Raw genomic sequence first — 56,024 nt, 5'->3', positions numbered from 1 at the left:
CCATTTCGATGATGCCGGATCCGCAAATGCCGGTGACGCCGGTCGTGGCGACAGCCGCCTCGAAGGCGGGATCGTCGGACCACAGATCACAGCCGATCACCTTGAAACGCGCGTGCTTCGTTGCCGGATCGATCTCGACCCTCTCAATGGCTCCCGGTGCCGCGCGCTGGCCAGAGCTGATCTGCGCGCCCTCGAAGGCGGGACCGGTCGGAGACGAACAGGCAAGCACTTTTTCCCTGTTGCCCAGAAGGATCTCGGCATTGGTACCGACATCGACGACCAGCACCAGATCATCCGAGGTATCGGGGCTTTCAGACAGCGCGACTGCTGCGGCATCCGCGCCGACATGTCCCGCAATGCAGGGCAGCAGATAGACCCGGGCCGAGGGGTGGATGTTCAGCTCCAGATCATCCGCGCGCAGGCGCAGTGCGTTCGAGGTGGCCAGCGCGAATGGGGCTTGACCCAGTTCGAATGGATCGATGCCCAGCAGCAGATGATGCATGACCGGATTACAGACGAACACCGCGTCCACGATCAGGGACTTGTCCACGCCGCCATCCGTGCCGATCTGCGTGAACAACGCGCACATTCCCTCACGCACGGCGCGCGTCATCTCGTTCGCGCCATCGGGGTTCATCATCGAATAACTCACACGGCTCATCAGATCTTCGCCGAACCGGATCTGCGGGTTCATCACGCCCGACGACGCGATAACCTCGCCGGTTTGCAGATCGCACAGATGTGCTGCGATGGTCGTCGATCCCAGGTCGACCGCAACGCCGTAAATTGTGCCCTCGTAGAAACCGGGCCAGATGTGCATGATGCGCGGCCGGTTCTCGTGATCGCCCAGATGCACGGCGACCGTGACCTTCCAGTTGCCCTTGCGCAGCACGGGCTGCATCTTCTGGAGGATGTGCAGGTCCGCGACGACCTCGCCCAACTGCCACTGTTCCAGCAGGGCCTTGCGCAGGCGCTCCAAGTCGCCGGACGGATCGTGCATATCGGGCTCGGCGACCTCGACATAGTACAGCTTCGTCGAAGGGTTCAGCGTGATATCGCGCGCCTCGGCCCGTTTGCGCACCACCTGTTTGTGCACCTGGCTTTCGGCGGGCACGTCGATCACCACATCGCCCTGAACCGTCGCCTGACAACCCAGACGACGCCCCTCTTTAAGCCCGCGTTTCTCGTCGTACCGCGCTTCGACTGCGTTCCACGGCGACAACGCGTCGCGCGCGACGGTCACGCCATGTTTGGAAAACTCACCGTAGCCAGGGCTGATTTGGCATTTCGAACAGATGCCACGCCCGCCACAGACCGAATCCAGATCCACCCCAAGCTGTCGCGCCGCCATCAGCACGGGCGTCCCTTTGGGAAAACGGCAGCGCTTGCCGGAGGGCGTAAATATCACGAGTGGATCTTCGGTCATCTTGCTGAGTCCCGTTGTTGTTTGTGACGCACCATAGTGATGCACCGGCCGGGTGAAAGGCCTGCCGCGTCACAAAACGTCGCATCCGCGTCATTTCGGGTGCGGTGGATCAGGTGGCGCGCCGGGCATGGAAGATGAAGCCGAGGAAATTCAGCAAGACTTGCGCCGCAAGAATCTGGGTGCTGCCGGTGGGATCGTAATCCGGGGCCACCTCGACCAGATCCATGCCGACGACCTCGTGCCGCTCCGCCACGGCCTGCAACAGCTCGAGCACCTCGTAATACAGGAACCCGCCGTGCGATGGTGTCCCGGTGCCCGGAGCGATGGAAGGGCAGAACGCGTCGATATCGAGAGTGACGTAGACCCGTGCATCACCAGGGATATGCGCAACGACACCGCCCGTGCCCATCCGGCGGGCCTGCCGGACACTGATGATGTCGGATCCCATCGCGCGGGCATCGTCATAGCCTTCCCTGGCGGTTGAGCTGACGTTGCGGATGCCCACCTGTGTCAGACCGGTAACATACTCGTGCTCGGCGGCGCGGCGCATCGGGTTGCCGTGACCGTTGCGGACCCCGTGGCGCACGTCGACGAAATCCAGATGCGCATCGATTTGTAGAATATGAATATCGCCTTGACCGTCGAACGCGCGGATACAGGGAATATTGACCGAATGATCGCCGCCGATGACCACTGGCAATGCCGCAGCGTCGAGGGCTGCGCGCACGCCCGCCTCGATGTTCGCGTGACTCGCTTCGGTGTCGGTGTGAACGATATCCGCGTCGCCCATGTCGACGATGTTCACATCGCCGGGCAGATAAACGGCATCGTCCTCATGATCATAGGCCCCCGCATGCCCGAAGCTGAACAGCGTCGATGCCTCGCGCACACCGCGCGGCCCGAAACGTGCACCCGCACGGTATTGGGTGCCCGCGTCGAACGGCGCACCCAGAATCGCCACATCAGCATCCAGCTTGCTCCAGTCCGGCTCATAGGGTCGTTTGCCGAATGTCGAGATTCCCACGAACGGCAGGTCCAGCCTGCCGCCCTCGTACCCGTGTCTGCTCATACCCACCCCCCCGTTTGCGACAGCTTTGGTCAACGGCGCGCGCAATGCAAGGCTGTGCGCGCCTTTGTCCCTTTCCAATCGCGCGCATCCGTGAAATAGCAAACCGCCAAATGATGCCATCACCTTGGAGGTTTGAATGGAGATTCGTGAGGCCCTGACATTCGACGATGTTTTGCTCGTTCCCGCAGCATCTTCTGTCCTGCCCAGCACCGCAGATACCCGTACCCATGTGACCAAGGCGATCGCGCTGAACATCCCGCTGCTCAGTTCCGCGATGGACACGGTGACCGAAGGCCGTATGGCCATCGCCATGGCGCAGGCCGGCGGTATGGGCGTAGTACACCGCAACCTGACGATCGACGAACAGGCCCGCGAGATCCGGCGTGTGAAACGGTTCGAAAGCGGCATCGTCTACAACCCCATCACCCTGCGCGCCAACCAGACCCTAGCCGATGCGAAGGCCTTGCAGGACCGATACAACGTCACCGGTTTCCCCGTGGTCGACGAAACGGGGCGCGTCGTGGGCATCGTCACGAACCGTGACATGCGGTTTGCCAACGACGATGCAACCCCGGTGCACCTGATGATGAGCACCGATAATCTGGCCATTCTGCACGAGCCTGCTGACCGCGACGAAGCAATCAGTCTGATGAAGGCCCGGCGCATCGAGAAGCTGCTGGTGACGGACGCGCAGGGCAAGCTGACCGGCCTTCTGACGCTGAAAGACACCGAACAGGCCGTCCTGAACCCGACTGCCTGCAAGGACGAGCTTGGCCGTCTGCGCGTGGCCGCCGCGACCACGACGGGCGATGCGGGCTTTGAACGCTCGGAGGCACTGGTGGACGCGGGCGTGGACATGATTGTGATCGACACGGCGCACGGACACTCCGAAGGGGTTGCCCTGGCCGTGGAGCGGGCCAAGAAACTGTCGAATGAGGTGCAGGTTGTCGCGGGCAACGTGGCCACCGGCGAAGCGGTGCGCGCGCTGATCGGTGCCGGCGCGGATGCGGTCAAGGTTGGGATCGGCCCGGGTTCTATCTGCACCACCCGCATGGTCGCGGGCGTCGGCGTGCCGCAGCTGACCGCGATCATGGATTGTGCGACAGTGGCCGGTGATACGCCCGTGATCGCCGACGGCGGCATCAAGTTTTCGGGTGATTTCGCCAAGGCGATCGCGGCGGGCGCCTCTTGCGCCATGGTCGGTTCAATGATTGCCGGCACCGACGAAAGCCCCGGAGAAGTCATTCTGTATCAGGGGCGTAGCTTCAAGAGTTACCGTGGAATGGGCAGCCTAGGCGCGATGGCGAGCGGTTCCGCTGACCGGTATTTCCAAAAAGATGCCGCTAGTGACAAGCTGGTGCCCGAAGGCATTGAAGGGCAGGTGGCCTACAAAGGCAGTGCCGCGACCGTGGTGCACCAGATGGTCGGTGGTTTGCGTGCAGCGATGGGATATACCGGCTGTGCGACGGTGGATGAAATGCGCCGTAATTGCAATTTCGTCAAGATCACGGGGGCCGGGCTTAAGGAAAGTCATGTGCATGACGTTCAGATCACCCGCGAAAGCCCGAACTACCGGATCGGCTGACGTGATCAAGGCCTCACAACGGAGCGATCGATCATGACACCGGGCGCGAGGGTGGCTGCCGCCATCGAAATCCTTGATCAGATTATCGAGGGCAGCTCGGCCGAGCAGGTCCTTACCCGCTGGGCGCGTCGCAACCGGTTTGCCGGGTCGAAGGATCGCGCGGCAATCCGCGACCATGTGTTCGACGTGCTGCGCTGTTGGCGCAGTGCGGCGCTTCTTGGTGGCGCGCGCACGGGTCGGGGTCTGATGATCGGAATACTGCGCCGTCGCGGTATCGAACCCAGCAGTCTCTTCACCGGAGACGGGCACGCCCCGCCGCAGCTTATGGCGCATGAAACGGCGGCGACCGATCGCTCCCTGCCACGCGCGGCACGGCTCGATCTGCCCGACTGGCTGATACTACAGTTCGACGCATCCCTTGGCGCCGACAGCGAGCGTACCGCGCTGGCCCTGCAAGAACGGGCCCCTGTTTCGATTCGAGTAAACAATCTGAAAACAGATACTTATGGTGCGATCTTGATGCTTCGCGAAAGCGGCATTGAGGTTCGCGCAAACCCTCTTAGCCCGACCGCGTTGACCCTTGTCGAGGGGGAGCGCAAATTGCGCAACGCCTCTGTCTACACCGACGGATTTGTCGAGCTTCAGGATGCAAGCAGCCAGGCTGTCGTGGACGCGCTGCCACCCGCCACGCGGATGCTGGACTATTGCGCCGGCGGCGGCGGCAAGGCACTCGCATCGGCCGCGCGGCGATCCGCAGAGGTATTTGCCCACGATATCGACCCGGCCCGGATGGCCGATCTGGCGCCGCGCGCCGCAAGGGCCGGAGCGGCGATCACACAGCTTGCATCCTCACAACTGCCTGGTGAAGCGCCTTTCGATCTGGTTCTGGTGGATGCGCCTTGCAGCGGCAGCGGATCGTGGCGGCGCGCGCCGGAAGCGAAATGGCGGCTCACCCCTGAACGGCTTGAGGAATTGACAGGTATTCAGGACGATATACTGGACGCTGCTGCGGGTCTGGTCCGCGTGGGCGGGACCCTCGCATACGCGACCTGCTCCGTCTTGCAGTGCGAGAACGACGCGCGCATCGATGCCTTCCTCTCCCGCCATAAAGACTGGCACTGTTCCCTGCGCAAGATGTTCGCGGTGGATGAGAATGGAGACGGATTTTTCACCGCCCACTTGACGCAAAAGACCTGATCGCGCTTACTCAACCGCAACGAGAATTTCCGGCTTCCTTTTGACGGTTAATCGACGGTTAACCGTCGCAGGGCACAAGGGACGTTCAAGATTCGCTCGCTGTCAGGGGAAGCCATGCACCGTACTGCCCATGAGACGCTCGTGCAGCGCCTCGGCCACGTTTCGACCTTTCGGCTCGGTGTACTCGCGGCTCTGGCGGGCGCTTTCGCCGTCGGTGCGCCTGTGGTCGCCAATGCGGGTGTGCAGCGGGCGATGCTAGCGGTTGCCGCCAGCCTTGCTGCGGTCGCCATCGGACTGTGCCTGCTGCAGATCGGGCGGCGGGCGGTACAGGCCCAATCGCATTATACGGCTGCCCAATTCATTGCCAATGACAGCGCCGCAAGTCTGATCGTGGCGGCGGACGGGCAGATAACTTTCGCCAATCCGGCAGCTTTAGCCCTTTTCGGAGACACCACATCGGCGACCCTTGCGAAGGTACTGCAGACGCAATTCGCCAACCCCGGCCCGATCCTGTTTCGTCTGCAATCGCGCGCCGAAGCGGCAGGCTGCGCACGTGAGGAAATCGTGACGAGCACGGGGCAGATCGTTCTCGCGGTGCACGACATCGGTCAGGACGGGTTCGCCTGGCGCATTGAGCTCTTGCTCGCGCAGGATTCCGGCACCCAGCAGACAGAAACCCGGACGCTGCCGATGATCATGACCGGACGCAGCGGCGCGATCTTGTCAATGAATCACGCGGCACGGCAGTTTGTGGGGGCGCGCTGCAAATCGGTCGATCTGCTTTTCGCCGAACAATTGATCGTACCGGGTACCGTCATGGATGTGTCGACCACCTCCGGAAATCGGCCCGCCTTGATCGCGCAGACCGACGCGGGGGCCGGCCGCCAGGCGATCTACCTGCTTCCTCCGCCTGCCAACGGCACGGCGACGGCGCATCCTAAATGGCAGGTTTTTCAGGACATGCCGATCCCGATGATCAAGATCGCGCCGGATGGGAATGTACAGTCGTTCAACAAGCGGGCGGCGCGGTTGATCGGCGTCGCATTGGTTGAGGGGGCACATTTGTCCTCCCTGATGGAGGGGCTTGGCCGCGCAATCAGCGACTGGATCGAAGATACCCTTGCCGGACGTTTGGCGCAGAAATCGGAATTTCTCCGGCTCAGCCGGGGCGACAGGGAAACATTTGTCCAGGTTACGTTGAACCGGATCGAAGAGGACGGGCACCCCGCCCTGATCGCTGTATTGCATGATGCGACAGAGCTGAAATCGCTTGAAGCGCAGTTTGTCCAGAGCCAAAAAATGCAGGCGATCGGGCAATTGGCAGGCGGTGTCGCGCATGATTTCAACAACCTGCTGACGGCTATTTCGGGCCACTGCGATCTGCTGCTGCTGCGCCACGATACCGGCGATCAGGACTACGCCGATCTGGTCCAGATCAACCAGAATGCCAACCGTGCGGCGGCGCTCGTCGGGCAGTTGCTGGCCTTCTCGCGCAAGCAGACCCTCCGACCAGAAACGCTAGATATGCGCGATACACTGGCGGACTTGACCCACCTGCTGAACCGGCTGGTGGGTGAGAAGATCACGCTCACGCTCAGCCACGACCCCGTGCTGCAACCTATTCGCGCGGACAAGCGGCAGCTAGAGCAAGTTCTGATGAATCTCGTGGTCAACGCGCGCGATGCCATGCCCTCGGGCGGCGAGATCCGGATCATCACGGAATGCGCGCATCTCGGAGAACCCTTGACGCGCGACCAGGTGTCTGTTCCTGCGGGTGAATACGTGACCATTCAGGTCTGCGATGACGGTGTTGGGATTCAAACGGACAAGTTGCAAAAGGTATTCGAGCCTTTCTTCACAACCAAAAGGACAGGCGAGGGGACAGGGCTCGGGCTGTCGACCGCATACGGGATCGTAAAGCAGACGGGCGGCTATATCTTCGTCGACAGCAAAGAGGGGGTAGGCACCTGCTTTACGCTCTACTTCCCGGTGCTTGTCCAGGATGCAATCCAATTAACGGAGAAACCAATCGTCGAAACAAGAGCAACCACCGGTGTGTCGAACGGCGGTGTCATCCTGCTCGTCGAAGACGAGGCGCCGGTCAGGGCCTTCGCCAGCCGGGCGCTGAGGCTGCGTGGCTACACCGTGCTGGAGGCGGAGAATGCGGAAGCCGCCTTGCTTACCCTCGAGGACGAGAGCCTGCAGATCGACGTGTTCGTCACCGATGTTGTCATGCCGGGCATGGACGGACCAAGCTGGGTGCGCGAGGCGCTCAAATCACGTCCGGGCGTGCGAGTGGTCTTCGTTTCTGGCTACGCCGAAGACAGCCTTGGCGAGGCACAGAAGAGGATCCCGAACTCGGTCTTTCTGCCCAAGCCATTTTCGCTCAGCGATCTGACTGAGACGGTCAACAAGCAACTCCACTAGGTTCGCGTGATACTCTCGTACAAATCGAACTCGTCTGAAAATTTACGGCGAAAACGCGCCTCGACATCGGAAGAAAGCTCTACATCCATCGGCGGAGAGGTATTCTCCCGCGTGAGGTTCAGGGTGGTTTCCAACCTCTCCTCCAGAAAGCGTTGCAAGCGGGGCTGATCTTCGTAGCAGAACAAATGCGTGATCCCTGTCCCGTTCGGTTGGCGTTCCAAAAACTTCGCCTGGCTTCCGACGTCGGCAAATCCGGGCCGTTTGCCCTTCATGTAAGCCAGCACGAAATCGTCAAAGCTGATCCCCTGCGTACTGTTGGGTTTACCAGTCATGAACGCGCGCTGACGGTATCTGTACCAACTGCCGAGCCAGCTTACCGGTTCGCGCATCACGGCCATCAGCTCCATTTCCGCGTCGCAGACCTTTTCAAACATAGGGCGTATGAAACGGTTGTAGCGGTAAACCGGCGCATGCTTGAGAAGCGGAGGATCACTGATCACTATGTCCGCCCGTGCCGCTAATGCCTTTTCATAGGCAGTGGTGCCTGTTTTCGGGACCGACAAAAACGCAAGGCGTTCTTTGAAAAAAACAAGCATTTGACACCCTGACTGACCAATCCGCCCGACACCCCATATCATAAACCTCTTCTTAACCAATAGGGATCAAGGTTAACGCAGTACGAATTCGATTGAAATGTTCTCTTTTTACCCCTATAAGAACATTAATGGAACAAACTCACCGGACAAAGGCTTTGATTGTGGCCGGCGCAACCGTGTGACACTAAGGGAAGAACCCAATGGCAACGGCAGATCTTTTGACGATGGACAAGAAAACAGCAGACAAGAAAAAGGCGCTCGACAGTGCCCTTGCACAGATCGAGCGGCAGTTTGGCAAGGGCTCGATCATGAAGCTCGGCGATGGCAGTGCGATGCGTGACATCACCGCCTCCTCGACCGGATCGCTCGGGCTGGATATCGCGCTTGGCATCGGTGGTCTGCCAATGGGCAGGATCATCGAGATTTACGGCCCCGAATCTTCGGGCAAAACCACGCTCACTTTGCACTGCGTTGCGGAGCAGCAGAAAATGGGCGGCGTATGCGCCTTCGTGGATGCCGAGCACGCGCTTGATCCGCTCTATGCGCGCAAGCTGGGTGTCGATGTAGATGAGTTGTTGATTTCACAGCCCGACACCGGTGAACAGGCTTTGGAAATTGTCGATACACTGGTGCGGTCGGGTGCCGTCAATATGGTGATCGTCGATTCGGTGGCCGCGCTGACGCCCAAATCAGAGCTTGAAGGCGAAATGGGTGACAGCTCGGTCGGCGTTCAGGCCCGCCTGATGAGCAAAGCGATGCGCAAGTTGACCAGTTCGATCTCGCGGTCGAACTGCATGGTGATCTTCATCAACCAGATCCGGATGAAGATCGGCGTGATGTTCGGCTCTCCGGAAACGACGACGGGCGGCAATGCGCTCAAGTTCTATTCCTCCGTCCGCCTCGACATCCGCCGCATCGGCTCGATCAAGGACCGCGACGAAGTGGTCGGCAACCAGACGAAAGTAAAGGTCGTCAAGAACAAGGTCGCGCCGCCGTTCAAGCAGGTGGAGTTCGATATCATGTATGGCGAAGGGATCTCGAAAATGGGCGAGATACTGGATATGGGCGTCAAAGCCGGGATCGTGGACAAATCGGGCAGCTGGTTCTCTTATGGTGACGAGCGTATCGGTCAGGGCCGCGAGAACGCCAAGAACTTCCTGCGGGAGAATGAGGCGATGGCGATCGAGATCGAGGACAAGATCCGTGCCGCGAATGGTCTTGATTTCGGGGGGTCTGAAGAGACGGACGATCCCGACATCCTAGAAGGGTAAACCTCCCGTTTTGGAGAAAAGTCTGAAAGGGCGCCGGCCAAAAGGCTCGCGCCCTTTTTAACATTGCGGACTGGTGGACAGGCTTGGCGTGCGAGGGTATTCGACGGGTAACGACTATCTCGCGCCAAAAGGACGGACCCCATGCAGACACTCAACGACATCCGCTCGACGTTCCTCGGCTATTTCGAACGCCACGGGCACTCGGTGCAGCCATCCAGCCCGCTGGTTCCGCGCAATGATCCTACGTTGATGTTCACCGCTGCGGGGATGGTTCAGTTCAAGAACCTGTTCACCGGCGTCGAAACTCGCGATTACAGCCGCGCGACGACAGCTCAGAAATGCGTGCGCGCAGGCGGCAAACATAACGATCTCGACAATGTCGGGTATACCGCGCGCCATCATACATTCTTTGAAATGCTCGGAAACTTCAGCTTCGGCGACTACTTCAAAGAAGAGGCGATACCGTTCGCCTGGGATTTGCTGACGAAGGAGTTCGGCATCGATCCCTCCCGGCTGCTGGTCACCGTCTACCATACGGACGACGAGGCCGTGGCAATCTGGAAGAAATACGCAGGGCTGAGCGACGATCGTATCATCCGAATTGCGACAGATGACAATTTCTGGTCTGCCGGTCCGACCGGCCCCTGCGGACCCTGCACCGAAATCTTTTATGATCACGGCGACCACATCTGGGGCGGTCCTCCCGGTTCGCCCGAAGAGGATGGCGATCGCTTTGTCGAGATCTGGAACCTCGTTTTCATGCAATACGAGCAGTTCGAAGACGGCACCCGTCGCGACCTTCCGAACCAATCGATCGATACGGGCATGGGGATCGAACGTGTCGCCGCCCTTCTGCAGGGAACGAACGACAACTATGCAACGGATTTGATGCGCAACCTGATCGAAGCGTCGGCGAGTGCCTCGAACACCGATCCGGATGGTTTTGGCAAGACCCATCACCGGGTGATTGCCGACCATTTGCGCTCCACCTCGTTCCTGATGGCCGACGGGGTAATGCCCAGCAACGATGGCCGCGGATATGTCCTGCGCCGTATCATGCGCCGCGCGATGCGGCATGCGCATCTGCTGGGGGTCAACGACCCCTTGATGCATCGCCTGGTTCCCGCACTTGTCCAACAGATGGGCGCCGCATACCCGGAACTGGGCCAGGCTCAATCCATGATCGAACAAACACTGTTGCAAGAGGAAACCCGGTTCCGCCAGACGCTGGATCGTGGCCTGAAGTTGCTTGACGAGGAACTGGTCAATCTGCCGGACGGCACGGATTTACCGGGTGCCACAGCGTTCAAACTTTACGATACATTCGGATTTCCATTGGACCTGACGCAGGATGCCCTGCGCGAAAAGGGGTTGGGCGTCGATACGGTTGCATTCGACGCGGCGATGGCCGATCAGAAAGCAAAGGCACGCGCGGCCTGGGCCGGATCGGGTGAAGCTGCGGATGCTGCCGTTTGGTTCGATGTAGCGGACAAGGCCGGCATCACAGAATTTCTCGGCTACGAGACTGAAACGGCAGAGGGCAGGATCGCCGCGCTCGTGCAGGAGGGCGCGCAGGTACAATCCGCGTCAAAGGGCGACACCGTACAGATCGCTCTGAACCAGACGCCGTTTTACGCCGAAAGCGGTGGGCAGATCGGTGATACGGGCCTTATCACGACTGAAAGCGGGCAGGCTCGGGTGACCGACACCCGCAAGAGCGCCGGCGTGTTCGTCCATTTTGCAACCGTAGAAAAAGGCAGCATTTCCAGCGGACAAGCGGCGGTTCTTGAAGTGGATCATGGACGACGCACGGACATCCGCGCCAATCACTCAGCCACCCATTTGCTTCATGAAGCATTGCGCGGCGCACTCGGAGACCATGTGGCGCAGCGCGGCTCGCTCAATGCGGACGACAGGTTGCGTTTTGATTTCAGCCACAATCATGCGCTGAGCGCCGATCAGCTGAGGCAGATCGAGAGCGAAGTGAACGACTATATCCGTCAAAATACGCAGGTCAGTACCCGGACCATGACGCCGGACGACGCGCGCGCGCTTGGCGCGCAGGCACTATTCGGCGAAAAATATGGTGATGAGGTTCGTGTGGTTTCAATGGGCCGCGCGCCCGGTTCTGATCGTGGTACCGACAAGGAAACATATTCGATCGAGCTGTGCGGTGGGACACACGTTCGCCAGACGGGCGACATCGGCGCGTTTGTCCTGCTGGGCGACAGCGCCAGCAGTGCCGGGGTGCGACGGATCGAGGCCTTGACCGGGGCACAGGCGCTTGCCTGGCTGCGCGACCAGCAAAAGGCGCTCTCGACCGTAGCGGACGCGTTGAAAACGACGCCCACCGGGGTGCCCGAGCGGGTGAAGGCGTTGATGGAGGAACGAAGGGCGCTGACCAACGAGGTTGCGCAGCTTCGCCGTGAACTGGCGATGGCCGGAAACGACAGGGGCGCGCCCCCGCAAAGCCGCGAAGTGAACGGGATCGCCTTTCATGCGCAAGTCCTCAACGGGGTCACGGGCAAGGACCTTCCGGCGCTCGTGGACGAGCATAAGGCGCGTCTCGAAACTGGAGTCGTGCTTTTGATCGCGGATACCGGCGACAAGGCCGCCGTCGCCGCCGGAGTGACCGACGATCTGACGGCCAAAGTATCGGCTGTCGATGTTCTGCGCGCTGCCGTTGCCGAATTGGGTGGCAAGGGGGGCGGTGGGCGTGCTGATATGGCGCAGGGCGGCGGCGCCTCGGCTGACAATGCCGAAGCTGCAATCGCCGCCGCAGAATCTGTCTTGAAAGGATAATCCATGCCCGCACTCTGGATCGCGCACGTTACGGTAACCGACGAGGACGCATACAAAAAATACGCCGAAGGCGCGACCGAGGCGATCGCCGCGCATGGCGGCAAATTCATCGCGCGCGGTGGCCGTTTCGTTCAGCTTGAGGGGAAGGAACGCCCGCGCAATGTGGTCGCCCGGTTTCCCGACGTTGAAACAGCGCAGCGGTGCTATCATTCCGACGTGTATCAGGCGGCACTGGCGCAAGCGCGCGGCGCGTCCGAACGTGAATTGATGATTGTCGAAACGACGGAATGATCATCGCCCGCAATGGACGGCACTACATTGGCATGACCCAACGAATAAAGGCGCCCCCGAAAGGGCGCCTTTACTGTCTGATGAGATGGGTTCAGCCCGCTTTGGACATGCGCTTGCGCTCGTGCGGGTCAAGATAACGCTTGCGCAAACGGATCGCGTTCGGGGTCACTTCGACAAGCTCGTCATCGTCGATGTAGGCAATTGCTTCTTCGAGGCTGAGCGTGATCGGCGTTGTCAGGCGCACCGCCTCGTCCGTGCCGGAGGCGCGGACGTTGGTCAGCTGCTTGCCCTTCAGCGGGTTCACTTCAAGATCATTCTCGCGGCTGTGTTCGCCGATGATCATGCCAGTGTATACGTCCGTTTGCGCACCGATGAAGAACCGGCCGCGGTCTTCGAGCTTCCACAATGCGTAGGACACGGCCGTACCATTCTCCATCGAGATCAGAACCCCGGCGCGACGGCCCGGGATGGCACCCTTGTGCGGGGCCCAGGAATGAAAAACACGGTTAAGAACGCCGGTACCACGCGTATCGGTCAGAAACTCGCCGTGATAGCCGATCAAACCGCGCGAGGGCACGTGCGCTACGATCCGCGTCTTGCCCGCACCGGCTGGCTTCATCTCGACCAACTCGCCTTTGCGCACGCCCGTCAGTTTTTCGATGACGGCACCGGAATATTCGTCATCCACGTCAATGGTAGCTTCTTCGATCGGTTCATGGCGGACGCCATCGATCTCCTGAAACAGGACCTGTGGCCGCGAGATCGACAGCTCAAAGCCTTCGCGGCGCATGTTCTCGATCAGAACGCCCATTTGCAATTCGCCGCGACCGGCCACTTCGAAAGCCTCGCCGCCGGGAGTGTCGGAAATCTTGATCGCGACGTTTGATTCGGCTTCCTTGTGCAGCCGCTCACGGATCACACGGGACTGGACCTTCTTGCCGTCCCGACCAGCCAGCGGGCTGTCGTTGATCCCGAAAGTTACCGTGATCGTCGGCGGGTCGATGGGCTGCGCCGGGATTGCATCGGTGACGCTCTGATCGGCCAGCGTGTCGGCAACGGTAGCCTTGGTCATACCGGCGATGGAAACGATATCGCCGGCCTCGGCCACGTCGATGGCAGTCTGATCAAGCCCGCGATAGGCGAGGATTTTGGTGCAGCGGAAGTTCTCAATCAGTTTGCCGTCGCGCGCCATCGCCTTGATTGTCTGACCGGCCTTCAAAGTTCCGGATTCTACACGGCCCGTCAACAGACGCCCCAGAAACGGATCACCGCCCAAGGTGGTCGCAAGCATGGTAAACGGCTTTTCGCTGTCCGCGATCTGCTTTGGCGGCTCGACGTGCTCAAGGATCAGCTCGAACAGGGCATCAAGCCCCTTGCGCGGACCATCCAGAGAATGATCCGCCCAGCCCGCACGCCCGGAGGCGTACATGGCCGGGAAATCGAGCTGATCCTCGGTCGCATCCAGACTCGCGAACAGGTCGAATACCTCGTCCAGCGCGCGGTCGGGTTCGCCATCGGGCTTGTCGACCTTGTTGATCACGACGATCGGACGCAGGCCGAGCTTCAACGCCTTGGATGTTACGAATTTGGTCTGCGGCATCGGGCCTTCGGCGGCGTCGACCAACAGGACGACACCGTCGACCATCGACAGGATGCGTTCGACTTCACCACCGAAATCGGCGTGGCCGGGGGTGTCCACGATGTTGACGCGGGTGCCTTTCCACTCGACGGAGGTCGGCTTGGCGAAAATCGTGATGCCGCGTTCGCGTTCAAGATCGTTGCTGTCCATCGCGCGCTCAGTCGTCGCCTGATTTTCGCGGTAGGTGCCGGATTGTTTAAGCAGTTCGTCCACCAGCGTCGTTTTGCCGTGGTCGACGTGTGCGATGATTGCGATGTTGCGCAGGTCCATTGGATTACCTTGTCTCGGAGAGTTGACGCGGCCTTACCGTGCTGCCGCATCAAAGGCCAGCATAAAAGCGGTCACGCCGCGTCGTCGCTTTCTTCCTTTGCCGCGCGGGCCAACGCAAGCGGCTCTTTGAAAGTCATGGTCCGGTAGGGGAACGGAATCTCGATGCCTTCGTCGTCCAGCGCACGCTTGACAGCGGCGACGACCTTGTCGCGGCTGGTCCTGATGTCGATGGGGCGCGATCCGGTCCACCAGGTCACCTCGAAGTTGATCGAACTATCTGCGAACTCCTGCGCGAAGATTTCGACATCGCGCACGTCGTCGCGAACAGCGTCAACGCCCCGCACTGCCGCCGCGATGACGTCGCGGGCACGGTCCACGTCTTCGCCGTAGGCGACGCCGCAAATCACGGTTGTGCGCCGCACATCGCGGGCGGTGCGAATTGTGACGGGATTTTTGAAGAACATCGCATTCGGTGCCACGACAAGCTGTCCGTCGGTTTGTCGAACGTGCGTATCACGGATCGTGATCTCTTCGACCTGGCCATCGATGTGTTCGCATTCGATAAAGTCGTCGATCGAAAAAGGTTCGCGGACAAGTAGAAGCACTCCAGCAAGAAAGTTCTCGAAGACATCCTTGAAGGCAAAACCGATAGCGACACCGCCAACGCCCAATGCCGTCAATGCGCGGCCCGGCGTAATTGTCGGAAACGCGATTGTCACGGCGATCAGGGTACCGAACAGCCAGGCACTCACAGTGAGCAGCATCAAAACCACATCGACGAGGCTGCGCCGCATTCGCGCCCTACGCAATGTGCGGGGAACGATCCAGCGCAATACCTTGATGCAAAGCCAGACAAAGCCCAAGAAAACGAAGGAAAGGACAAGCTGGGGCAGAACGGACCAGAAACCGGTAACGTATCCTTCCAACTGGTCACGAAGCGGGGCGGGCAGGGCGGACCAGTAGCGGCCTAGGAAATCATTCATGTGCGGTCAACGCAGGGGGGGTCCGATGGTTCCGCATCTTGGCGCGTCGCGCCCAAGCGTGTCAATGTGGTGTTGCGTTGCTGAAAAGATTTATCGTACCGATCCCGGCGATGATCAGGGCCAGCCCGATGACAGCAGGTAAATCAAGCCGCTGACCGAACACGAGGTATCCTATGCAGGCGATCAAGACAATGCCGAGCCCGCTCCACAGCGCGTAAACCACCCCGACCGGCAGGGTGCGCAGGGTAAAGGACAACAGATAGAAAGACACCGCATAGGCGATCACAACGACGACCGACGCTGCGGGTTTGGTGAACTGCTGGCTCGCCTGCAACGCGGTGGTCCCGATGGTTTCGGCGAGAACGGCAAGAGCCAGTACGAGATAAACGGGCATGGAAGACACCTTTTGTCAGAGTGGTAGTTGTGACGTTTCCTTGATTTCTTCCATCACGAAACTGGCCGATACATCCGATAAGGCGACTTTGCCGATCAGTCTTTGGTAAAGCCGGTCGTAGCCCGCCATATCTGGCACGCGGGCGCGGATCAGATAATCAAGATCGCCGCTCATCCTGTATACCCCCTGGATTTCGGGCATCGCCCGCGTCGCTTCCGAGAATTTCTCGAGCCAACCGGGGGCATGGGCATTGGTGCGTACCTGCATGAAGACGCACAAGCCAAACCCGAGCTTGGCCGCATCCACGGTGGCAATGCGACCGGTGATGATGCCTACGCCTTCCATCTGACGAATGCGCCGCCAGCAGGCATTGCGGGACAATCCGATGCGGGTGCTCAACGCATCCAGCGATTGACCGGCATCACGTTGCAAAGCGCCCAGAATACGGCGATCCATGTTATCAATTTCACTCATCTGCCCAGAATGGCGTGAAAATATCCCAAGATCAACCTTATGACCTGCCATTTTGGGAAAATCTACCGTCCCGTTTCGGATAGTGTTTTGCGAAACGTTACCCGAACAGGAGCAACCCCCAATGATCAACCGCATCTTTCTCGCGCATCCCGCCAAAGTTGACGAAAACTTCTTTCAGCATATGGCATTCGCGCTGAAATTTTCGGGCAAGCTTTTCCTGGCGGGCGGGGCCGCAGTCGTACATGCGTTTGTCCCCTGTCTTTTCGAGAAGACCGCAAGCACGATCATTGCCGAACTCTACGCGCGCACGCACAACCGTGGATAATAGCTCAGGTCGCTCTGCACAGAAAAGGGGCCGCTGCGAAAGCGACCCCCAGGGCATTGGCAGCGTCCCGGTGTCCAGGTCTTAACCTCGCAGGGCAGCGTTCAGGTTCTCATCCACTTTTTCGAGAAACCCCATAGTGGTCAGCCACCTTTGGTCAGGCCCGACCAGCAATGCCAGATCCTTTGTCATATCACCGCTTTCCACGGTATCCACGACGACCTTTTCCAGCGTCTCTGCGAAACTAATCAGCGCGGCATTGTCATCCAGCTTGCCGCGGTGTTTCAGACCACCGGTCCAAGCATAGATCGACGCGATGGAGTTAGTCGACGTCTGCTCGCCCTTCTGGTGCTGCCGGTAATGGCGGGTCACGGTGCCATGCGCCGCTTCGGCCTCGACCGTCTGGCCGTCGGGACTCATCAGGATCGAAGTCATCAGCCCGAGTGAGCCGAACCCTTGTGCAACGGTATCCGATTGCACGTCACCGTCGTAATTCTTGCACGCCCAGACGTATCCGCCGTTCCATTTCATCGCGCAGGCGACCATGTCGTCGATCAGACGGTGCTCATAGGTAATGCCCGCTTTCTCGAACTCATCTTTGAATTCGGTATCGTAGATCTGCTGGAACAGTTCGAGGAAACGCCCGTCGTATTGCTTGAGGATCGTGTTCTTGGTGCTCAGGTACACCGGCCAGCCTAGATTAAGGCCGTAATTCAGCGATGCGCGGGCGAAATCAATGATCGACTTGTCGAGGTTATACATCGCCATGACGACACCGCTGTCGGGGGCGTCGAACACCTCGTGCTCGATCTCCGTTCCGTCCTCCCCGACGAATTTAAGCGACAGTTTGCCAGCACCGGGAAATTTGAAATCAGTTGCGCGGTATTGGTCGCCGTAGGCATGGCGCCCCACCACGATCGGCTTGGTCCAGCCGGGCACCAGGCGCGGCACATTACGGCAAATAATCGGCTGGCGGAAAATCACGCCGCCGAGGATATTGCGGATCGTCCCGTTCGGGGACCGCCACATCTTCTTGAGGCCAAACTCCTCGACGCGGGCCTCGTCCGGTGTGATGGTCGCGCATTTGACGCCGACGCCGTACTTTTTGATCGCTTCGGCCGCATCGACGGTGATCTGGTCGTCGGTTTCGTCGCGCGCTTCGATGCCCAGATCGTAATATTTCAGATCGACATCAAGATAAGGGGTTATCAGCTTTTTCTTAATGAAATCCCAGATGATACGGGTCATTTCGTCGCCGTCAAGTTCGACGATGGGGTTCTCTACCTTGATCTTGGACATGTCCGCTCCTCGGGCTGATGGATAGTCTGTGCCTAGCGTGAATCAACGCCCGCGTGAAGTCTGTATACCAATGTATACCAAAATTTTAATCGCTTTCGATCAGGCAGCGAATAGGCTAGCCCGAAATACAATCGGACAGACGACGAAAGAGTAGATTGTGAAAATCAAGCGACGGCGCGGTACCATTGCGCTTTTTCACCTATTGGGGTGTGCCAGATACGGGTGGGAACGTCTGCGCAATCGCAAATTCGATGCGCCTCCGTCGATCGAGATCGCGACTGTCGCGTCGAACGAGGGTCCCTATATCGCCGAATGGATCCACCATCATTTGAGCTTTGGTGCACAGCGTATCCACATCGCCGTGAACCGCAGCACCGATCATACCGCTCAGATTGTGCGCGCGATTGCGCAGAATGATCCGCGGGTTGTGCTCGTTGATGGTGATGCCTTCGACAAGCCCGGCGCGTCGGGTTTCAGCATTCAGACGGAATGCTATGCCCAGATCCGCAAAAGCCTGCGCAGGGCAGGGCAAGGGAATACAGTATTGCTTTTCATCGACATTGATGAATTCTGGCTGCCGCTGAATATGACAACCACGATGCCGGACTGGTTTGCACAGTCCGGCTGGCCCGTCGTGGCGACCTTCAACTGGCTGCAGGTCATCGGGGACGACACCCTGTTCGAGCCGACGGTCAAGATCAACCTGCGCGGACGCTTCGACGCGCTGGTCAAGACCGCAGCACTGGTGGATCTGCCGGTGTTCGGCATCGGTCCGCATACCGTTCTGTCGCTTTGGCCGGCGCGACGGCAAAACGGCTCCGATCTGCGCACGGGCTTGCGCGATCCCAGCCGAACGCAAACCACGCCAGACGTGCCGCCGCCGGTTTTCATCGCGCACCGAATGTTTCGCAGCCCCGTTGAATATCTCGCGATCCTGGGTCGTGACCGGCCGCACGAGCAGGGGCAGCCCTTCAAGACCAACCGCTTTGGGTACCGCGTCACCCGGTCGTCCGGCGAGAAGGTACAAATTCGGCTCGATGCTGCGAAGGTTGCGGAGATGCGGGCAGATTTTGCCGCGTTCGAGGCGACGCACAGCATTGACGACATGATGCGCGCGGACCGGGCGGCGCTGGTGCGCAAGGCCGGTGGCGTCCTGCGCCGTTATCTCGCGTTAGCGGAAAGCGAGAGAAACGAATTTGCCCATCAGTTCTCCAATCTCGACATTGCCAAGCTGCACCGCAAGGTGACCGCGCTGGAGCGGCAGATCGAGAGCGAAGGCGCCTGAAAGCCTGTGCTATTGGGCTGAGGTATCTGTATCACGGGCCCGGAAGAACGCCGCGATTCTGGCGCGCGCGTATTCCCAAAGGCCCGGCGCACCGACGGCGATTTTCGATCCCACGCGCGCGGCAATCATCTCTTCGCTGACGTTGTAGTCGGTCCAGCTCCCGCCACCTGATTGCAGGTTCTGCATCGGCGGCTGAAACCGGTCGAGGGACTTGGCGAATTTCGCGCAAGGGGTCTGCGCGGCTTCGAATTCCTCCCACATACTACGCATGACTGCGGCCTGGTCTTGGGGAAGCAGTCCAAAGATCCGGTCGGCGGCGGCCTGTTCCTGAGCCTCGACGTCGAGGGTCTCGTGATTGCCGAAAATCGGATTGTCGCCTGCGTCGATCTCGACCAGATCGTGCAGGATCAGCATCCGCAGAACGCGGTTGATGTCCACTTCGGGCTCCGCGTAGTCGGCCAGGACCAGCGCATAAAGCGTCAAATGCCAGCTGTGTTCGGCGGAGTTCTCGTAGCGCGAATTATCGCAGAGATTTGTCGCACGCACCACCGACTTGAGCTTGTCCGCCTCATTGAGGAACGCGATCTGGCGGTCGAGGCGGGCGGTCATACGTCTTTGACGTCAGTCGTGGACGAGCGGTGTAGGCGCAGCTTGTTGGCAAGGAATTTGCGGCCCTGCTGTTCGGCCATCCGCGTGCGGATCGCCGTCAGGAAAGCCTCTTCAAGGGTTTGCGACGATGCCCCCAGAACGTCACCCACCTCCATGAACAGCCGGTCCTCGCCGGTCTCTTTCTGCACGGCAAGGCATTCTTCGGCCAGCTTATTGGCCATTGCAATGACGGATTCGTCAGCCATCAGCGCGAATTCTCCGTCAGGCGGCGGCGGACATAGTCTGTCGTGGTATCGATCAGCGTATCCATGTGCGGCTCTTCAAAGAAGTGACCCGCACCTTCAATCTCGCGGTGGGTAATGGTGATGCCCTTTTGTTCGTGCAACTTATTGACGAGGCTCACCGTGTCGGCGGGCGGTGCGACGCGGTCGCCGGTGCCATTAATGATGAGGCCAGACGCGGGGCAGGGAGCGAGGAAGCTGAAATCATACATGTTGGCGGGCGGGGCGACCGAGATGAACCCAGTGATCTCCGGACGGCGCATCAGCAGCTGCATCCCGATCCAAGCACCAAAACTGAAACCGGCGACCCAGCAGTGCTTGGAATTATTGTTCATCGACTGCAGATAGTCGAGTGCGGATGCCGCATCCGACAGCTCTCCGATGCCCTGGTCGTATTCGCCCTGCGACCGGCCAACACCGCGAAAGTTGAAGCGCAGAACAGTAAAACCCATTTTGTAGAACGCATAGTGCAGATTATAGACGACCTTGTGATTCATCGTGCCGCCGAATTGCGGATGCGGGTGCAGAACGATCGCAATTGGCGCGTCGCGCTCTTTTTGCGGATGATAACGGCCTTCAAGGCGACCTTCGGGGCCGGGGAAAATGACCTCGGGCATGGGCATACTTTCTTGCAGGTCCCAAAGGGCGGAGGTAATTCTTGACGAATTCCGTCAGGCACCTTAGAACGTTTCTAAACTCTGGCATCCACAGGAGGTGGGTGGCATGCGGATCAGATAGGCAATAAGGCCGCGCGCGTCAAACAAAAGACCGCCCGGCCCGCAAGAGGACTGAATATGAAGCTGTCGACAAAAGGGCGATATGCGATGGTCGCGTTGACGGATATTGCACTTCAACCCAGCGGTGCGCTGGTGTCGCTGGGTGACATCTCGGAGCGGCAGCAGATTTCGCTGCCCTATCTGGAGCAGTTGTTCGTCAAGTTGCGTCGCGCCGATCTGGTCGCGTCGGTACGCGGCCCCGGTGGCGGCTACCGGCTTGCCCGGCCAGCCAGCGACATCCGCGTCGTGGATATCTTGAGGGCGGTCGACGAGAAGGTGGACGCGATGCACAAAGGGGCGGGGGCATCGGGCGGCGCATCCGGCAGCCGCGCGCAATCGCTGACGAACCGGCTATGGCAGGGGTTGAGCGCGAACGTCTACGTTTTCCTGCATCAGACGCGCCTGTCGGATGTCGTAAGCAACGAGCTGACCCCATGTCCGGCGGTGCCCAACCTATTCGCCGTGGTGGACGAGTGAAAGGTCCGGATATGGATATTTATGGCCAAAAGAAATGAGCAGGGTCTATCTGGATCATAATGCGACCACCCCTTTGCGGGTGGAGGCGCGGGCGGCAATGCTTGCAGCGATGGATGTGGCTGGCAATCCGTCTTCGGTGCATGCCGAAGGGCGGGAAGCGAAGAGGGTTGTGGAACGCGCGCGCGCTCAGGTTGCGGAGCTGGTCGGATGCAGGACAACGCAGGTGGTGTTTACCGGCAGCGCGACCGAGGCGGCTGCGCTGGCGGTTGCGCAGAAGGGGCGGCATGGCGGATCTTTCGTAGCGTTGCCGACCGAACACGATTGTGTTGCGGTCTGGAGCGAATCCGAGATCAACGGGTTACTCGACACTGCCGGGAAAATGAGGGGGTGCGAGGGTACGCTTGCGCATGAGGCTTTGGTCGGCATCTCGGCGGCGAACAGCGAGACCGGCATCGTGCGACCGGGCGCGCGTGTCGCGGGCAGTGGGAAGAACTATTCCACCCTGTGCGACATAACGCAAATTGCCGGAAAAATGCCGGTACTTTTCGAGGATGTGACGCCTTCCTACGCGATTTTGTCTGCTCACAAGCTGGGTGGACCCAAGGGCGTAGGTGCGCTGATCAACTTTACCGCAGAGGATCCGGAAGCGATGATTCGGGGCGGAGGGCAGGAGATGGGCCGGCGGTCCGGGACGGAGAACGTCATCGGGATTGCGGGGTTTGGTGCCGCTGCCCAAGCCGCGCGCCACGATGTTGCAACGGGGGTGTGGGACGAAGTGGCTCAGTTTAGAAATATTCTAGAGAATGCTATTGCGGCGGTCACAAACAAGACTATTTTTGTCGGGAAAGCGGTCGAGCGGCTACCGAATACGTCGCTGATACTGACCCCCGGCTGGAAAGGGGAGACGCAGGTAATGCAGATGGATTTGGCGGGTTTCGCTGTGTCTGCAGGGTCTGCCTGCTCTTCGGGCAAGGTAAAATCGAGCAAGGTGTTGACCGCGATGGGATTCGATGAGCAAGAGGCCGCCTGTGCGATCCGGGTGTCGCTCGGGCTTGAGACCACGAAGCGTGATGTATTGCGATTTGCGGATGCCTGGGCGGCGAAATACGAGAAACACGAGATGCGGGCGGCGTAAGTCCGAAGCGAGAGGAAGATGATCATGGACGACGGAATGGTAAAAGAAGGTGTCGATCAGGAGACCGTGGATGCGGTGCGCGAGGTCGGCGGCGCTTACAAGCATGGCTGGTCGACGGACATCGAGATGGACTATGCGCCGCTGGGTCTATCACCTGACATCGTCAGACTGATCTCGGAGAAAAACGAAGAACCGCAGTGGATGACCGATTGGCGGCTGGAGGCTTATGAGCGCTGGTTGACGAAGAAGGAGCCCAACTGGGCGATGGTCGAATATCCGGAAATCGATTTTCAGAAACAGTATTATTATGCCCGCCCCAAGAGCATGGCCGTGAAGCCGAAGTCCCTCGATGAGGTCGATCCGAAGCTCTTGGAAACCTACAAAAAGCTGGGCATTCCGCTGAAAGAGCAGGCCATTCTTGCCGGCGTCGAGGGGGCCGAAGAGATGTCCAAAGAGCCGCGCCGCGTGGCTGTGGATGCGGTTTTTGATTCCGTCTCCGTCGGGACAACATTTCAGGCCGAACTGAAAAAGGCGGGCGTGATCTTCTGCTCAATCTCGGAGGCGATCCGGGAGCATCCCGAGCTGGTTAAGAAATATCTCGGGTCGGTCGTGCCTGTGTCCGACAACTTCTACGCGACGCTCAATTCTGCCGTGTTTTCTGACGGGTCGTTTGTCTACGTGCCGCCGGGCGTGCGCTGCCCGATGGAGTTGTCCACCTATTTCCGGATCAACGCGGAAAACACCGGCCAGTTCGAACGGACACTGATCATCGCCGACAAGGGCAGCTATGTGTCCTATCTAGAGGGTTGCACCGCACCCCAGCGCGACGAGGCACAGCTGCACGCGGCGGTCGTCGAGATCATCATCGAAGAGGATGCCGAGGTTAAATACTCGACCGTTCAGAACTGGTACCCCGGCGACGAGAACGGCAAGGGCGGTATCTACAACTTTGTGACCAAGCGCGCCGATTGTCGGGGCGACCGGGCCAAGGTGATGTGGACGCAGGTCGAAACCGGATCGGCCGTAACGTGGAAGTACCCGTCGTGCATCCTGCGCGGTGACGACAGCCAGGGCGAGTTTTATTCCATTGCCATCGCCAACAACATGCAGCAGGCCGATACCGGCACCAAGATGGTTCATCTGGGCAAGCGGACGAAATCGCGGATCGTTTCCAAGGGGATCAGCGCGGGCAAGGCGCAGAACACCTATCGCGGCCTCGTTTCCATGCACCCCAAGGCCAAGGAATCGCGCAACTACACCCAATGCGACAGCTTGCTGATCGGCGACAAATGCGGCGCCCATACCGTGCCTTATATCGAGGTCCGGAACAATTCGAGCCGTGTTGAGCATGAGGCGACGACGTCGAAGGTGGACGATGACCAGCTGTTCTACTGCCGCTCACGCGGTATGGACGAGGAAGAAGCTGTGGCGCTTGTCGTAAACGGGTTCTGCAAGGACGTGCTTCAGGCGTTGCCGATGGAGTTCGCGATGGAAGCGCAGGCATTGGTGGCGATCTCGCTCGAAGGATCGGTGGGCTGATGCAGAGGCTGTTCAAGGAAACCGGCGTCGCCGCCGTGATCTTTGCCGCGCTCAGTGCCGTGTTCGGTTTCGGTATGACCGAAGGCGAGGGCTGGCAGGTACTGGTTCTCAATACCGCGATCTTCGCGGTCTTCTATTTCTGCGTCGGGCTTGCCATCCGATACTTCAAAGGACGGAACTCATGATTGTGACGACCACCAATACGGTCGAGGGGCGGCCCGTCAGCGCCTATCACGGCATCGTGGTGGGTGAGGCGATCATGGGCGCGAACATCGTGCGCGATATGTTCGCCCGGGTCACCGATATCGTCGGCGGCAGATCGGGCCAGTACGAAGTTAAACTGCGCAGCGCGCGGGAAACGGCGATGGCCGAGATGGAGGACGAGGCGCGCGCGAAAGGTGCCGATGCTATTGTCGGGATCGACATCGATTACGAAATTATCTCGGATAGCATGATGATGGTGTCCGTTTCCGGCACGGCCGTATCGCTGGACCGATGAAACAGGATGCTTCCCCTTCGCCGCTCCGCCTGCATTGGTGGAAAGCGGAGCCGAATTTCGGCGATGCGATCAATCCGCTGATCGTGGGGCACATGTCTGGCCGTGCGGTCGAACATACCGGGCCGCGCAACGCGGATCTGTTCGCCGTCGGGTCGCTGCTGCAGGTGGTCAAGCGAGGCCACAAGGAGCCGCGCGAGGGGGACAGGGTTTGCGTCTGGGGCACCGGTCTGATCCGGCCCGTGTTCGGTCACGAGTTTCTGGAGAATGTTGATGTGGCGCTTCTGCGTGGGCCGATCACGGCGGCGCTTGTCAAATATCACGCGCGACAATTCGGCGATCCGGGTCTGCTGATCGACGAGGTTTTGCCCTTCGACGGGACCGTGGCCGACCGGATTGGCATCGTGCCACATTACACGCAGATCGACGACCCCAGGCTGCTGGCGTTCGTCGCATCGGATTCGGCGTATCTGCTGATTGATCCGCGCGATGATACGGCGGAGGTCTGCCACAAGATTGCGGGGTGCGCCCATGTTCTCGCATCGTCGTTGCACGGTCTGATTGTGGCCGACGCTTACGGCGTCGCAAACACGTGGATAGAACCCGAAGGTCAGTCGTGGCTCAAGTATCTCGATTACGCGACATCTGTGGGGCGCACGGACATGAAAGCGCCCAAGCGCCTCGATGAAATCAACGGTGCCGCGAATGGTACCATCACCTATCACGACGGGATTGCAGCGGCGCGGGACGCGTTGCACGACAGCTTTCCCGACAAATTCAAAGCCGACGCCAGGCGTCGACAGGTCCGCCCGGCGCGGACAGCAACCTATTGAAAAGGAGCACTTCCATGCTGAGCATCAAAAATCTCGCGGTCAAACTCGAAGACGAGGACAAACAGATTCTCAAGGGCGTCGACCTTGAAATCGAAGCGGGCAACGTCCACGCGATTATGGGGCCAAACGGGTCGGGCAAATCGACGCTGTCGTACGTCCTGTCGGGCAAGGGAGGCTATGAGGTGACGGACGGCTCTGCCGAGCTCGAAGGCGTTGACCTGCTGGACATGGAACCCGAAGAGCGTGCGGCGGCTGGTTTGTTCCTGGCGTTTCAATATCCGGTCGAAATTCCCGGTGTGGGCAACATGACGTTCCTGCGGACTGCCGTGAACGCGCAGCGCAAGGCGCGGGGCGAAGAGGAAATGTCGGCGGCCGAATTTCTCAAGGTGGTGCGGACACGCGCCAAAGAACTCAAGATCGACGCGGATATGCTTAAACGCCCAGTGAACATGGGGTTTTCCGGCGGCGAGAAAAAGCGTAACGAGATCCTCCAAATGGCAATGCTTGAGCCAAAGATGTGCATCCTGGACGAAACGGACTCAGGTCTGGACGTAGACGCGATGAAACTGGTCGCCGAGGGTGTGAACGCCCTGCGCTCCGAGGGCCGCGGATTTTTGGTGATCACCCACTACCAGCGGCTTCTCGATCACATCAAACCCGATGTGGTGCACATCATGGCGGACGGCCGCATCATCAAGACGGGCGGACCCGAACTGGCGCTGGAAGTCGAGAACAATGGATACGCCGATATTCTTGCCGAGGTGGCGTAATGGCCGAGCTTGCAGCAAAATCCGATCCTACCGAGGCGATGATTGCCAGCCTGACGCTGCCCAATGCGACGTGGGCAAAACCGGCGCGGGAAGGCGCACTTGCACGGTTGCGTCAGTCCGGTTTGCCTACCCGGCGCGACGAGTATTGGAAATACACTCGGCCTGATACGCTGACGCAAGTAACTGCGCCGGAGGCAGAGGTGCTTGTGACTGACGAAGCGCCAATGTTCGACGGGACCGACCGGTTGAAGATCGTTTTCGTGGACGGCGTGTTCGACGCTGAGGCGTCCGACGATCTGAGCCTCGAAGGCATTTCGATCGAACGTCTGGCGGACGCGCAAAGCGATCTGCACTGGGCAAAATCCCTGTACGGCGTTTTGGAGGAACGAGGCCAGACCCCCGTTTCGCGTCCACTGGCAGCACTAAATACCGCCTTTGCGACAGATGGTGTATTGATCCACGTCAAAGGGAAAACGTCCAAGCCGGTGAACCTGATTTATCGCCACGAAACAAATACGTCCGACGCGATCCTGCACAACTGTGTGAAGTTGGAGCCGGGTGCGGAGATGACCCTGTTGGAAAACGGGCCGGCGGCTGCACGCTTTAACAAGGTGCTTGAGGTCGATGTTGCCGATACCGCGTCTTTTCATCACGTGCGTGCGCAGGGACGCGATCATGAACGGCGCGCCGTGACCCATATCTTTGCCCGGCTCGGAGCGCAAAGCGCGTTCCGCTCGTTCACGATGACCGTGAATGGCCAACTGACGCGCAACGATTGCGTGATCGAGATCACAGGCGATGACGCGCTGGCGCATGTCGCCGGTGCCTGCGTCGGCGATGGCGATTTCCACCACGATGACACCGTGTTCATCACCCACGACGCGTTGAACGGTGAAAGCCGCCAGGTCTTCAAGAAAGTGCTCAGAAACGGCGCGACAGGCGTCTTTCAGGGCAAGATCCTTGTAAAGGCCGGTGCGCAGAAGACCGATGGCTATCAGATCAGCCAATCCCTGCTGCTGGACGACGATAGCCAGTTTCTCGCCAAGCCGGAACTTGAGATCTACGCCGACGATGTGGCGTGTTCGCATGGATCGACGTCGGGCGCCATCGACGAGGATGCGATGTTCTATCTGCGCTCGCGCGGGGTGTCCGAGGGTGAGGCGACGGATCTGTTGACGTTGGCATTCCTCGCCGAAGCTGTCGAGGAAATCGCGCAAGAGGATCTGCGCGAAGACATCAACGCCCGTATGGGCGCATGGCTGCAGCGACACCGGAGCTGAGATGGCCCTGACACAGGACATCGCAGCGACCTACAAAAGCCCCGCGCGCGTGACCTCACGGTTTCTCGCGCAGGGTCGCAATGAGGTGCGCGGTCTGCTTTTCCTGCTGATCGCGGGTCTTTTGGCGTTTGTGGCCTCGACCCCGTTTCAGGCTCGTGAAGCGCAGCTCGACCCCGATGTGCCGCTGATCGCGCGGCTTTATTGGAGCGCGTTCTTCTGTGTCTTCATCCTGCCGTTGCTGGTCTATTTCTTTGCCGCTGTCGTTTGGGTTCTGTCGCGTATCGCGCGGCGCCGGATCAGCGGCTACGCCATCCGGTTCACTCTGATCTGGGCCTTTCTCGCGTCCACACCGGTCCTTCTGCTTCTGGGTCTTACAGCGGGTTTTGTCGGACCGGGGGTGCAGGTTCAGGTTGTCAGCCTGATCTGGCTTGCGGTATTCGGCTGGTTCTGGGCCGCGGGTCTTTTGACAGCGGAGGACGGAACATGATCGACCGCGGCGCCGTTAAAGATCTCGTTCTGGAAACGGTCCGGAGCCCCGGCACCGCCGCGCAAAAGATCATGGCGTTGCGCTTTAGCCGCGACACGCTTTGGACAGCGCTGTTTCTGGCCGCAGCGGCAAACAGCATCATCTACAGCTTTTCGGTGTTGTTGTACGATACGGCCGCTCTCCCACCATTTTTGACCAACCCATTGATCTTTTTCGTAATCATCAGCGGCGTTCTGGTGATGAGCGTGCATGCCTTCTATTGGACGGGCCGCGCCGCCGGCGGTAGTGGTGATCTGGGGGATTTGCTGGCGTTAATGGTCTGGCTGCAGGCATTGCGCGCTGTCGCGCAGTTCGTGCTGTTTGTCCTGACGTTGCTGTCGCCGATCATGGCGCAATTCTTCTCGCTGATCATCGGCGCATTGGGGCTTTGGATCACGGTTAATTTTGTCACACAGGCCTTGCACCTGCGCAGCCTGCTTCACGGTCTGGGCGTATTGCTGTTGGCCGCTGTCGGGCTCGTGTTCGGGCTGCTGTTACTGGGCGGGCTGATCGGCCTGACCGCTATGGGGATACCTGCAAATGTATGATGTCAGCGAAGTGCGCGGCGACTTTCCGATTCTGTCGCGGGAGGTGAATGGCAAGCCGCTGGTCTATCTCGATAATGGCGCGTCCGCGCAAAAGCCGCAGGTCGTGATTGACGCCATCACGCAGGCCTACGGTGTTGAGTATGCGAATGTCCATCGTGGCCTGCACTATCTGTCCAACCTTGCGACAGACAAGTATGAGGCCGTGCGCGGTACGGTCGCGCGCTTTCTCGGGGCGCCCGATGAGGACGAGATCGTCTTTACTTCTGGCACCACCGAAGCGATCAATCTGGTGGCCTATGGTTGGGCCATGCCGCGGATGCAGGCGGGCGACGAGATCATCCTGAGCGTGATGGAACACCACGCGAATATCGTGCCTTGGCATTTCCTGCGCGAACGGATGGGCATCGTCTTGAAATGGGTCGATGTGGACAGTACCGGGGCGCTCGATACCCAAGCAGTGATCGATGCGATGGGTCCCAAAACCAAATTGATCGCAATTACGCACCTTTCCAATGTGTTGGGAACCGTGGTTGATGTGAAATCAATTACTGCTGCCGCGCACAAAGAAGGCGTGCCCGTTCTGGTGGATGGATCGCAGGCTGCCGTTCACATGCCCGTGGATGTATCCGACATCGGGTGCGACTTCTATTGCGTTACGGGGCACAAGCTTTATGGCCCGTCGGGCTCCGGCGCGATCTATATTAGATCAGACCGTATGAAGGAAATGCGGCCGTTTCTGGGTGGCGGAGACATGATCCGCGAAGTGACCAAAGAAACTGTGACCTACAACGATCCGCCGATGAAATTCGAGGCCGGAACGCCGGGGATCGTGCAGACCATCGGTCTCGGTGTGGCGCTGAATTACATGATGGACATCGGCATGGAGCAAATTGCGGCGCACGAGGCCTCCTTGCGCGATTACGCGGTGAAGAAGCTTGGCGGTCTGAATTGGATACAGTTACAGGGAACGACTGCGGAGAAGGCCGCGATCTTCAGCTTTACGATGGACGGCGCCGGCCACCCACATGACATCTCGACCATTCTCGACAAGAAGGGCGTGGCCGTGCGCGCGGGTCAGCATTGCTGCGGCCCGCTGATGGCGCATTTAAAGATCAACGCCAGTTGCCGTGCCTCGTTTGGCATGTACAACACCACCCAGGAAATCGATGTGCTGGTAGACGCGCTGGAACTGGCCCACGACCTTTTTGCGTGATCTGCCTTTCCTGCAGTTTTTTGAATTGCAGGGACGGGACAGGGCGACTATACCGCCCACACGTGGTCCCATAGCTCAGCTGGATAGAGTGCTCGCCTCCGAAGCGAGAGGTCGCTGGTTCGAATCCAGCTGGGACCACCATGCATCGGCATCGTCCCGAAAATCAGGTCTGCACCACGTCGCCCGGATCTCTGTGTAAACGAGTCAGGTCGGCAATTATCGTGAGATTCCCGCACCCCGAACGAACATCGCTATCAGGAGAGTGCATAATGGCCACCGAGACCTTTGCCCGTACCGGCCAAACCGACCACACGACCAGCTATTATGCCGCCAGCGCCAATGCTGCGCCGGAGCGGCCGCCACTGCAAGGGGATCGGCACATCGATATTTGCGTAGTTGGTGCTGGATACAGCGGCTTGTCGACGGCACTGCACCTGGCGGAAAAGGGCTATAGGGTCGCGATCATCGAGGGTGCAAAAGTTGGCTGGGGGGCGTCGGGGCGCAACGGTGGCCAGATCGTCAACGGTCTGAACGCGAGCCTGCAAACGATCAAGAAACGCTACGGTCAGGACACAGCCAATTTCGCCGCGAGCCTCGTGCAGGAGGGCGGCGAGATAATCCGCGAGCGGGTCACGACTTATAACATCAACTGCGATCTCAAGCCCGGCAATATCTTTACGGCTTTTACCCCCGCACACATGAAAGAACTCGAGGCACGCCGCGCGCTCTGGGCAAGCTATGGCATCGAAAATCAGGACATGCTCGATAAATCGGAGCTGCGTGAGCACATCGGCTCTGACCTGTACGAAGGCGGCATGATCGACCACACGGGCGGTCACATCCACCCGCTCAACCTGTGTCTGGGCGAGGCCGCTGCCTTTGAGCGGCTGGGCGGTGTGATCTACGAGCAATCGCCGGTCATTCACTGCGATACCGAGACCGCACGGCCCATGGTGAAAACCGCGAACGGCACGATGACGTGCGGCACGCTGGTGCTGTGCGGCAATGCCTATCTGGGCCAGGTCGTTCCGACCCTGACCGCGCGTGTCATGCCCGTATCTACCCAGATGATGGCGACGGAGCCTTTGGGGTCCGACCGGGCGAAAGCCCTGCTGCCGACGGATAAATGCATCGAAGACGTCCGCTATATCCTCGATTACTTTCGGCTTTCCGCCGACAAGCGGCTGATCTTCGGCGGCGGCACCGTTTACGGAGGGACCGATCCGGCGAACGTGGAAGCAAAGCTGCGGCCTGCGATGGAGAAGGTCTATCCGAGCCTGAAAGGCGTCAAAATCGACTTCGCGTGGAGTGGCAATTTCGCGCTGTCGTTCAGCCGTGTGCCGCAACTGGGGCGTCTGGGGACGAACACCTATTTCGCACATGGCTATTCTGGTCATGGCGTGACCGGATCACACACATTCGGCAAGATCCTTGCTCAGGCAATTGACGGGGATAGAACACGGTTTGACGTATTTGCCGGTGTGAAGTGGTACCCGTTCCCCGGTGGCAGGATATTTCGTGTGCCGTATTCGATGGCCGGGTCGTGGTACTACGCAATGCGTGACCGGTTGGGCCTCTAGGCAAATCGCGGGGGACGCTGTGGGTCCGTTACGGAAGGTCCGGGTTGTCCCGGACCTCCTGGGTTTCTGCATCAGGTTTATTCCGCCACGCAATCGGCGAAATACTGCACCGACCCATCCGATCCGACCTCTTGGACCAGACCGTGGATATCGGTTTCAAAACCGGGGCACTCTCGCGCGAACGCGCGGTTGAACTTCAGGTATTCTACGATTTTCGTGTTGAACACTTCTCCCGGTATCAAAAGCGGAATACCCGGAGGATAGGGTGTGACAAGGCTTGTCGTAATGCGTCCTTCAAGCGCGTCGATCGGCACACGTTGGGTCGACCGTTTCGCGATGTGGGCATACGCATCCGACGGTTTCATCGCGGGGGTCAGATCGCTCAGGTATATACCCGTCGACAGGACCGCCACGTCATATTTGGCGTAGAGTTCATGCACATTCTGGCAAAGATCCTGCATCCCGGTTTGCTCGTACCGGGGCTGTTTCGCACAGAAGTCCGGCATCGCACGCCACATCGGCGTGTTTTTCGCATAGTCATCCTTGAACTGCTGCAACGCGGTCAGCAACGTGTTCCAACGGCCCTTGGTGATGCCAATCGTGAACATCACGAAAAAGCTGTAAAGCCCTGTTTTCTCGACCACAACCCCGTGTTCGGCCAGGTATTTGGTGACGATCGATGCGGGAATACCGGTCTCTTCAAAGCGCCCGTCAAGGTTGAGTCCCGGGGTGATGATGGTCGCCTTGATCGGGTCGAGCATGTTGAAACCGGGCGCCATATCGCCGAAATCATGCCACGACTCCTCGCCATCGGCGGGCTGCACGCCTTCGGCATCGGTTTTCTTTAATACCCAGTCTTGCGCACTGCCGATGCCTTCATCGCCCAGTACCTCGGGCCCCCAGACCTGGAACCACCAGTCATCGTCGCCGAACTCTTCGTCGACCTTGCGCATGGCGCGGCGAAAATCCAGTGCTTCGGCGATGCTCTCCTCGACCAGCGCGGTTCCGCCCGGTGGTTCCATCATCGCCGCCGCCACATCGCAACTGGCGATGATGCTGTACTGCGGACTGGTGGAGGTGTGCATCAGGTAGGCCTCATTGAACAGATGTCTGTCCAGCTTGGTTTCCTGACTGTCCTGCACCAACACATGGCTCGCCTGGCTGATCCCGGCCAGCAGCTTGTGGATTGACTGCGTCACATAGGTAACTGATTTCTTGGGCCGATCCCGTTTGCGGCCCATCGCGTGGAAGCTGCCGTAGAACGGATGGAAAGAGGCGTGGGGAAGCCAGGCCTCGTCAAAATGGAAGTTCTCGACGTAGCCATCGAGCAGATCCTTGATCGTCTCGGTGTTGTATAGAACACCGTCATAGGTCGATTGCGTGATCGTCATGATCCGCGGCTGAACGGTGTCGGGATCGACACCGGCAAGCAGGGGGTTGGCGCGAATCTTGTCCTTGATCGTTTCAATATTGAACTCGCTGCGCGGGATCGGGCCGATGATGCCGAAATGGTTGCGCGTCGGACGCAGAAAAACGGGGATAGCACCCGTCATCATGATGCTGTGCAAAATAGACTTGTGGCAGTTGCGGTCCACCACGACCACGTCACCGGGCGCGACGGTGTGATGCCAGACCATCTTGTTCGAGGTAGAGGTGCCGTTGGTCACGAAAAAGCAGTGATCGGCGTTGAAGATCCGCGCGGCATTGCGCTCGGACGCGCCGATGGCGCCGTTGTGGTCCAGCAGTTGGCCCAGCTCTTCGACCGAGTTGCATACATCGGCGCGCAGCATGTTCTCGCCGTAGAACTGATGATACATCTGCCCGATTGGGCTTTTCAGAAACGCGACGCCACCCGAATGGCCCGGACAATGCCACGAGTAGGAACCGTCCTCGGCATAGTCGAGCAAAGCCTTGAAAAACGGCGGCTGAATGCCTTCGATATACAGCTTCGCCTCCCGGATGATGTGCCGCGCGACGAATTCGGGCGTGTCCTCGAACATATGAATGAAACCGTGCAACTCGCGCAGAATGTCGTTCGGCAGATGTCGGCTGGTCTTGGTCTCACCGTAAATATAGATCGGCACATCCGCGTTCTTGCGACGGACCTCTTCGACAAAGCTGCGCAGATTGGTAATCACCGGATCGACGTCCGGACCGGGGCTGAACTCTTCATCGTCTATCGAGAGGATAAAGGCGCTGGCGCGCGATTGCTGTTGCGCAAATTGCGAAAGGTCGCCGTAACTCGTGACCCCCAATACTTCGAACCCTTCGCCTTCGATCGCCTGAGCGACGGCGCGGATGCCAAAGCCTGACGAGTTCTCGGACCGAAAATCTTCGTCGATGATGACGACGGGGAAGTGAAACTTCATTATCGTTCTTTCCAGATGAACTGCAGGGTAAAGGCACAACACGCCATCGCTCCCTGACTTGCGATGGCCGACCGACGCGGCTCGGACCTTGTTTGTTTCGGTCTATCCGTCCGCAGTCAAGTGCTGGCACCACGATCCGCTATCTCTTGCGGGGTCTGAACGGGTTGGCCTGCCTAGCGTCCACTTTTGGAGCGCAGCAGGGACAGCATCTCGGGCATCCCGCGCTCTTGCGTGCAGCACATTACCTGTGTGTCGATATGCGCAACGTCAGCTTGGGTGTTGCTTCGCAGAAGACCTTCAACAGCGTCCTTTGCAGCCTGTCCGAGTTCCTGTGCCGAGGTTTGCGATCCGAATGACAGAACCGCCACGCTTCCATCAGGTAAATGACACATCAAACAGCGTCGATTGGCCAGGGCCCGCTCCACGCCGGCGTATAGTTCGGCCATGCGGGCTTGCGCGGCGGGTCCTTCGGGCACGGGTGTCAAAGATACAACCGTCAACGCGGTTTTGGGAAGCCGCGATATGCAATTCTCCATCGCGAACGCTTGCTCCCGGATGGTCGAGGGTTCAGTGCCTTTGGGGTCAGGTTTGGATAACGCCTCGATCCTCTTAACGACGTGTTCGAGTTCGGGCAATTCGAATGGTTTGACGATGTAATCGAATGCGCCCGCAATGAAGGCGTCCTCGATATGACGGGCATCGCCAAGCGCGCTCAACATCACGATCCGGGCGCGTCGGTGCAACGGGTGTTCAATGACCTGACGAAGGAGCGAGATCCCGGACATTCCGGGCAAATTCACATCCAGCAAAATAAGATCGAAGGCCTCGGTGTGCCGTTCCATCTGCCGGGTCGCGTGATCGGCAGATGGGGCTACATGGATGTCGCTATATCCCAACGTTTCAAGAAACAACTCGATAATTTCGAGAATTGTCGGATCATCATCTATCGCCAGAATGCGCATGTTCGTCAGGAACCTTTGGTTGCGCCTGATTTGAAGCGCCACAATCCAATAAGGTCAAGGCAATGAACAGCGCGGTTGATCTAGACCATAGATATCGTTGCGCAAACGTGCAACCAAAACAGATCCAAAATCAAAATAAATTATCGTGTTTGTATTCAATATCAGATGCTTATTATTAAAACTGAAGGTCTTGCATTAACTTCGAGAGCCCGATGATCCGGAAGGAAGGGCGGCGCACCTGTACGCCGCCCTCAGGCTTGGCCGGTTCGACCTCAACCGCGACGGCGACCACCCGAACGGCCCGCGCGGCCCCTGCCTTCCTGACCGGCTTTCGGGGCGATCTTGTTGGACCTGATCCAGTTGGTCCCGTTCGGATCGCGGTCGAACAGGAAATTGGCGGCCCGGATCGCCTCCATCTCGGATCCGGCACGCGGGATCGTTGACCCCATACCGAAAAGCTGGACGAAGGCTTCGTCGTCCATCCCCTCGGGCAGAACCACACCCAACGCCTCAAGCTCCGCTTTCTTCTCGGCGATCTTTTTCGGACCGACGGGCAGGGCGACCGGGTTCATGATTGCGGATGTCATACCCGCCCCCATCGCCATCGGCAGAAACGCATTGTTGATGCCATGCCGGTTGGGCAGACCAAAACTGATATTAGATGCGCCGCAGGTGGTATTGACGCCCAATTCCTCGCGTAAACGGCGCACAAGGGTAAAGACCTGATGACCCGCTGTCGCCATCGCCCCGATCGGCATCACCAGCGGATCGACCACGATGTCATGCGCGGGAATACCGAAATCGGCGGCGCGTTCGACGATCTTTTTCGCGACCGCAAAGCGGACTTCGGGATCCTCGGAAATACCAGTATCGTCGTTCGAAATCGCGACGACCGGGACATTGTATTTCTTCACCAGTGGCAGCACCAGTTCCAGCCGCTCTTCCTCGCCGGTGACGGAATTGAGCAGGGGTCGGCCCTCGCAAGCCTCCAGCCCGTTTTTGAGCGCGCCAGGAACCGAGCTGTCGATGCAGATCGGGCAATCGGTCACGGCCTGAACATGACGGATCATTTCGGGCATCAGAGTCGGTTCGACAAAATTGTTGTCGGCATAGCGGGGGTCTTCGGCCATCTTGTTAGAGAACACCGCACCTGAATTGACGTCGAGTATCGTCGCACCGGCGTTGACCTGCGCCACCGCATCGGCTTCTACACGCGAAAAATCACCGCGTTCCAGCTCTTCCGCCATGATCTTGCGCCCGGTAGGATTGATCCGTTCCCCGATCACGCAGAACGGCTGGTCGAAGCCGATGATTGCGGTTTTGGTTTTGGATTCGACGATCGTTCTGGTCATAGAGATGTCCTTAAGAGGCTTTTGCGGGCACGGCAGCGGTGCCGCCGTTGGTCTGCGCCCATGTCGCGTTTGTCTTGATCCCGCCCAGCGGGAAGAAGTGCACATGGCTGACGTTCCAGTCGGGGTTCTCGGCCTTGTGCGCTGCCAGCTCCGTGATCACATCCGTAGGCTCGTAAGGCAAGAGCAGCTTTGTCACGTCCATCGCACGCTTTTGCAGGACCTTCAGCGACGGGCCGACGCCGCAAGCGATGGCGAATTTGATCAACGTCTGCAATTTGGCCGGTCCCGCAATGCCGATGTGGATCGGCAAAGTGATACCGGCGTAATTCAGGCTGTCGGCCCATTCGATGATCGGCTGCGCCTCAAAGGCGAATTGCGTCGCGATTGCCATCTTTGCATCCGTCCGGCTTTGGAACGCGTTCTTCCATTTCAACGCCTCATCGACCCGCAAGCGTCCGCCATCCATGTCAATGTCACGGTTGCCTTCGGGGTGGCCCGCGACGTGCAGCCGTTCGAACCCTGCCTCATCGAACAACCCTGTCTCCAAAAGCTGCATGGAATCACTGAAGTCGCCCACAGGCGAAGCAACGCCGCCCGCCAGCACCAACGCCTGCTTTACATCCGCCTCACCCTGATAACGCGCGATCCAGTCGGCCAGCGTCGCGCGGTCCTTGATGATACGTGCTGGGAAATGCGGCATGACATTGTAGCCATCGGCGTTGAGCCGGGCGGCGGTGGCGACCATATCCTCGATCGGGGTGCCTTCGATGTGGGCGATGTACACGCGCGTCCCGGCGGGCAGCAGCGCGGAGAAATCCTCGATCTTCTCCGCGGTGCGCGGCATTACCTCGATCGAGAAGTCATGCAAGAAGGCCTCGACCTTTGCATCGGTTGTCGCGGGCACGGTTTCTTTTCTGCGAAAGTTCAGCAAAGCCATCACATGGCTCCTTCCTGTATCAAAGAGAGGGTGCAGGGTTCAGGCCCAGCCGTCATTGGCGATCAGCGCCTTGATGCGCGCGCGGTCGTATTCCGCGTCGATCCGGGCGGCCTCGGCATCGGCCACGGCGGCATCGTCGCCCTCGACGGTGTAGGGATCGGCCTTGCGCCATTCGGCGAGATAAGCGTCAGTGTCTTCCGCCCCCACCTTCATCGCCGCGCGGTCAATCGCCTGTTCGAATCGCTCGGGCAGGGGCCGCTTCTGTCCGCGCCGCCCCTTGCCGACGATGACCTGGGCGGGAATGTCCCGCCAGTAGACGATGACAACTTCGGCCATAAGTGATTCCCCTTGTGCGATACGCGCATGTGCTGCGCTTTCTCTAACGGAAGGCTGATCCCGGACAAAGGCGGTTTTCGACAAAAAGCCACCCTTCCGCGACCTTGCCCATTCTTCCACGACACCTCTATAGTACCTGAGAGCAGCAGATCCGGAAAGTTCAGCCCGATGGCTATCACGATAAAAGCGCATCGCATCGCCTATATGGCGCTGCCGAAAGCTGCGTGCAGCACCGTCAAACAGACCCTTGCCAAGATCGACCCCGCCTACGGGCGAAAGTTCGAGAAGGCGGGCGCGCCCGTGCTGAACCCCGAACATGTGCTTTATCCGACGCGTCGTTTCCGGCCGCACCGCTGGGAGGCGCTGGAGGGGTGGTGGCGGTTCTGCGTCGTGCGTGACCCCGCGAAACGGTTGATTTCATGCTATACCAACAGGGTGGTCCAGCTGAAAGATCTTCACAACAGCCGCAAACTGATCCGCGGGGCCGTCGATCTTCCGATGGACCCTGACCCGGATTTCTTCTTCCAGAACCTCGTGGCCTACCGAAGAGCTGCGTCTGTCATCAAACATCATGCGCTGCCCGCTGATATGTTTCTCGGCGATGACCTGAGCGTCTATGACCGTGTCTATCCGATCGAAGAGCTGGACCAGTTGATGAAAGATCTGGGTGCCCGCTGCGGCACCGACGTAACGCTGGTGCGGAAAAACAAGAGCGGCGGCGGCCTCGGTATCGAGGATCTGAAACCGGAAACCCGCGATAGCCTGCGTCCTCATATGGCGCGCGAATACGCGCTGCTTGGCGGGTACTATGAAAACCCGCTGCAATAAGCCTTCGGTGTTGCAGAGTGACCACTTGCGTACGGACCCGCCGCACCATACTCTGCCGCCAACTCGTAATGAAAGGCGCAACTCATGGCGCCAAAGCGCTCCAGAGGTGCGGGCGCGCTCGAACGTAAAAAGAAGACGGCTCTGAGCCCCGCGCCAGTTTCGTCCGGATCGAACGACCTTTATGCGGCCTTGGATCTGGGCACAAATAGCTGCCGCATGTTGATCGCCCAGCCGAAAGGCGGCGGTTTTCATGTGGTGGACAGCTTTTCCAAATCCGTGCAGCTTGGTGCGGGGCTGGAAAGAACCGGGCGTTTGTCGCGCGGATCGATGACGCGCACCGTTCAGGCATTGCGCATTTGCCAACAGAAACTGCGCCGGAACAAGGTCACGCGCATGCGACTCGTCGCGACCGAAGCCTGCCGCCGTGCGCTGAACGGAGACGAGTTCATGCGCCGGGTCACCCGCGAAACCGGGCTGCGCCTCGACATCATCGCGCCTGAACAGGAAGCGCAGCTTGCCGTTATTTCCTGCGCGCCTCTGGTCAGCCCGAAAACCGAGAACCTGCTTGTCGTAGATATCGGCGGCGGTTCGACCGAGCTTGTCTGGATCGACATTTCAGAGGTGCCGCCGAAGGATCGCGCGCAATCCATCATGCGGCTGCACGGTGGATTTCTTCAGGCGAAAACGGATGTGCCCGCCGCGCGCGTGGTCGATTGGATCAGCGTGCCGCTCGGCGTGGCGACGCTGCGTGACCAGTTCTCTGATGTCGAAGACGATGCTGCGCGTTTCGCGCTGATGAGTTGGTTTTTCGAGGAGAACCTCACCGATTTCACCCCCTACCAATCTGCACAGCCGCAGGAACGCTTTCAGATCGTCGGCACGTCGGGTACAGTCACGACCGTCGCGGCAAGCCACCTTGGCTTGCGCCGATACGACCGGACCAAAGTGGACGGGCTAAGCATGACGTCGGTCCAGATCGACAAGGTGATCCACAGCTATCTCGCGATGGGACCGGTCGGCAGGCGCGAGGATCCGTGCATCGGGCACGACCGATCCGCGCTGATCATGTCGGGGGCGGCGATCCTGCAGGCCTTGATGCGCTGCTGGCCTACCGACCGGCTCAGCGTCGCGGACCGCGGCCTGCGCGAAGGGCTGCTTTATGCCCAGATGAGCGCCGATGGCGTTCTTGAAGAGGGAATTTTCTGATGGGCAAAACCCCTACGGGCAAGAATACATCCGGCCGCGGCCAGCGCGATCTGAAGGTAAAGGTCAAATCCGCGCGCGGACGCAAGCTCAGTTCCACGCGCTGGTTGCAGCGCCAGCTTAACGATCCGTATGTCAAACGCGCGCGTGCCGAAGGCTATCGCGGGCGCGCCGCCTACAAGATCATGGAATTGGACGACAAATACCGGTTTCTCGTGCCCGGCGCGCGCATCGTCGATCTGGGTGCCGCGCCCGGCGGGTGGTGCCAGGTGGCGGTCAAGCGGTGCAATGTTCTGGCGGAGCGCGGCGGAAAGGCCGTGGGTACGATCCTTGGAATTGACCTTCAGGAAATGGAACCGATTGCCGGGTGCGAATTGCACCAGCTCGATTTCATGGAAGACGATGCCGATCTGAAGGTGAAGGCGTGGCTGGGCGGCAAGGCCGACGTCGTGATGTCCGACATGGCCGCCGCATCCTCGGGCCATAAGCAAACCGACCACCTGCGCATCATCGCGCTTTGCGAGGCAGCTGCCTATTTCGCCTTCGACGTGCTGGACGAGGGTGGTACGTTCGTGGCCAAGGTTCTGGCTGGGGGCGCGGAGGGTGAGCTTCAGAAGCTGCTGAAACAGCGATTTCGCAAGGTCGCGAATTTCAAGCCGCCAGCGAGCCGTGCGGACAGTTCCGAAAAATTTGTCGTGGCGATCGGGTTCAAAGGCGACCCGGCGGAATAATTCCGCAGGCTGAGGCGAGGGAGGTTCATGCAGTAAATTGGTTCGGGGCGTCCCGGACCACACCCTGAACCGAGCGGCTGTTTAGTGGTTGAACCGCTCGGCCGGATCAGGTCGACAGGAGTTCTTGCGCTCGGTCACAGCATGGACCCAGTGGTTTCCATTCTAGACAACGCGCGGTACCGAGCATCGGTAGTTTGGTTTGTCCTGACGCTCCCACGTCATAAGCGTTAACGAGACAACTGCGCGAAGGCAGCAAGGTTGTGAATCAACATAAGCCGCATCTAGAGGTGCTTCGTGAACACTTGAGCAGGGGTCAGGATCCTGCCACCCGCAGACACGCACCATCTGCGAACTGTGAAACAGTCCACGACAGGTATTATGTCTCATCATACCGCGCGACAGTACCGCACGTGCGTCCAGCGAATGGCGCCGTGGGTGCTGTCCATGTCTGTGGACGGGGTCACAAGGCTGTTTCAGATCCGTGATCACGGTAACAGCGCTCCGTGCAAATATTGACGAAGCTGGGGTCATTGTCGTTGGGAGACGCTTGATGACCGCACAAATATGGATCGCACTCGCTACCGCGAACTTCCTTGCAGGCCTGGCACCGGGTCAGAATGTTGCGCTCATGGGGGCGGCGGTCGCACGGTCCGGTCCGGCCGGAGGCGGGTTTGCCATGCTGGGAATCCTGTGGGCCGAAATCGCCTGGGCGGCCCTCGCCATCCACCTGACCTTCGGGGCACGCGAGTTGGCTGGCGACACGTATTTCCTGTTGCAGATTGCAAGCGCGGGGGTGTTGATCTGGTTCGGGTTCGGTGCCTTGCGCGAAAGGGGGCCGAACCGGTGCGATCAAGCTGCGCCGTGGTATTGCTGGCCTTGTTGGCGACGGTGTGTTCGTCGGTTTTGCTAACCCATTGGCGCTGGTATTCTTTCTATCTGTCTTTCCCGCGTTCGTACCGCCGGGGACCAACGGCACGGGTGCCGTTTTCTTTTTCGTCTCCGCAATCGTGGCATCGTGAGCCGCGGGGCTGGTGCCCTATATCGTCGCGGGCGGCATGTTGCGGCGTGCCGGTCACACCACTGTTTTGCAATGGGTATCGGGCGGGGCGCTAATGGAGGCGGGCGGGTTGCTGCTGCTGAATATCACGATCTGACCGGTGTTTCGCGCGGCAGGTTTCATGCAACAGTCGCGCCAGCGCCGCGTTCGCGCAGCCCGTCCATGTCGGTCACGACAATATGCCCTTCAGCCATCTGAACCAGGCCGTCATGGACCATCGACATTAGTCGCTTGTTGACCGCTTCGCGCGTCACACCAAGCATTTGGCCCAGATCGGTCTGCGAGAACTTTCGTATCAGGTGCACGTTGTCGGCTTTCGTGACGCCATGCGCCGTGGCCAGATCGAAAATCACACGCGCAAGGCGTGCGTCCAGACCGTGAAATGCAAAGCCGCCGAGCACATCATTATTGCGCCGCAGGATTTCGCACAAAAGCTGCACGATGTGTCTGGTGAACGTCGGGTCCTTATCCAGCAGGTCGTCCACGACCCTTTTGGGCAGAAACAGGCATTCCCCGCTTTCGATACCGGTCGCACTCGCGGTACGTGGTAGTCCATCCAACAGCGCTATCTCGCCGAAAGGATCTCCCGGCTCGAGAAGGGAAAGGGTCAGTTCCTTACCATCTTCATTGGCGATCCAGATCCGCACGAGTCCCGACAGTACAATCCGCAGACCGTCCGCCGCATCCCCCGTCGCAAACAGCATTTCGGCGCGATGGAACCGCACGATCCGGCTGGCCCCGGCGATTCGGTCGATGTTTTCCCGATCCGCAGCACTGAAAATAAAACATTTGCGGATCGCCTCTGCCATCACTTCGTGCTGCATGCCGTTCGCCTCCTGCAAGGGGGACAGGCTGCACGTTGTACGCTTTTGGGTCGATCGGGTCGATTTACGATCAGAGTCGAAGCGTCAAAACGCTGTGGCGGCACTACCGGACGCCTGATTGTGAAATCTCAGCAGGTTCGTCGGTCAAAAGGAGGGCTATCCGGAGGAGACAAAAAAGCGCCCCTCAAGGGCGCCTCGTTGTCAGTTCTCACACGAAGTCGGTCAGCCGCCCCAGCTGCGTACGGTTCCGCAATCCATATGCACGAAATTGGAGCCGGAATACCGCCCGACTCCGCCGCCACGGCATACGGACGCTGCTTTCGCTATCTGACTGACGGAGCGTGATCCAAGCCGCAGGTCGGCGGCCTGACCGCGCATGTGAAGGGAGTTCTTTGCAACGCCGCGCGACCGCGACCGCAACATCGCGTTGGTTTTCGGGCTGCGATAGCCGGACAACAGCATGTAGGGTTCGTTGACGTTCAGCAAATTATGCGCGGCTGCCATGATGTCGAAATTGCGCAGGTCCATCTTGAACGCGTCATCCGTACGCCAGTCACGCATGAAATAGTTGATTTCGGTCACGGCGTCGGGAATGTATTTTCCCTCGATCCAGTAGATCATATCGATCCGCTCACCGGTGCGGCCGGAATACATCTTGAGCCGCCGAATATCGCCCGCCCCGCGCAGGAAACCTGCCGCGTTGGCGAATGTCGGTGCTGCTGTGACTGCCGTTGCCGCGAATGCGCCCAAGAGCGCACGCCGGGTCATGCCCGTTGTGTGTGTGCCTGTCATGTGTCCTGTCCCGTTTTCTGCCCGATTGAGGCGTACCTGATTAGACTGCCAATGTGCCCATGATGTTACATGTGCGCTATTATCATCTCCCCAGATGCCTCTCATCTATTGCATAGCGAATATGGTGAACCAAGAGATGAATCGGAAAGGTTCCGAATAGAGATCATTTTCGGCAATTTTTTGCGCATCTGCGATAGTGCCGGACCAGACCCGGCAAACGGTGCCATTCCGCATCGGTTGGCGGCAAATTGGCAGGATAGACATTTTTGTGATTGGACTTGGCTGGACACCCTCTTGAATAGTCTGGGAAACAGGGACTGGTTGCGATTTAAAGGATTTTTCGATGGAATTAACGGGATTTGCGGGCCGCACAACCAAAGCTGCGCTCTTTGCTCTTGTGCTCGGGGCGGGGGGGATCGCCCTGCCGCACGCCGGTGTCGCGCAGGTCACAGCGTTCAAGCAAGCGGTGGCGGAAACCGGCGCGCGCGACGGCGACATCGCCAAATTCTACCGCCAACAGGATTTCGAAGGGATATGGACAGGAGACGAGGACGTGCACCGGGCGCGACGGGCGGCGCTTCTGGACGCGTTGCGTCGCGCCGATGACCACGGGCTGCCTGTCGCTCGCTACGATGCCGACAAGCTGGAGCGACAGATGGCAGCCGCGCGCACGCCGCGCGATCTGGGGCGGATCGAAGTAGAAATGACTCGCATGTACCTCCAATACGCCCGCGATCTGCAAAGCGGCGCCCTGATTCCTTCCAGGACGGTCAGCGCGATCAAGCGGGAGGTGCGCTATACTGATCGCTCCGAGCTTTTGCGTGGGCTGGTCGCGGGGCGGCCTGCGGGCTATCTGCGCAGCCTTGCGCCGCGCACGATCGAATACAGCGCCTTGATGAAGCAGAAATTCCTGTTGCAGGAACAACTGAGCCGCGGGGGTTGGGGGCCGGTCGTCACGGCATCTTCGGTCAAGCCGGGAGAGACCGGACCGGCGGTCGTCAATCTGCGCGACCGGTTGATGCGTATGGGCTATCTCAAAAGATCCAACGCGCGCGGCTACGACGCGCAACTCACCGCTGCGGTTGTCGCGTTCCAACAGGCGCATGGTCTGGAACAGGACGGCGTTGCGGGTGAGGGAACGATCAAGCAAATCAACGAGGGTATCGAGGCGCGCCTCAAATCCATCCTGGTCGCCATGGAACGCGAACGCTGGCTGAACCACGAGCGCGGCGAGCGGCATATCCTCGTCAATATTCCGGATTTCACGGCCAAGATCGTGGACAATGGCCGCGTGACGTTCGAAACCCGCTCGGTTGTCGGCGCTGCCCGCGAGGACCGGCCGACGCCGGAGTTTTCGGATATGATGAGTCACATGGTTATCAACCCAAGCTGGTACGTTCCGCGCTCGATCGTTGTGAACGAATACCTGCCTGCGTTGCGCGCAAATCCGAACGCCGTGCGTCATATTGATGTTGTAGACCGCAGCGGTCGGACCGTACGGCGGTCATCGGCAAACTTTTCGCGCTATTCGGCTCGCACGTTCCCCTATTCGATGCGCCAGCCGCCCAGCAAATCCAATGCGCTGGGGCTCGTAAAGTTCATGTTCCCGAACAAGTACAACATCTATCTTCATGATACGCCTGCGAAATCCCTGTTCAACCGTGAAGTACGCGCGTTCAGCCACGGTTGTGTACGCCTCAACGATCCGTTCGATTTCGCATACGCGCTGCTTTCCAAACAGGAGGCCGATCCCGAAGGGTTCTTTAAATCGAGGTTGCGCACAGGGCGCGAGAGCCGGGTGAATCTTGCCACCGAAGTGCCGGTGCACATCATCTACCGCACCGCCTATACAGATGCGCGCGGCAATCTGAACTTTCGCCGGGACATCTACGGACGTGATGCGCGGATTTGGGACGCCCTGCAAAAGGCAGGGGTGGTCCTGAGCGGTGTTCAGGGGTAAATCTGCGCGCGAGCCATAAAAAGGACGCGCCACATGACCCATACCGTATCACAGATCGCAGCGGCGCTGGGAGCGGAAGCTTTCGGCGATACAACGATCGTGATCGAGCGTGCCAGCGAACCGGCGGATGCGGGGCCGGACGATCTTGCGCTGGCAATGGCCCCCGCCTATGCCGAGCGGCTTGGCGAAGGGCGCGCCCGGGTTGCAATGGTCTGGGAAGGTGCTGACTGGCAGGCGATGGGCCTTCGGGCAGCCATTGTCGCCCCGCGTCCGCGCTATGCGATGGCAGCGCTTACCCGGACGTTGGACAAAGGGCAAGGCTTCGGAGGCCAGAGTTTTGCAGGCGGTGTTCATCCTTCCGCATTCGTAGACCCCGACGCCCATCTGGGCGAGAATGTCAGCGTCGGCCCGATGTCTGTCATCGCTGCGGGTGCCCGTATCGGCGACGGCAGCGTGATCGGGCCACAGTGCTTCATCGGTTGGAATGCCGAGCTTGGGCCGGACGGCTACTTGCGCGAGGCCGTCAGCATCGGGGCGCGGGTGCACATCGGTGCCCGGTTCATCGCCCAGCCCGGCGCGCGTATCGGGGGTGATGGATTCTCTTTCGTCACGGCCGAACCGAGCGGCGTCGAAAACGTGCGCAAGACGCTTGGCGATCAGGGCGAGGCATCGGCACAAACCTGGACCCGGATCCATTCGTTGGGGTCGGTACGCATCGGCGACGACGTCGAGATCGGAATGAACGCGACGGTCGACTGCGGTACCATTCGTGACACCATGATCGGGGACCGCAGCAAGCTCGATAATCTGGTGCATCTGGGGCATAACGTCATCGTCGGGCGCGATTGTCTGATCTGTGGACAGGTCGGGATCGCGGGATCCGCAGTCATCGGGAACAACGTGGTGTTGGCCGGCCAGTGCGGGGTCAGCGACAATATTGTGGTCGGCGACGGCGTCATCGCGGGCGGCGGCACCAAGCTGATGTCGAATGTTCCTGCGGGACGCACGATGCTGGGCTACCCGGCGACGCGCATGGATGCGCAAGTGGATAGCTATAAGGCCTTGCGCAGGCTGCCGCGCATGCTGCGCGACGTCGCGGCCCTGAAAAAGGCTGTTTTCAAGAGCGACAAGGATGCCTAAATCACATCCCATACCGGGAGGGGACCGCACCATGAGCATCAAAGAGCAGGTTATCGCAATTATTGCCGAGCAGGCCGTTCTGGATCCTCAGGATGTGACGATGAACTGCACGCTCGAAGATTTGGGGATCGACAGCATGGGCATCGTCGAAAGCATATTCGCCATCGAGGAAGCGTTTGACGTAACTGTCCCGTTCAACGCGAACCAGCCCGACGCGTCTGATTTCGACATCAGCACGGTAGCCAGCATCGTTGCGGGCGTCGAACGGTTGAAGGCCGAGCAGGACTAGTCCGCGTGAAACGGGTTGTCATCACCGGGGCAGGAACGATCAACGCGCTGGGGCATTCCGTTCCGGCAACGCTCGCGGCCATGCGCGAGGGGGTGTGCGGCATCGGACCGCTGGAATTCCGTGATGTGGAGCGGTTGTCGATTCAGATCGGCGGCCAAGTGCGCGGGTTCGAAGCGGAGGGGCGCTATAATCGCCAGCAGATATCTCTGTACGACCGGTTCACGCAGTTCACGCTGGCCGCGGCGCGCGAAGCGATCGAGCAGTCGGGTCTGGTGTTCTCCGGCGACACCGCTGCGCGCTCGGGCGTCGTGCTTGGCACGGCGGGGGGGGGTGTCAGCACCTGGGATGACAATTACCGCGCTGTCTACGAAGAGGGCAAGAACCGCGTTCACCCCTTTGTCGTTCCCAAACTGATGAACAATGCAGCAGCCAGTCATGTGAGCATGGAATGGAATCTCAAGGGGCCATCTTTCACCGTCTCTACCGCTTGCGCGTCCTCCAACCACGCGATGGCGCAGGCCTTTGCGATGGTCCGATCGGGGATGGCGCCCGCGATGGTGACAGGCGGGTCTGAATCGATGCTGTGCTTCGGCGGAGTAAAGGCGTGGGAGGGGCTTCGCGTGATGTCGAAAGACGCCTGTCGTCCGTTTTCCGCCAACCGCAACGGCATGGTACAGGGCGAGGGGGCCGGCATATTCGTCTTCGAGGACTACGACCATGCGCACGCGCGGGGCGCGGAAATCCTGTGCGAAATCGCCGGGTTCGCCATGTCATCGGACGCGGCTGATATCGTGATGCCGTCAAAGAACGGAGCCGCGCGCGCGATGGCCGGTGCGCTCGCAGATGCGCGGATCAACGCGGATGAGGTCGGCTATATCAACGCTCATGGGACGGGGACGGCGGCCAATGACAAGACCGAATGCGCCGCCGTAGCAGATGTGTTCGGTCCACATGCGGACCGGCTTATGATCAGCTCAACCAAATCCATGCACGGCCATCTGATCGGTGGAACGGGCGCGGTCGAGATGCTTGCCTGTATCATGGCACTGCGTGACGGCGTCATCGCACCGACCATCAACTATGAAGAGCCTGATCCCGAATGTGCGCTCGACGTGGTCCCGAACACGGCGCGCGATGCCAACGTTGATGTGGCGATCAGCAATGCCTTTGCGTTCGGCGGTATGAATGCGGTCATCGCCCTGCGGCGGATCTGACTTTCCCATCCAACGCATCAGACACGAAAAAGCCGCCTCTCCGGAAGGAGGGCGGCTTTGCGACTTCATCATGGAGGAAGGTCGCTGTTATTGTTCGAGCACCGATGCCTTGTCGTAGGACGCCGTGAAGCCTTCAAGCGACAGGGTCAGTTCGACCGTTTGATCGGGAGCCAGCGCGGGAACGATGGTTAGCTTGGCTTCGTTGCCGCGTTTGAAAGCTGTGATGTCCCCTTCGGTGAGGCCTAGCCGGACATAACAGCCGACAGGATTGCAGAATGCGTAGGGATAGCGCCGTGCCTTGCCACCATCGATGGAAATGGTCAGCTGCTGGGGCAGGGCTGTTTCAAGGGGCACGATTATGGTCGCGCCGGCAATCGCCTTGCCTCCCGCAGGGAGCCGGAAAAGCGACACCTCGGCGACGGGCGCCCCTTGGCCATCATCCATCAACTGGTACATCTGGCACGGCTCTTCGCCTTCTTCGAGCTTGATACAGCGCAATTCCCATGCGCCAATCACTTCCTTCGCGTAGGGCTGGCCAATGCTCGGGTCCTTGTCCGCATCTTCGCCAAGGCTCAAGCCTTCCTGAACGGAAGAACTCTGCTCCGACGTGTTACTTTGTTCAGACGTAGAACTCTGCTCGGGCGTGGTACTCTGTTCGGGCGCGGTACTCTGTTCGGCAGGTTCGGTTGTGGTCGCGGTTTGGGCGCCAACCACGGCAGGCATCAGCGCCAGAAGGGCTGTGCACAACGGCAGGGCTGTCAGAAACTTGGTCATGAGAATTCCATGTTTGATTGCGTTTGCCTTGCTCTACCATTCCACGCGGTGATTGTCAGGACCATTACGCGCGCAATTCGGCTGGGCGGGGCGCTTTTCTGCTGATCGGGACCACGTCGCCTCTGCTTGCCTCTAAACAACGCAAAAAAAAGAAGGCGCAGAGCACCTTCTTCTTGGACTTGCTTGTAACTCCCTGTCGGACTGGGCCGACTTATGCCGATAGACTATGCGCCGGTCTATGATCGGTCAACTGCAAACTTCGATCCTTAACATAAGAATTCCAACCGTTTGATCAAAAAAGGCCGTACCCGAAGGCACGGCCAGTCTGACAGGGAGGAATTGCCCCCCGTGCAAGGACATATGCACCGGAGGCAAATTCACTATGGTGCGAAAAGGTTAAGTTTGTATGCTCAGCCGGAACTGAGCGGTCTGACCCCGCAAGGAAACGAACGGCAGGGGAGACAGAAATTATGAGCTCGGATATTTTTATAGGGGGCGGTGGCCCGGCGCATGGCACGCCGCAGTACCTCGCGTTGAAATACGCCAACCGGCATGGGCTGATTGCCGGTGCGACCGGGACCGGCAAGACCGTGACCCTGCAAATCCTTGCGGAGAGTTTTTCGAACGCCGGTGTCCCGGTCTTCCTATCAGACGTCAAAGGCGATCTCAGCGGGCTTGCGATGGCGGGCGACCCGGCGCACAAGCTGCACGACGCGTTCACGACCAGAGCGGAAAAGATCGGATTCTCAGATTATATCTATGACGCTTTCCCGGTCGCCTTCTGGGACCTTTTCGGGCGTCAGGGGCATCCGGTGCGCACAACGGTTTCGGAAATGGGGCCGCTGCTGTTGTCACAGCTTCTGGAGTTGTCGGAGGCGCAGGAAGGCATCCTGAACATCGCGTTCCGCCTCGCGGACGAGGACGGCCTGCCGCTGCTGGATCTCAAGGATCTGCAGGCGTTGCTGGTCTGGATCGGCGAGAACGCGCGCGATCTTTCGCTGCGCTACGGTAATGTCTCGCCTGCCTCGGTGGGGGCCATTCAGCGGCGTTTGCTGGTTCTTGAAAACCAGGGTGGCGCACGGCTTTTCGGCGAACCGGCATTGGCGCTGGCCGACCTCATGCGCTGCGATGCGGACGGGCGCGGGATGATAAACATCCTGGCGTCCGATCAGTTGATGGGCGCGCCAAAGATTTATGCGACCTTCCTGCTGTGGCTCTTGTCGGAGTTGTTCGAGGAACTGCCCGAAGTGGGCGACCCGGACAAGCCAAAGCTGGTCTTTTTCTTCGACGAGGCGCATCTGCTGTTCGATGACGCGCCGAAGGCGCTGGTCGACAAGGTCGAACAGGTGGCGCGCCTGATCCGCTCCAAGGGGGTTGGGGTGTACTTCATCACCCAGAACCCGGCGGATATTCCCGAAGATATTCTGGGTCAGATGGGCAATCGCGTACAGCACGCCTTGCGTGCCTTTACTGCCAAGGACCGCAAAGAGCTGCGCATGGCGGCGCAAACCTACCGCGAAAATCCGGCGTTCGATACGGAAGAGGCCATTCGCGAAGTGGGCGTGGGCGAGGCGGTGACTTCGATGCTCCAGAAAAAGGGCGTGCCGGGGATCGTGGAGCGGACGCTGATCCGTCCGCCTTCGTCACAACTGGGGCCAATCAGCGATGCCACACGCAAAGCGTTGATGGCGCGTTCGGACATGGCTGGCAAATACGATACGGCCCTGGATCGCGAAAGCGCGTATGAGATTTTGCGCGAACGTGCGGCAGAGGCCGCGAAGGCCGCCGAGACAGCAGAGGCCGCTGTAGCCGCCGAAGAAGCCGCAGAGAGCGGGCAGGCGCAAAGCCCATCTCTGCGCGAGTTTAAGAAGGCGCGGCGATACGCGGGCAAGGGGAGCGCCCCCCGCACCGCGCCGCAGCACCGGACGCGGGAGGAAAGCCTGGGCGGTGCGATCTCGGAGGTGATCATCAAGGAACTGAAGGGCACCACCGGACGCCGCATCGTGCGCGGCATCCTAGGCGGGCTGTTCAAAGGGCGCTGAAGCGCGTTCCCCTGCTATTTCTCCGGGATCAGGCCGCGCGGGCTGAAGCGCAGCACGAGGATCATGATCAACCCCATCGTCAGCAGACGCATTTGTGCGGCGGATTCAATCAGGTGCGCGCGCAGCGCGCTGTCTTCGGCCATGCCCGACGTGAGGATGTTCATTGCAAAAAGGCCGATCGGTTCGACCTGAACCCACAGGAACCAGATCAGGAAACCTCCGAGGATCGCACCCAGATTGCTGCCAGAGCCGCCGACGATCACCATCACCCAGATCAGAAAAGTAAAGCGCAACGGCTGGTAGGTGCCGGGGGTCAGTTGGCTATCGAGCGTTGTCATCATCGCGCCCGCGATACCACAGACCGCCGATCCCAGAATGAACACTTGCAGGTGTCGCTTGGTCACATCCTTGCCCATCGCTTCGGCGGCGATTTCGTTGTCACGGATCGCGCGGAGCATCCGGCCCCACGGCGAATTCAGTGCGCGGTGGCTCAGCCACAGGATGATAAGAAGAACGATGGTGAACAAGATCGCGTAGAGGATCTTGACGAGGATCGTCGACCCTTCGACGGGATCGAACCCCATTGATGCGGCGCGGTCGACGAAGGCGGCTGAGTTCTGCAGATCTATTTCGTAGGGGACGGGACGCGGGATGCCGACCACGTTCTTGACCCCGCGCGTGAGCCAATCCTCGTTCTTGAGTATAGCGATGATGATTTCGGCGATGCCCAGCGTCGCAATCGCGAGGTAATCGGAGCGCAGGCCGAGGGCGACCTTGCCGATCAACCACGCGGCACCGGCAGCCAACAGGCCACCGACCGGCCAGGCGATCAGCATGATCCAGCCGTTCTGTTTATAAGTCTCGTCCGTGCCGGGATTGAGACCGCCCAGATACCCCGTTTGCGCCGGATTGACGGATTCAATGAGTTCAACGCTTGGATCGAGAATGCCCCGGAACGCGAAAAAACCGACGATCAGGACTGCCGTGATCGCCAGACCGCGGTTGCGCCCCGGCGCCATCCTGCGCATCGTGAAGACGGCCGCGACAACCGTGGCGGCGCCCAAAAGCAGCGCCAGGATCACCCCCGGACCCCCAGCCGCGAAAGCACCCGGTGTGGCGGGCATGCCGACCAGAACCGCCGCCAGCCCGCCGAGTGCTACGAACCCCATAACGCCGACGTTAAACAGACCCGCGAACCCCCATTGCAGGTTCACGCCCAGCGCCATGATCGCCGAGATCAGCCCCATGTTGAGGATGAACATCGCGTTGTTCCATCCCTGAAAGAAGCCCGAAAGGATTATCAGGCCGAACACCACCGCAAAAAGCAGTGTATTTCTCACGGTATCGGTCATGTCGCTTGCCCTCTGAACAGGCCGGTCGGTTTGAACAGCAGCACGATCAGCAGGATCACGAAGCTGACGGCGAATTTGTAATCCGTGGACATCAGCTGGACGAGGCCCGACGGCTCAAGGCTTTCCGGCATCAGATACCCCAGCACCTTTTTCCACGCATAGGTGATCGTCACTTCGGAAAAGGCGATCACGAAGCCCCCGGCGATGGCACCGATCGGGCTGCCGATGCCGCCGACGACCGCCGAGGCGAAGATCGGCAGTAGCAGTTGGAAATAGGTGAACGGCTTGAAGGATTTGTCGAGTCCGTAGAGAACGCCGGCGATGGTGGCGAGCGTGGCGACGATGATCCAGGTCAGCATCACGACACGTTCGGGGTTGATGCCGGACAGCAATGCCAGATCCTCGTTATCGGAATAGGCCCGCATGGATTTCCCCGCCCGTGTCTTGTTGAGAAACCAAAAAAGCAGCGCCACGACGATGATCGCGGTAATGACGGTGATGAGTTGCGTCGTGCGGATGCCAAGGCCCTCTTCGAGGCCGGTCATGTTCTTGAAATCACGCGCGGAAATGATGAAACGTTCGCCATCGGCAAAGCTCTGGTCGTCGGGGCCTATGATGAAACGGACGATGCCGTTCATGATGAACATCACGCCCATCGACACGATGACAAGGATCACCGGCTTGGCCTTCTGCTCGCGGTAGAAGCGGTAGACAAGCCGATCCGTGAGCAGGACCAGCCCGATACATCCCAGAATGCCGACGGGCAGGGCGACAAGGGCTGTGGGCAGCGGGCCAAGACTGACCCCCGCCGATTGCAGCCACCATGTCATCAGGATCACGATCATGGTGCCGAAGGCCATCGTGTCGCCGTGCGCAAAATTCGAGAACCGCAGGATACCGTAAACCAGCGTCACCCCCAGCGCCCCGATGGCCAACTGGGAGCCATAGGCAATGCCCGGGATAAGGACGTAATTCGCCAGTGCGACGATTGCGTTTAGAAAATCCATTAGGTTCGGTTCCTTTGGCAGGTGCCCAATCCGGTCACGACGACATCTTGGCCAACGAAGGTATGTGTGGAGTAGATAAGCGTGAGATCGGCAAAGACTGTCAGCATGTGGCTGGTCTGCCCGCTCGTATCGTATGAGGTGCTGCGCAAGAGAACATCCCGTGTGGTTTCAGCCTTTTTCAGGAAAACCGGCATATCCGCTTCCAGAGAGAACAAGAGCGTATCGCGTAGTTCTGGTATCTTGGCGGGCTGCGAAACCTGCTGACCGGGCGCATCATTGGCACAGAGCCGTTGCGATATACACTCGTAGTGGGAGGCGGCGCCGATCTGCGGAGTGCCGCAGAGGGCTGCCGCAGCAAAGAGAGCTTTCATAAACATTCTCAGCCCCCCAAAAACGATCTACGAACTTCGGGATCGGCCAGCAGTTCCTTTCCGGTGCCCGTATACGCATTGCGCCCCTGCACCAGAACATACCCCTTGTCGGCGATCTCCAGCGCTTGCCGCGCGTTCTGTTCGACCATCAGGATCGGAATGCCGGTGCGGGCAACTTCGATGATGCGGTCGAAAAGCTCGTCCATCACGATCGGGCTTACCCCTGCGGTGGGCTCATCCAACATCAGCACCTTCGGTTGCGTCATCAACGCGCGGCCCACAGCGACCTGTTGGCGCTGGCCGCCCGACAGTTCGCCCGCCGCCTGATGACGTTTGTCCTTGAGGATCGGAAACAGGTCGTAAACCTGCGCCATCGTTCCGCGAAAATCGTCGCGGCGGATGAACGCGCCCATCTCGAGGTTTTCCTCGACCGTCATGGTCGTGAAGATGTTCGAGGTTTGCGGCACGAACCCCATACCCTTGGCTACCCGCGCCTGCGGCGACAGGCCGGTGATGTCCTCACCGTCCAGCTTGACGTGGCCGGAGCGCACATTGAGCATGCCGAAGACAGCTTTCATGGCTGTTGATTTGCCAGCGCCGTTCGGGCCGACGATCACCGCAATTTGGCCGCGCTCCACCGCGATTGTGCACGAATGAAGGATATCGGGGCCTGTGCCATAGCCACCGGTCATCGCGTCGCCGATCAGGAAAGGGCCGCCGGGAGACGCATGCGCCTTGTCGGTACTTTTCGGAATGGCGGAACCCTGTCCGTCCGCATTGGCGATGGACCGATCCTTGTTGCCACGATCGGAATAAGCGTCGTTCGTCATTCTTCAACTTCCTCGGCGCAGTCGATGGGGTGCGCCCGTGCGAGACGATGCCGGCCCACCAGCGATCAATGCTATTGCAAGATTTCCGGACAGGGGGCCATACGTCATCGTACCTCTCACGCGCCGACTTTCTCTTTGTTCTTCAAACCGGTGCCGAGATAGGCTTCGATGACACGCTCGTTGGCCTTGATTTCGGCCAGCGTACCTTGGGCGAGCACGCGGCCCTCGGCCATGCAGATCACCGGATCGCAAAGCCGACCGATGAAATCCATATCGTGTTCAATCACGACAAAGGTGTATCCACGCTCTTTGTTGAGGCGCACGATGGCATCGCCGATGGTGTTCAGAAGGGTGCGGTTCACGCCCGCGCCTACCTCGTCGAGAAACACGATCTTGGCATCGACCATCATCGTACGGCCCAACTCCAACAGCTTTTTCTGTCCGCCCGAGATTTGTCCGGCTTTCTGCTCGGCCAGATGTTCGACAGTCAGGAATTCCAACACCTCGTCCGCCTTCGCGCGCAGCGCGCGTTCCTCGTTCGCGATACGCTTGCGGCCAAACCAGGTGTTCCACAGCCTCTCGCCTGATTGACCGCCAGGCACCATCATCAGGTTTTCGCGGCAGGACATCGAATGAAACTCATGCGCGATCTGGAAGGTCCGCAGCAGCCCCTTGTGAAACAGCGTGTGCGGCGCAAGCCCTGTGATATCCTCGCCCGCCATGCTCACACGTCCCGACGTAGGTTGAAGAACGCCGGCGATTACATTGAAAAGCGTCGTTTTTCCGGCACCGTTCGGGCCGATCAACCCCGTGATCGAACCCTGTTCGATGGTCAGGCTTGCACCGTCAACGGCGTGAAACCCGCCGAAGTGTTTGTGTAAATCGTCAACGACGATCATATGTCCATCCCCGTTTGCGGCCTCTTGCGGGCTGCTGCCTTATGCAAACAGCCCGGAAACCTGCCCGGGCTGCTTTTCGTGTTTCACCACCCCGTGGCGGTGGCGGTGCGCCTACTTGTAGCCGACGGTGACGTTCTTGCCGTCCTGCACCTCGATCATGCGGTAGGTGCCCGCGGATTCGCCGGGGCCGATCAGCTCGACTGCAGATGCCCCGACATAGTCGATGTCGGTTCCCGCCTTGATCAGCTCAAGCGCCTTTGCAAGATCGCCGGGATAGATCTTTTCGCCGGGCGCGTTGGCCACTTCGAGGATCTTGTCCTTGTACACGGCCGGATCGGTGGAATTTGCCGCCTGCATCGCAAGCAGGAACAAAGCCGCTGCATCGTAGGATTCAGGGGTGTAGGGCGATGTGCCGTCGAAACCGGCCTCTTCGGCCATCGTCGTGAAAGTCTCGATGCCGTTGCCTTCGGAGCCTGCAATCTGGCCGTAGGATCCATTCAGATCCGGACCGATGGTTGTTGGCAGGTTCTCACCGATCATGCCGCCGGGCAGACCGAACTGCTCCCATGCGCCTGCGTCCAGCGCGGCTTTGATAATGCCGGCACCACCCTGATCGAGGTAGCCCGCGACAACCAGCAGATCACCCCCCGCAGAGGCCAGTGCACCGACTTCGGCGGAATAATCGGCCTTGCCATCTTCATGGGCGGCTACGATGGTCACTTCACCACCCGCAGCCTCGTAGGAGGATTCAATCGCGTCCGCGAGACCCTTGCCATAGTCGTTGTTGGTGTAGGTCAGGGCGATGGATTTCACGCCCCGCTCCATCAGCAATTCGGCCATCACCTCGCCTTCACGCGCGTCGGACGGGGAGGTGCGGAAAAACAGGCCGTTGTCTTCCATCGTGGTCAGGCCGGGCGATGTTGCCGACGGCGAGATCATGACCATTCCATTGGGGATCGCGACGTTCTGAAGCACGGCACCTGTCACGCCGGAGCAGTCCGCACCGATCAGCCCACTGACGCCGTCGGCGATCAGGCGTTCGCCGTTGGACACCGCAAGGCCGTTGTCGATACAGCCCGAATCCGCGCGCATTGACGCGACGGTGGCCCCGTCCATCAACAAGCCGCTGTCGCTTATTTCCTTCATCGCCATTTCGGCGCCCGCCGACATCGGGCCGGTCAGGGATTCAATCGGTCCCGTGAAACCGAGCAGGACACCCAGTTTGACTTCCTTCGTGTGGCTCTCGGCGTAGGCGCCGGTCGCAACAAGTGCTGCAGCCGTTGTGGCCATAAGCATCTTTTTCATATGTTTCTCCCATGTTGGAACATAGCGTTCGGGCGATAGCCTATGCGTGGTCCGCAT

At 59.6% G+C, this 56,024-nt stretch carries 56 protein-coding genes and 1 tRNA gene (1 of these 57 cut by a window edge); 32 read left to right on the top strand and 25 right to left on the bottom strand.

The window, feature by feature from the left end:
- Positions 1-1,426, bottom strand: partial view of an ASKHA domain-containing protein gene (locus Q1A06_RS04510; protein WP_299559199.1) — the 5' portion only. The gene continues 602 nt to the left of window position 1, outside the view; the window shows 1,426 of its 2,028 coding nt (coding positions 1-1,426); it begins with the start codon at positions 1,424-1,426; its stop codon lies off the left edge, out of view.
- A 109-nt stretch (positions 1,427-1,535) separates the two neighbouring features.
- A complete protein-coding gene (speB, locus tag Q1A06_RS04505) occupies positions 1,536-2,495 on the bottom strand; it encodes an agmatinase (RefSeq protein WP_299559196.1) in 960 nt (319 codons plus the stop codon).
- A gap of 136 nt (positions 2,496-2,631) precedes the next feature.
- Here speB and guaB point away from each other — a divergent pair, with 136 nt between their 5' ends.
- From guaB to Q1A06_RS04490, 3 genes are all read left to right on the top strand, one after another.
- Positions 2,632-4,080 carry an IMP dehydrogenase gene (guaB, locus tag Q1A06_RS04500; RefSeq protein ID WP_299559193.1) on the top strand — a complete coding sequence of 483 codons (1,449 nt, stop codon included), beginning with the start codon at positions 2,632-2,634 and terminating at the stop codon, positions 4,078-4,080.
- Between the two features lie 33 nt (positions 4,081-4,113).
- Positions 4,114-5,277: an RsmB/NOP family class I SAM-dependent RNA methyltransferase gene (locus Q1A06_RS04495; RefSeq protein ID WP_299559190.1), complete on the top strand. Its 1,164-nt coding sequence runs from the start codon at positions 4,114-4,116 to the stop codon at positions 5,275-5,277.
- Positions 5,278-5,529: 252 nt separating this feature from the next.
- Positions 5,530-7,704 carry an ATP-binding protein gene (locus Q1A06_RS04490; RefSeq protein ID WP_299560500.1) on the top strand — a complete coding sequence of 725 codons (2,175 nt, stop codon included), beginning with the start codon at positions 5,530-5,532 and terminating at the stop codon, positions 7,702-7,704.
- Here Q1A06_RS04490 and Q1A06_RS04485 read toward each other — a convergent pair.
- Positions 7,701-8,300: a gamma-glutamyl kinase gene (locus tag Q1A06_RS04485; protein ID WP_299559187.1), complete on the bottom strand. Its 600-nt coding sequence runs from the start codon at positions 8,298-8,300 to the stop codon at positions 7,701-7,703. The genes Q1A06_RS04490 and Q1A06_RS04485 overlap by 4 nt on opposite strands.
- A gap of 200 nt (positions 8,301-8,500) precedes the next feature.
- Between Q1A06_RS04485 and recA the strand changes: the two genes are divergently transcribed.
- From recA to Q1A06_RS04470, 3 genes are all read left to right on the top strand, one after another.
- Positions 8,501-9,571, top strand: coding sequence for a recombinase RecA (recA, locus tag Q1A06_RS04480; protein ID WP_299559184.1), 1,071 nt, complete (start codon positions 8,501-8,503; stop codon positions 9,569-9,571).
- Between the two features lie 141 nt (positions 9,572-9,712).
- The gene (alaS, locus tag Q1A06_RS04475; protein WP_299559182.1) at positions 9,713-12,373 is read left to right on the top strand and encodes an alanine--tRNA ligase; all 2,661 of its coding nucleotides are present in this window, start codon (positions 9,713-9,715) and stop codon (positions 12,371-12,373) included.
- 3 nt (positions 12,374-12,376) lie between these two features.
- Positions 12,377-12,664: a DUF1330 domain-containing protein gene (locus tag Q1A06_RS04470; RefSeq protein WP_299559179.1), complete on the top strand. Its 288-nt coding sequence runs from the start codon at positions 12,377-12,379 to the stop codon at positions 12,662-12,664.
- A gap of 91 nt (positions 12,665-12,755) precedes the next feature.
- On the opposite strand, the gene typA is transcribed toward Q1A06_RS04470, so the two are convergent.
- The 4 genes from typA to Q1A06_RS04450 all read right to left on the bottom strand — a co-directional run bounded on the left by typA (position 12,756) and on the right by Q1A06_RS04450 (position 16,424).
- Entirely contained in the window at positions 12,756-14,573 is a 1,818-nt protein-coding gene (gene typA, locus Q1A06_RS04465; protein WP_299559176.1) for a translational GTPase TypA, read from the bottom strand.
- A gap of 71 nt (positions 14,574-14,644) precedes the next feature.
- On the bottom strand, positions 14,645-15,556 hold the full coding sequence (locus Q1A06_RS04460; RefSeq protein WP_299559173.1) for a mechanosensitive ion channel family protein: 912 nt from the start codon (positions 15,554-15,556) through the stop codon (positions 14,645-14,647).
- A 61-nt stretch (positions 15,557-15,617) separates the two neighbouring features.
- Entirely contained in the window at positions 15,618-15,950 is a 333-nt protein-coding gene (locus tag Q1A06_RS04455; protein ID WP_299559170.1) for an SMR family transporter, read from the bottom strand.
- 15 nt (positions 15,951-15,965) lie between these two features.
- Positions 15,966-16,424: an Lrp/AsnC family transcriptional regulator gene (locus Q1A06_RS04450; RefSeq protein ID WP_299559167.1), complete on the bottom strand. Its 459-nt coding sequence runs from the start codon at positions 16,422-16,424 to the stop codon at positions 15,966-15,968.
- A gap of 121 nt (positions 16,425-16,545) precedes the next feature.
- Between Q1A06_RS04450 and Q1A06_RS04445 the strand changes: the two genes are divergently transcribed.
- Positions 16,546-16,749, top strand: a complete 204-nt coding sequence (locus tag Q1A06_RS04445) for a DUF6356 family protein (protein WP_299559164.1) — start codon at positions 16,546-16,548, stop codon at positions 16,747-16,749.
- Positions 16,750-16,830: 81 nt separating this feature from the next.
- Here the strand turns inward: Q1A06_RS04445 and Q1A06_RS04440 are convergent, their stop codons facing one another.
- Positions 16,831-18,045, bottom strand: a complete 1,215-nt coding sequence (locus tag Q1A06_RS04440; RefSeq protein ID WP_299559161.1) for an NADP-dependent isocitrate dehydrogenase — start codon at positions 18,043-18,045, stop codon at positions 16,831-16,833.
- A 157-nt stretch (positions 18,046-18,202) separates the two neighbouring features.
- Between Q1A06_RS04440 and Q1A06_RS04435 the strand changes: the two genes are divergently transcribed.
- Positions 18,203-19,330 (top strand): glycosyltransferase family 2 protein, encoded by a 1,128-nt coding sequence (locus tag Q1A06_RS04435; RefSeq protein WP_299559158.1) that lies wholly within the window; start codon positions 18,203-18,205, stop codon positions 19,328-19,330.
- A 9-nt stretch (positions 19,331-19,339) separates the two neighbouring features.
- Here the strand turns inward: Q1A06_RS04435 and Q1A06_RS04430 are convergent, their stop codons facing one another.
- Genes Q1A06_RS04430 through Q1A06_RS04420 form a run of 3 tightly spaced genes read right to left on the bottom strand, consistent with a single transcriptional unit; the run spans position 19,340 to position 20,837 of the window.
- The gene (locus Q1A06_RS04430; protein ID WP_299559155.1) at positions 19,340-19,939 is read right to left on the bottom strand and encodes an HD family hydrolase; all 600 of its coding nucleotides are present in this window, start codon (positions 19,937-19,939) and stop codon (positions 19,340-19,342) included.
- A complete protein-coding gene (locus Q1A06_RS04425) occupies positions 19,936-20,184 on the bottom strand; it encodes a hypothetical protein (RefSeq protein WP_299559153.1) in 249 nt (82 codons plus the stop codon). Before Q1A06_RS04425 ends, Q1A06_RS04430 begins: the two co-directional genes overlap by 4 nt.
- On the bottom strand, positions 20,184-20,837 hold the full coding sequence (locus Q1A06_RS04420; RefSeq protein ID WP_299559150.1) for an alpha/beta hydrolase: 654 nt from the start codon (positions 20,835-20,837) through the stop codon (positions 20,184-20,186). Before Q1A06_RS04420 ends, Q1A06_RS04425 begins: the two co-directional genes overlap by 1 nt.
- A gap of 177 nt (positions 20,838-21,014) precedes the next feature.
- On the opposite strand from Q1A06_RS04420, the gene Q1A06_RS04415 reads away from it, so the two are divergent.
- The 13 genes from Q1A06_RS04415 to Q1A06_RS04355 all read left to right on the top strand — a co-directional run bounded on the left by Q1A06_RS04415 (position 21,015) and on the right by Q1A06_RS04355 (position 31,393).
- Positions 21,015-21,473, top strand: a complete 459-nt coding sequence (locus Q1A06_RS04415; RefSeq protein WP_299559147.1) for an Rrf2 family transcriptional regulator — start codon at positions 21,015-21,017, stop codon at positions 21,471-21,473.
- A gap of 34 nt (positions 21,474-21,507) precedes the next feature.
- A complete protein-coding gene (locus Q1A06_RS04410) occupies positions 21,508-22,608 on the top strand; it encodes an aminotransferase class V-fold PLP-dependent enzyme (protein WP_299559144.1) in 1,101 nt (366 codons plus the stop codon).
- Between the two features lie 24 nt (positions 22,609-22,632).
- The gene (sufB, locus tag Q1A06_RS04405; RefSeq protein ID WP_299559141.1) at positions 22,633-24,147 is read left to right on the top strand and encodes a Fe-S cluster assembly protein SufB; all 1,515 of its coding nucleotides are present in this window, start codon (positions 22,633-22,635) and stop codon (positions 24,145-24,147) included.
- Positions 24,147-24,332 (top strand): hypothetical protein, encoded by a 186-nt coding sequence (locus tag Q1A06_RS04400; RefSeq protein ID WP_299559139.1) that lies wholly within the window; start codon positions 24,147-24,149, stop codon positions 24,330-24,332. The genes sufB and Q1A06_RS04400 overlap by 1 nt, the downstream gene beginning before the upstream one ends.
- Entirely contained in the window at positions 24,329-24,646 is a 318-nt protein-coding gene (locus tag Q1A06_RS04395) for a YbjQ family protein (RefSeq protein ID WP_299559136.1), read from the top strand. The genes Q1A06_RS04400 and Q1A06_RS04395 overlap by 4 nt, the downstream gene beginning before the upstream one ends.
- Positions 24,643-25,476, top strand: a complete 834-nt coding sequence (locus tag Q1A06_RS04390; protein WP_299559133.1) for a polysaccharide pyruvyl transferase family protein — start codon at positions 24,643-24,645, stop codon at positions 25,474-25,476. The genes Q1A06_RS04395 and Q1A06_RS04390 overlap by 4 nt, the downstream gene beginning before the upstream one ends.
- Positions 25,477-25,490: 14 nt before the next feature.
- Positions 25,491-26,246 carry a Fe-S cluster assembly ATPase SufC gene (sufC, locus tag Q1A06_RS04385; protein WP_299559130.1) on the top strand — a complete coding sequence of 252 codons (756 nt, stop codon included), beginning with the start codon at positions 25,491-25,493 and terminating at the stop codon, positions 26,244-26,246.
- Positions 26,246-27,526, top strand: a complete 1,281-nt coding sequence (gene sufD / locus Q1A06_RS04380; RefSeq protein ID WP_299559127.1) for a Fe-S cluster assembly protein SufD — start codon at positions 26,246-26,248, stop codon at positions 27,524-27,526. The genes sufC and sufD overlap by 1 nt, the downstream gene beginning before the upstream one ends.
- 1 nt (position 27,527) lies before the next feature.
- Positions 27,528-28,013 (top strand): YIP1 family protein, encoded by a 486-nt coding sequence (locus tag Q1A06_RS04375; protein WP_299559124.1) that lies wholly within the window; start codon positions 27,528-27,530, stop codon positions 28,011-28,013.
- Entirely contained in the window at positions 28,010-28,600 is a 591-nt protein-coding gene (locus Q1A06_RS04370; protein WP_299559121.1) for a YIP1 family protein, read from the top strand. Before Q1A06_RS04375 ends, Q1A06_RS04370 begins: the two co-directional genes overlap by 4 nt.
- Complete coding sequence (locus tag Q1A06_RS04365) at positions 28,593-29,813, top strand: cysteine desulfurase (protein ID WP_299559119.1); 1,221 nt, start codon at positions 28,593-28,595, stop codon at positions 29,811-29,813. Before Q1A06_RS04370 ends, Q1A06_RS04365 begins: the two co-directional genes overlap by 8 nt.
- Before the next feature lie 64 nt (positions 29,814-29,877).
- Positions 29,878-29,954: transfer RNA gene (locus Q1A06_RS04360), tRNA-Arg, on the top strand.
- A 128-nt stretch (positions 29,955-30,082) separates the two neighbouring features.
- The gene (locus Q1A06_RS04355; RefSeq protein WP_299559116.1) at positions 30,083-31,393 is read left to right on the top strand and encodes an FAD-binding oxidoreductase; all 1,311 of its coding nucleotides are present in this window, start codon (positions 30,083-30,085) and stop codon (positions 31,391-31,393) included.
- A 77-nt stretch (positions 31,394-31,470) separates the two neighbouring features.
- Here Q1A06_RS04355 and Q1A06_RS04350 read toward each other — a convergent pair whose 3' ends face one another.
- From Q1A06_RS04350 to Q1A06_RS04330, 5 genes are all read right to left on the bottom strand, one after another.
- A complete protein-coding gene (locus tag Q1A06_RS04350; RefSeq protein WP_299559113.1) occupies positions 31,471-33,762 on the bottom strand; it encodes an arginine/lysine/ornithine decarboxylase in 2,292 nt (763 codons plus the stop codon).
- 173 nt (positions 33,763-33,935) lie between these two features.
- Entirely contained in the window at positions 33,936-34,724 is a 789-nt protein-coding gene (locus tag Q1A06_RS04345) for a response regulator (protein ID WP_299559110.1), read from the bottom strand.
- A 272-nt stretch (positions 34,725-34,996) separates the two neighbouring features.
- On the bottom strand, positions 34,997-36,076 hold the full coding sequence (locus tag Q1A06_RS04340) for a methyltetrahydrofolate cobalamin methyltransferase (protein WP_299559108.1): 1,080 nt from the start codon (positions 36,074-36,076) through the stop codon (positions 34,997-34,999).
- Positions 36,077-36,086: 10 nt separating this feature from the next.
- Positions 36,087-37,013: a methylenetetrahydrofolate reductase gene (locus Q1A06_RS04335; RefSeq protein WP_299559105.1), complete on the bottom strand. Its 927-nt coding sequence runs from the start codon at positions 37,011-37,013 to the stop codon at positions 36,087-36,089.
- Between the two features lie 39 nt (positions 37,014-37,052).
- Entirely contained in the window at positions 37,053-37,349 is a 297-nt protein-coding gene (locus Q1A06_RS04330; protein ID WP_299559102.1) for a virulence factor, read from the bottom strand.
- A 168-nt stretch (positions 37,350-37,517) separates the two neighbouring features.
- Here Q1A06_RS04330 and Q1A06_RS04325 point away from each other — a divergent pair, with 168 nt between their 5' ends.
- From Q1A06_RS04325 to Q1A06_RS04305, 6 genes are all read left to right on the top strand, one after another.
- Positions 37,518-38,177 carry a sulfotransferase family 2 domain-containing protein gene (locus Q1A06_RS04325; protein WP_299559099.1) on the top strand — a complete coding sequence of 220 codons (660 nt, stop codon included), beginning with the start codon at positions 37,518-37,520 and terminating at the stop codon, positions 38,175-38,177.
- An 84-nt stretch (positions 38,178-38,261) separates the two neighbouring features.
- On the top strand, positions 38,262-39,383 hold the full coding sequence (locus tag Q1A06_RS04320; RefSeq protein WP_299559096.1) for a Ppx/GppA phosphatase family protein: 1,122 nt from the start codon (positions 38,262-38,264) through the stop codon (positions 39,381-39,383).
- The gene (locus Q1A06_RS04315) at positions 39,383-40,111 is read left to right on the top strand and encodes an RlmE family RNA methyltransferase (RefSeq protein WP_299559093.1); all 729 of its coding nucleotides are present in this window, start codon (positions 39,383-39,385) and stop codon (positions 40,109-40,111) included. Before Q1A06_RS04320 ends, Q1A06_RS04315 begins: the two co-directional genes overlap by 1 nt.
- A 550-nt stretch (positions 40,112-40,661) precedes the next feature.
- A complete protein-coding gene (locus Q1A06_RS04310; RefSeq protein WP_299559090.1) occupies positions 40,662-41,021 on the top strand; it encodes a hypothetical protein in 360 nt (119 codons plus the stop codon).
- The gene (locus tag Q1A06_RS21010) at positions 40,927-41,130 is read left to right on the top strand and encodes a LysE family transporter (RefSeq protein ID WP_366523491.1); all 204 of its coding nucleotides are present in this window, start codon (positions 40,927-40,929) and stop codon (positions 41,128-41,130) included. Before Q1A06_RS04310 ends, Q1A06_RS21010 begins: the two co-directional genes overlap by 95 nt.
- A gap of 12 nt (positions 41,131-41,142) precedes the next feature.
- On the top strand, positions 41,143-41,265 hold the full coding sequence (locus Q1A06_RS04305; protein ID WP_299559087.1) for a hypothetical protein: 123 nt from the start codon (positions 41,143-41,145) through the stop codon (positions 41,263-41,265).
- Positions 41,266-41,287: 22 nt separating this feature from the next.
- Here the strand turns inward: Q1A06_RS04305 and Q1A06_RS04300 are convergent, their stop codons facing one another.
- Positions 41,288-41,992 (bottom strand): Crp/Fnr family transcriptional regulator, encoded by a 705-nt coding sequence (locus Q1A06_RS04300; RefSeq protein ID WP_299559084.1) that lies wholly within the window; start codon positions 41,990-41,992, stop codon positions 41,288-41,290.
- Positions 41,993-42,214: 222 nt separating this feature from the next.
- Positions 42,215-42,784, bottom strand: coding sequence for a DUF882 domain-containing protein (locus Q1A06_RS04295; RefSeq protein WP_299559081.1), 570 nt, complete (start codon positions 42,782-42,784; stop codon positions 42,215-42,217).
- Positions 42,785-43,127: 343 nt separating this feature from the next.
- Between Q1A06_RS04295 and Q1A06_RS04290 the strand changes: the two genes are divergently transcribed.
- Genes Q1A06_RS04290 through Q1A06_RS04275 form a run of 4 tightly spaced genes read left to right on the top strand, consistent with a single transcriptional unit; the run spans position 43,128 to position 47,387 of the window.
- The gene (locus Q1A06_RS04290; protein WP_299559078.1) at positions 43,128-44,744 is read left to right on the top strand and encodes a L,D-transpeptidase family protein; all 1,617 of its coding nucleotides are present in this window, start codon (positions 43,128-43,130) and stop codon (positions 44,742-44,744) included.
- Positions 44,745-44,777: 33 nt separating this feature from the next.
- On the top strand, positions 44,778-45,884 hold the full coding sequence (gene lpxD / locus Q1A06_RS04285) for a UDP-3-O-(3-hydroxymyristoyl)glucosamine N-acyltransferase (RefSeq protein ID WP_299559075.1): 1,107 nt from the start codon (positions 44,778-44,780) through the stop codon (positions 45,882-45,884).
- 31 nt (positions 45,885-45,915) lie between these two features.
- Entirely contained in the window at positions 45,916-46,173 is a 258-nt protein-coding gene (locus Q1A06_RS04280; protein ID WP_299559072.1) for an acyl carrier protein, read from the top strand.
- Positions 46,174-46,178: 5 nt separating this feature from the next.
- Positions 46,179-47,387 (top strand): beta-ketoacyl-[acyl-carrier-protein] synthase family protein, encoded by a 1,209-nt coding sequence (locus Q1A06_RS04275; RefSeq protein ID WP_299559069.1) that lies wholly within the window; start codon positions 46,179-46,181, stop codon positions 47,385-47,387.
- Positions 47,388-47,474: 87 nt separating this feature from the next.
- Here Q1A06_RS04275 and Q1A06_RS04270 read toward each other — a convergent pair whose 3' ends face one another.
- A complete protein-coding gene (locus Q1A06_RS04270; RefSeq protein ID WP_299559066.1) occupies positions 47,475-48,161 on the bottom strand; it encodes an invasion associated locus B family protein in 687 nt (228 codons plus the stop codon).
- Positions 48,162-48,631: 470 nt separating this feature from the next.
- On the opposite strand from Q1A06_RS04270, the gene Q1A06_RS04265 reads away from it, so the two are divergent.
- The gene (locus tag Q1A06_RS04265; protein WP_299559063.1) at positions 48,632-50,203 is read left to right on the top strand and encodes a helicase HerA-like domain-containing protein; all 1,572 of its coding nucleotides are present in this window, start codon (positions 48,632-48,634) and stop codon (positions 50,201-50,203) included.
- A 14-nt stretch (positions 50,204-50,217) separates the two neighbouring features.
- On the opposite strand, the gene Q1A06_RS04260 is transcribed toward Q1A06_RS04265, so the two are convergent.
- The 6 genes from Q1A06_RS04260 to Q1A06_RS04235 form a co-directional block, all read right to left on the bottom strand.
- Complete coding sequence (locus Q1A06_RS04260; protein WP_299559060.1) at positions 50,218-51,555, bottom strand: branched-chain amino acid ABC transporter permease; 1,338 nt, start codon at positions 51,553-51,555, stop codon at positions 50,218-50,220.
- Entirely contained in the window at positions 51,552-52,562 is a 1,011-nt protein-coding gene (locus tag Q1A06_RS04255) for a branched-chain amino acid ABC transporter permease (RefSeq protein ID WP_299559057.1), read from the bottom strand. Before Q1A06_RS04255 ends, Q1A06_RS04260 begins: the two co-directional genes overlap by 4 nt.
- Positions 52,562-52,939, bottom strand: coding sequence for a hypothetical protein (locus Q1A06_RS04250; protein ID WP_299559054.1), 378 nt, complete (start codon positions 52,937-52,939; stop codon positions 52,562-52,564). The genes Q1A06_RS04255 and Q1A06_RS04250 overlap by 1 nt, the downstream gene beginning before the upstream one ends.
- A 2-nt stretch (positions 52,940-52,941) precedes the next feature.
- Positions 52,942-53,763 (bottom strand): ABC transporter ATP-binding protein, encoded by an 822-nt coding sequence (locus Q1A06_RS04245; protein ID WP_299559051.1) that lies wholly within the window; start codon positions 53,761-53,763, stop codon positions 52,942-52,944.
- 116 nt (positions 53,764-53,879) lie between these two features.
- Positions 53,880-54,662 carry an ABC transporter ATP-binding protein gene (locus Q1A06_RS04240; protein WP_299559048.1) on the bottom strand — a complete coding sequence of 261 codons (783 nt, stop codon included), beginning with the start codon at positions 54,660-54,662 and terminating at the stop codon, positions 53,880-53,882.
- Between the two features lie 111 nt (positions 54,663-54,773).
- Positions 54,774-55,967 carry an ABC transporter substrate-binding protein gene (locus tag Q1A06_RS04235; protein ID WP_299559045.1) on the bottom strand — a complete coding sequence of 398 codons (1,194 nt, stop codon included), beginning with the start codon at positions 55,965-55,967 and terminating at the stop codon, positions 54,774-54,776.
- Positions 55,968-56,024 lie beyond the last annotated feature (57 nt).

Origin of the sequence: uncultured Sulfitobacter sp. (assembly GCF_947497275.1) — a bacterium.
GTDB lineage: Bacteria > Pseudomonadota > Alphaproteobacteria > Rhodobacterales > Rhodobacteraceae > Sulfitobacter.
Note: the sequence above shows the minus strand (reverse complement) of the source record. Positions and strands in the feature narration are given on the sequence as shown.

Coding starts and splice junctions, on each gene's coding strand:
- speB (WP_299559196.1), bottom strand. CDS start 2,495: ATGAGCAGACACGGGTACGAGGGCGGCAGGCTGGACCTGCCGTTCGTG.
- guaB (WP_299559193.1), top strand. CDS start 2,632: ATGGAGATTCGTGAGGCCCTGACATTCGACGATGTTTTGCTCGTTCCC.
- Q1A06_RS04495 (WP_299559190.1), top strand. CDS start 4,114: ATGACACCGGGCGCGAGGGTGGCTGCCGCCATCGAAATCCTTGATCAG.
- Q1A06_RS04490 (WP_299560500.1), top strand. CDS start 5,530: ATGCTAGCGGTTGCCGCCAGCCTTGCTGCGGTCGCCATCGGACTGTGC.
- Q1A06_RS04485 (WP_299559187.1), bottom strand. CDS start 8,300: ATGCTTGTTTTTTTCAAAGAACGCCTTGCGTTTTTGTCGGTCCCGAAA.
- recA (WP_299559184.1), top strand. CDS start 8,501: ATGGCAACGGCAGATCTTTTGACGATGGACAAGAAAACAGCAGACAAG.
- alaS (WP_299559182.1), top strand. CDS start 9,713: ATGCAGACACTCAACGACATCCGCTCGACGTTCCTCGGCTATTTCGAA.
- Q1A06_RS04470 (WP_299559179.1), top strand. CDS start 12,377: ATGCCCGCACTCTGGATCGCGCACGTTACGGTAACCGACGAGGACGCA.
- typA (WP_299559176.1), bottom strand. CDS start 14,573: ATGGACCTGCGCAACATCGCAATCATCGCACACGTCGACCACGGCAAA.
- Q1A06_RS04460 (WP_299559173.1), bottom strand. CDS start 15,556: ATGAATGATTTCCTAGGCCGCTACTGGTCCGCCCTGCCCGCCCCGCTT.
- Q1A06_RS04455 (WP_299559170.1), bottom strand. CDS start 15,950: ATGCCCGTTTATCTCGTACTGGCTCTTGCCGTTCTCGCCGAAACCATC.
- Q1A06_RS04450 (WP_299559167.1), bottom strand. CDS start 16,424: ATGAGTGAAATTGATAACATGGATCGCCGTATTCTGGGCGCTTTGCAA.
- Q1A06_RS04445 (WP_299559164.1), top strand. CDS start 16,546: ATGATCAACCGCATCTTTCTCGCGCATCCCGCCAAAGTTGACGAAAAC.
- Q1A06_RS04440 (WP_299559161.1), bottom strand. CDS start 18,045: ATGTCCAAGATCAAGGTAGAGAACCCCATCGTCGAACTTGACGGCGAC.
- Q1A06_RS04430 (WP_299559155.1), bottom strand. CDS start 19,939: ATGACCGCCCGCCTCGACCGCCAGATCGCGTTCCTCAATGAGGCGGAC.
- Q1A06_RS04425 (WP_299559153.1), bottom strand. CDS start 20,184: ATGGCTGACGAATCCGTCATTGCAATGGCCAATAAGCTGGCCGAAGAA.
- Q1A06_RS04420 (WP_299559150.1), bottom strand. CDS start 20,837: ATGCCCGAGGTCATTTTCCCCGGCCCCGAAGGTCGCCTTGAAGGCCGT.
- Q1A06_RS04415 (WP_299559147.1), top strand. CDS start 21,015: ATGAAGCTGTCGACAAAAGGGCGATATGCGATGGTCGCGTTGACGGAT.
- Q1A06_RS04410 (WP_299559144.1), top strand. CDS start 21,508: ATGAGCAGGGTCTATCTGGATCATAATGCGACCACCCCTTTGCGGGTG.
- sufB (WP_299559141.1), top strand. CDS start 22,633: ATGGACGACGGAATGGTAAAAGAAGGTGTCGATCAGGAGACCGTGGAT.
- Q1A06_RS04400 (WP_299559139.1), top strand. CDS start 24,147: ATGCAGAGGCTGTTCAAGGAAACCGGCGTCGCCGCCGTGATCTTTGCC.
- Q1A06_RS04395 (WP_299559136.1), top strand. CDS start 24,329: ATGATTGTGACGACCACCAATACGGTCGAGGGGCGGCCCGTCAGCGCC.
- Q1A06_RS04390 (WP_299559133.1), top strand. CDS start 24,643: ATGAAACAGGATGCTTCCCCTTCGCCGCTCCGCCTGCATTGGTGGAAA.
- sufC (WP_299559130.1), top strand. CDS start 25,491: ATGCTGAGCATCAAAAATCTCGCGGTCAAACTCGAAGACGAGGACAAA.
- sufD (WP_299559127.1), top strand. CDS start 26,246: ATGGCCGAGCTTGCAGCAAAATCCGATCCTACCGAGGCGATGATTGCC.
- Q1A06_RS04375 (WP_299559124.1), top strand. CDS start 27,528: ATGGCCCTGACACAGGACATCGCAGCGACCTACAAAAGCCCCGCGCGC.
- Q1A06_RS04370 (WP_299559121.1), top strand. CDS start 28,010: ATGATCGACCGCGGCGCCGTTAAAGATCTCGTTCTGGAAACGGTCCGG.
- Q1A06_RS04365 (WP_299559119.1), top strand. CDS start 28,593: ATGTATGATGTCAGCGAAGTGCGCGGCGACTTTCCGATTCTGTCGCGG.
- Q1A06_RS04355 (WP_299559116.1), top strand. CDS start 30,083: ATGGCCACCGAGACCTTTGCCCGTACCGGCCAAACCGACCACACGACC.
- Q1A06_RS04350 (WP_299559113.1), bottom strand. CDS start 33,762: ATGAAGTTTCACTTCCCCGTCGTCATCATCGACGAAGATTTTCGGTCC.
- Q1A06_RS04345 (WP_299559110.1), bottom strand. CDS start 34,724: ATGCGCATTCTGGCGATAGATGATGATCCGACAATTCTCGAAATTATC.
- Q1A06_RS04340 (WP_299559108.1), bottom strand. CDS start 36,076: ATGACCAGAACGATCGTCGAATCCAAAACCAAAACCGCAATCATCGGC.
- Q1A06_RS04335 (WP_299559105.1), bottom strand. CDS start 37,013: ATGGCTTTGCTGAACTTTCGCAGAAAAGAAACCGTGCCCGCGACAACC.
- Q1A06_RS04330 (WP_299559102.1), bottom strand. CDS start 37,349: ATGGCCGAAGTTGTCATCGTCTACTGGCGGGACATTCCCGCCCAGGTC.
- Q1A06_RS04325 (WP_299559099.1), top strand. CDS start 37,518: ATGGCTATCACGATAAAAGCGCATCGCATCGCCTATATGGCGCTGCCG.
- Q1A06_RS04320 (WP_299559096.1), top strand. CDS start 38,262: ATGGCGCCAAAGCGCTCCAGAGGTGCGGGCGCGCTCGAACGTAAAAAG.
- Q1A06_RS04315 (WP_299559093.1), top strand. CDS start 39,383: ATGGGCAAAACCCCTACGGGCAAGAATACATCCGGCCGCGGCCAGCGC.
- Q1A06_RS04310 (WP_299559090.1), top strand. CDS start 40,662: ATGACCGCACAAATATGGATCGCACTCGCTACCGCGAACTTCCTTGCA.
- Q1A06_RS04300 (WP_299559084.1), bottom strand. CDS start 41,992: ATGCAGCACGAAGTGATGGCAGAGGCGATCCGCAAATGTTTTATTTTC.
- Q1A06_RS04295 (WP_299559081.1), bottom strand. CDS start 42,784: ATGACAGGCACACACACAACGGGCATGACCCGGCGTGCGCTCTTGGGC.
- Q1A06_RS04290 (WP_299559078.1), top strand. CDS start 43,128: ATGGAATTAACGGGATTTGCGGGCCGCACAACCAAAGCTGCGCTCTTT.
- lpxD (WP_299559075.1), top strand. CDS start 44,778: ATGACCCATACCGTATCACAGATCGCAGCGGCGCTGGGAGCGGAAGCT.
- Q1A06_RS04280 (WP_299559072.1), top strand. CDS start 45,916: ATGAGCATCAAAGAGCAGGTTATCGCAATTATTGCCGAGCAGGCCGTT.
- Q1A06_RS04270 (WP_299559066.1), bottom strand. CDS start 48,161: ATGACCAAGTTTCTGACAGCCCTGCCGTTGTGCACAGCCCTTCTGGCG.
- Q1A06_RS04265 (WP_299559063.1), top strand. CDS start 48,632: ATGAGCTCGGATATTTTTATAGGGGGCGGTGGCCCGGCGCATGGCACG.
- Q1A06_RS04260 (WP_299559060.1), bottom strand. CDS start 51,555: ATGACCGATACCGTGAGAAATACACTGCTTTTTGCGGTGGTGTTCGGC.
- Q1A06_RS04255 (WP_299559057.1), bottom strand. CDS start 52,562: ATGGATTTTCTAAACGCAATCGTCGCACTGGCGAATTACGTCCTTATC.
- Q1A06_RS04250 (WP_299559054.1), bottom strand. CDS start 52,939: ATGTTTATGAAAGCTCTCTTTGCTGCGGCAGCCCTCTGCGGCACTCCG.
- Q1A06_RS04245 (WP_299559051.1), bottom strand. CDS start 53,763: ATGACGAACGACGCTTATTCCGATCGTGGCAACAAGGATCGGTCCATC.
- Q1A06_RS04240 (WP_299559048.1), bottom strand. CDS start 54,662: ATGATCGTCGTTGACGATTTACACAAACACTTCGGCGGGTTTCACGCC.
- Q1A06_RS04235 (WP_299559045.1), bottom strand. CDS start 55,967: ATGAAAAAGATGCTTATGGCCACAACGGCTGCAGCACTTGTTGCGACC.